The organism is Enterobacter sp. JJBC (genome assembly GCF_036936505.1).
Lineage (GTDB): Bacteria > Pseudomonadota > Gammaproteobacteria > Enterobacterales > Enterobacteriaceae > Enterobacter > Enterobacter hormaechei_C.
This window is the reverse complement of record NZ_CP136935.1, coordinates 1036623-1094293: the sequence shown is the minus strand read 5'-3', so window position 1 is coordinate 1094293 and position 57671 is coordinate 1036623. Positions and strand designations below refer to the sequence as shown.

58 protein-coding genes, 2 tRNA genes and 1 pseudogene (1 of these 61 only partly in view) are annotated in these 57671 nt (G+C 50.1%); 19 read left to right on the top strand and 42 right to left on the bottom strand.

Going from position 1 to position 57671, the window contains the following annotated elements:
- Window positions 1-101: 101 nt before the first annotated feature.
- The 3 genes from yaiA to RY075_RS05245 form a co-directional block, all read right to left on the bottom strand.
- On the bottom strand, window positions 102-293 hold the full coding sequence (yaiA, locus tag RY075_RS05255; RefSeq protein WP_003859135.1) for a protein YaiA: 192 nt from the start codon (window positions 291-293) through the stop codon (window positions 102-104).
- A gap of 44 nt (window positions 294-337) precedes the next feature.
- Window positions 338-862 carry a shikimate kinase AroL gene (aroL, locus tag RY075_RS05250; RefSeq protein ID WP_023315502.1) on the bottom strand — a complete coding sequence of 175 codons (525 nt, stop codon included), beginning with the start codon at window positions 860-862 and terminating at the stop codon, window positions 338-340.
- A 144-nt stretch (window positions 863-1006) separates the two neighbouring features.
- On the bottom strand, window positions 1007-1465 hold the full coding sequence (locus RY075_RS05245) for a YaiI/YqxD family protein (RefSeq protein WP_003859141.1): 459 nt from the start codon (window positions 1463-1465) through the stop codon (window positions 1007-1009).
- A gap of 97 nt (window positions 1466-1562) precedes the next feature.
- On the opposite strand from RY075_RS05245, the gene proC reads away from it, so the two are divergent.
- On the top strand, window positions 1563-2372 hold the full coding sequence (proC, locus tag RY075_RS05240; protein WP_022650449.1) for a pyrroline-5-carboxylate reductase: 810 nt from the start codon (window positions 1563-1565) through the stop codon (window positions 2370-2372).
- Window positions 2373-2388: 16 nt separating this feature from the next.
- Here proC and adrA read toward each other — a convergent pair whose 3' ends face one another.
- From adrA to RY075_RS05215, 5 genes are all read right to left on the bottom strand, one after another.
- Window positions 2389-3492 (bottom strand): diguanylate cyclase AdrA, encoded by a 1104-nt coding sequence (gene adrA / locus RY075_RS05235; RefSeq protein WP_023324219.1) that lies wholly within the window; start codon window positions 3490-3492, stop codon window positions 2389-2391.
- A 102-nt stretch (window positions 3493-3594) separates the two neighbouring features.
- Window positions 3595-3915, bottom strand: coding sequence for a phosphate starvation-inducible protein PsiF (gene psiF, locus RY075_RS05230; RefSeq protein ID WP_022650447.1), 321 nt, complete (start codon window positions 3913-3915; stop codon window positions 3595-3597).
- A gap of 293 nt (window positions 3916-4208) precedes the next feature.
- Window positions 4209-4469 (bottom strand): anti-adapter protein IraP, encoded by a 261-nt coding sequence (gene iraP / locus RY075_RS05225; RefSeq protein WP_003859148.1) that lies wholly within the window; start codon window positions 4467-4469, stop codon window positions 4209-4211.
- 208 nt (window positions 4470-4677) lie between these two features.
- Window positions 4678-5892 carry a multidrug efflux MFS transporter gene (locus RY075_RS05220; RefSeq protein WP_015571317.1) on the bottom strand — a complete coding sequence of 405 codons (1215 nt, stop codon included), beginning with the start codon at window positions 5890-5892 and terminating at the stop codon, window positions 4678-4680.
- A gap of 169 nt (window positions 5893-6061) precedes the next feature.
- Entirely contained in the window at window positions 6062-6745 is a 684-nt protein-coding gene (locus RY075_RS05215) for an extensin family protein (protein WP_003859154.1), read from the bottom strand.
- 104 nt (window positions 6746-6849) lie between these two features.
- Between RY075_RS05215 and ddlA the strand changes: the two genes are divergently transcribed.
- On the top strand, window positions 6850-7947 hold the full coding sequence (gene ddlA, locus RY075_RS05210) for a D-alanine--D-alanine ligase (RefSeq protein ID WP_003859156.1): 1098 nt from the start codon (window positions 6850-6852) through the stop codon (window positions 7945-7947).
- Window positions 7948-7950: 3 nt separating this feature from the next.
- Here ddlA and RY075_RS05205 read toward each other — a convergent pair whose 3' ends face one another.
- On the bottom strand, window positions 7951-8172 hold the full coding sequence (locus tag RY075_RS05205; RefSeq protein WP_045344168.1) for a DUF2754 domain-containing protein: 222 nt from the start codon (window positions 8170-8172) through the stop codon (window positions 7951-7953).
- Between the two features lie 248 nt (window positions 8173-8420).
- On the opposite strand from RY075_RS05205, the gene RY075_RS05200 reads away from it, so the two are divergent.
- Window positions 8421-8723 (top strand): DUF2755 family protein, encoded by a 303-nt coding sequence (locus RY075_RS05200; protein ID WP_003859159.1) that lies wholly within the window; start codon window positions 8421-8423, stop codon window positions 8721-8723.
- Here the strand turns inward: RY075_RS05200 and RY075_RS05195 are convergent, their stop codons facing one another.
- Complete coding sequence (locus RY075_RS05195) at window positions 8724-9821, bottom strand: DUF1615 domain-containing protein (protein WP_302378260.1); 1098 nt, start codon at window positions 9819-9821, stop codon at window positions 8724-8726. It abuts the gene before it with no gap.
- Between the two features lie 12 nt (window positions 9822-9833).
- Window positions 9834-11054, bottom strand: coding sequence for a peptide antibiotic transporter SbmA (gene sbmA / locus RY075_RS05190; protein ID WP_003859162.1), 1221 nt, complete (start codon window positions 11052-11054; stop codon window positions 9834-9836).
- 351 nt (window positions 11055-11405) lie between these two features.
- On the opposite strand from sbmA, the gene ampH reads away from it, so the two are divergent.
- Window positions 11406-12566, top strand: coding sequence for a D-alanyl-D-alanine-carboxypeptidase/endopeptidase AmpH (gene ampH, locus RY075_RS05185; RefSeq protein ID WP_003859164.1), 1161 nt, complete (start codon window positions 11406-11408; stop codon window positions 12564-12566).
- A gap of 2 nt (window positions 12567-12568) precedes the next feature.
- Here ampH and RY075_RS05180 read toward each other — a convergent pair.
- A pseudogene (locus RY075_RS05180) lies at window positions 12569-13194 on the bottom strand (helix-turn-helix domain-containing protein).
- An 88-nt stretch (window positions 13195-13282) separates the two neighbouring features.
- The gene (locus RY075_RS05175; RefSeq protein ID WP_338628248.1) at window positions 13283-16057 is read right to left on the bottom strand and encodes an autotransporter outer membrane beta-barrel domain-containing protein; all 2775 of its coding nucleotides are present in this window, start codon (window positions 16055-16057) and stop codon (window positions 13283-13285) included.
- 452 nt (window positions 16058-16509) lie between these two features.
- On the opposite strand from RY075_RS05175, the gene hemB reads away from it, so the two are divergent.
- Complete coding sequence (gene hemB, locus RY075_RS05170) at window positions 16510-17484, top strand: porphobilinogen synthase (RefSeq protein ID WP_003859169.1); 975 nt, start codon at window positions 16510-16512, stop codon at window positions 17482-17484.
- 128 nt (window positions 17485-17612) lie between these two features.
- The gene (locus RY075_RS05165) at window positions 17613-19337 is read left to right on the top strand and encodes a lysophospholipid acyltransferase family protein (RefSeq protein ID WP_338628247.1); all 1725 of its coding nucleotides are present in this window, start codon (window positions 17613-17615) and stop codon (window positions 19335-19337) included.
- Between the two features lie 69 nt (window positions 19338-19406).
- Here RY075_RS05165 and tauD read toward each other — a convergent pair whose 3' ends face one another.
- The 6 genes from tauD to mmuP form a co-directional block, all read right to left on the bottom strand.
- Window positions 19407-20258 carry a taurine dioxygenase gene (gene tauD / locus RY075_RS05160; RefSeq protein WP_003863169.1) on the bottom strand — a complete coding sequence of 284 codons (852 nt, stop codon included), beginning with the start codon at window positions 20256-20258 and terminating at the stop codon, window positions 19407-19409.
- Complete coding sequence (gene tauC / locus RY075_RS05155; protein WP_032608620.1) at window positions 20255-21082, bottom strand: taurine ABC transporter permease TauC; 828 nt, start codon at window positions 21080-21082, stop codon at window positions 20255-20257. Before tauC ends, tauD begins: the two co-directional genes overlap by 4 nt.
- A complete protein-coding gene (gene tauB / locus RY075_RS05150; protein WP_003863171.1) occupies window positions 21079-21846 on the bottom strand; it encodes a taurine ABC transporter ATP-binding subunit in 768 nt (255 codons plus the stop codon). The genes tauC and tauB overlap by 4 nt, the downstream gene beginning before the upstream one ends.
- 10 nt (window positions 21847-21856) lie before the next feature.
- Window positions 21857-22819, bottom strand: coding sequence for a taurine ABC transporter substrate-binding protein (gene tauA / locus RY075_RS05145; protein WP_003863172.1), 963 nt, complete (start codon window positions 22817-22819; stop codon window positions 21857-21859).
- Between the two features lie 173 nt (window positions 22820-22992).
- Window positions 22993-23925, bottom strand: a complete 933-nt coding sequence (mmuM, locus tag RY075_RS05140) for a homocysteine S-methyltransferase (protein WP_048241325.1) — start codon at window positions 23923-23925, stop codon at window positions 22993-22995.
- The gene (mmuP, locus tag RY075_RS05135) at window positions 23912-25312 is read right to left on the bottom strand and encodes an S-methylmethionine permease (RefSeq protein WP_302378262.1); all 1401 of its coding nucleotides are present in this window, start codon (window positions 25310-25312) and stop codon (window positions 23912-23914) included. The genes mmuM and mmuP overlap by 14 nt, the downstream gene beginning before the upstream one ends.
- 157 nt (window positions 25313-25469) lie before the next feature.
- On the opposite strand from mmuP, the gene RY075_RS05130 reads away from it, so the two are divergent.
- From RY075_RS05130 to RY075_RS05105, 6 genes are all read left to right on the top strand, one after another.
- A complete protein-coding gene (locus RY075_RS05130) occupies window positions 25470-26579 on the top strand; it encodes an AI-2E family transporter (protein ID WP_003863175.1) in 1110 nt (369 codons plus the stop codon).
- A gap of 114 nt (window positions 26580-26693) precedes the next feature.
- On the top strand, window positions 26694-28478 hold the full coding sequence (locus RY075_RS05125; RefSeq protein ID WP_022650441.1) for a diguanylate cyclase: 1785 nt from the start codon (window positions 26694-26696) through the stop codon (window positions 28476-28478).
- Between the two features lie 383 nt (window positions 28479-28861).
- Window positions 28862-29356 carry a molybdopterin-dependent oxidoreductase gene (locus RY075_RS05120; RefSeq protein ID WP_023324209.1) on the top strand — a complete coding sequence of 165 codons (495 nt, stop codon included), beginning with the start codon at window positions 28862-28864 and terminating at the stop codon, window positions 29354-29356.
- 17 nt (window positions 29357-29373) lie between these two features.
- Entirely contained in the window at window positions 29374-31311 is a 1938-nt protein-coding gene (locus RY075_RS05115) for a bifunctional diguanylate cyclase/phosphodiesterase (RefSeq protein WP_058659178.1), read from the top strand.
- A gap of 259 nt (window positions 31312-31570) precedes the next feature.
- A complete protein-coding gene (locus RY075_RS05110; protein ID WP_003863178.1) occupies window positions 31571-31828 on the top strand; it encodes a YjhX family toxin in 258 nt (85 codons plus the stop codon).
- A gap of 10 nt (window positions 31829-31838) precedes the next feature.
- Window positions 31839-32585: a class I SAM-dependent methyltransferase gene (locus RY075_RS05105; RefSeq protein WP_032608613.1), complete on the top strand. Its 747-nt coding sequence runs from the start codon at window positions 31839-31841 to the stop codon at window positions 32583-32585.
- 106 nt (window positions 32586-32691) lie between these two features.
- Here the strand turns inward: RY075_RS05105 and RY075_RS05100 are convergent.
- A protein-coding gene (locus tag RY075_RS05100) for an IS3 family transposase (protein WP_127353287.1) occupies window positions 32692-33890 on the bottom strand; the annotation gives its coding sequence in 2 pieces (ribosomal slippage) (window positions 32692-33611 and window positions 33611-33890; 1200 coding nt in all).
- Between RY075_RS05100 and yecR the strand changes: the two genes are divergently transcribed.
- The gene (yecR, locus tag RY075_RS05095; RefSeq protein ID WP_071785715.1) at window positions 33883-34074 is read left to right on the top strand and encodes a YecR family lipoprotein; all 192 of its coding nucleotides are present in this window, start codon (window positions 33883-33885) and stop codon (window positions 34072-34074) included. The two genes, RY075_RS05100 and yecR, sit on opposite strands and share 8 nt — an antisense overlap.
- A gap of 22 nt (window positions 34075-34096) precedes the next feature.
- On the opposite strand, the gene RY075_RS05090 is transcribed toward yecR, so the two are convergent.
- The 4 genes from RY075_RS05090 to RY075_RS05075 all read right to left on the bottom strand — a co-directional run bounded on the left by RY075_RS05090 (window position 34097) and on the right by RY075_RS05075 (window position 35942).
- Window positions 34097-34453 (bottom strand): putative T6SS immunity periplasmic lipoprotein, encoded by a 357-nt coding sequence (locus RY075_RS05090; protein WP_032608610.1) that lies wholly within the window; start codon window positions 34451-34453, stop codon window positions 34097-34099.
- A 2-nt stretch (window positions 34454-34455) separates the two neighbouring features.
- Window positions 34456-34998, bottom strand: coding sequence for a type IV secretion protein Rhs (locus tag RY075_RS05085; protein ID WP_032608608.1), 543 nt, complete (start codon window positions 34996-34998; stop codon window positions 34456-34458).
- 105 nt (window positions 34999-35103) lie between these two features.
- Window positions 35104-35262 carry a hypothetical protein gene (locus RY075_RS05080; RefSeq protein WP_023315491.1) on the bottom strand — a complete coding sequence of 53 codons (159 nt, stop codon included), beginning with the start codon at window positions 35260-35262 and terminating at the stop codon, window positions 35104-35106.
- A 568-nt stretch (window positions 35263-35830) separates the two neighbouring features.
- Window positions 35831-35942: transfer RNA gene (locus RY075_RS05075), tRNA-Ser, on the bottom strand.
- Window positions 35943-35967: 25 nt separating this feature from the next.
- Between RY075_RS05075 and RY075_RS05070 the strand changes: the two genes are divergently transcribed.
- The 3 genes from RY075_RS05070 to RY075_RS05060 are packed head-to-tail and all read left to right on the top strand — an operon-like array spanning window position 35968 to window position 38155.
- Window positions 35968-37041, top strand: a complete 1074-nt coding sequence (locus tag RY075_RS05070; RefSeq protein ID WP_001396517.1) for a site-specific integrase — start codon at window positions 35968-35970, stop codon at window positions 37039-37041.
- Window positions 37042-37050: 9 nt separating this feature from the next.
- Window positions 37051-37941, top strand: a complete 891-nt coding sequence (locus RY075_RS05065) for a hypothetical protein (protein WP_338628244.1) — start codon at window positions 37051-37053, stop codon at window positions 37939-37941.
- Entirely contained in the window at window positions 37928-38155 is a 228-nt protein-coding gene (locus RY075_RS05060) for an antitoxin VbhA family protein (protein WP_063809048.1), read from the top strand. Before RY075_RS05065 ends, RY075_RS05060 begins: the two co-directional genes overlap by 14 nt.
- Window positions 38156-38176: 21 nt before the next feature.
- Here RY075_RS05060 and RY075_RS05055 read toward each other — a convergent pair whose 3' ends face one another.
- From RY075_RS05055 to RY075_RS05030, 6 genes are all read right to left on the bottom strand, one after another.
- Complete coding sequence (locus RY075_RS05055) at window positions 38177-38389, bottom strand: hypothetical protein (RefSeq protein ID WP_001460380.1); 213 nt, start codon at window positions 38387-38389, stop codon at window positions 38177-38179.
- A gap of 69 nt (window positions 38390-38458) precedes the next feature.
- Window positions 38459-39853, bottom strand: a complete 1395-nt coding sequence (gene trbL / locus RY075_RS05050; RefSeq protein WP_338628243.1) for a P-type conjugative transfer protein TrbL — start codon at window positions 39851-39853, stop codon at window positions 38459-38461.
- Between the two features lie 2 nt (window positions 39854-39855).
- Window positions 39856-40029, bottom strand: a complete 174-nt coding sequence (locus tag RY075_RS05045; protein WP_164838718.1) for a hypothetical protein — start codon at window positions 40027-40029, stop codon at window positions 39856-39858.
- 11 nt (window positions 40030-40040) lie between these two features.
- The gene (gene trbJ / locus RY075_RS05040; protein WP_338628242.1) at window positions 40041-40835 is read right to left on the bottom strand and encodes a P-type conjugative transfer protein TrbJ; all 795 of its coding nucleotides are present in this window, start codon (window positions 40833-40835) and stop codon (window positions 40041-40043) included.
- A gap of 80 nt (window positions 40836-40915) precedes the next feature.
- On the bottom strand, window positions 40916-41269 hold the full coding sequence (gene traJ / locus RY075_RS05035; protein ID WP_338628240.1) for a conjugal transfer transcriptional regulator TraJ: 354 nt from the start codon (window positions 41267-41269) through the stop codon (window positions 40916-40918).
- A 281-nt stretch (window positions 41270-41550) separates the two neighbouring features.
- Window positions 41551-41832, bottom strand: a complete 282-nt coding sequence (locus tag RY075_RS05030) for a hypothetical protein (protein WP_077257455.1) — start codon at window positions 41830-41832, stop codon at window positions 41551-41553.
- 707 nt (window positions 41833-42539) lie between these two features.
- Between RY075_RS05030 and RY075_RS05025 the strand changes: the two genes are divergently transcribed.
- Window positions 42540-42833, top strand: coding sequence for a HigA family addiction module antitoxin (locus RY075_RS05025; protein ID WP_046654671.1), 294 nt, complete (start codon window positions 42540-42542; stop codon window positions 42831-42833).
- A 619-nt stretch (window positions 42834-43452) separates the two neighbouring features.
- Here the strand turns inward: RY075_RS05025 and RY075_RS05020 are convergent.
- The 8 genes from RY075_RS05020 to proB form a co-directional block, all read right to left on the bottom strand.
- A complete protein-coding gene (locus tag RY075_RS05020) occupies window positions 43453-44715 on the bottom strand; it encodes a hypothetical protein (RefSeq protein WP_052741624.1) in 1263 nt (420 codons plus the stop codon).
- Between the two features lie 246 nt (window positions 44716-44961).
- A complete protein-coding gene (locus RY075_RS05015) occupies window positions 44962-45489 on the bottom strand; it encodes an MltR family transcriptional regulator (protein WP_021570025.1) in 528 nt (175 codons plus the stop codon).
- Window positions 45490-46003: 514 nt separating this feature from the next.
- Window positions 46004-46681, bottom strand: coding sequence for a hypothetical protein (locus RY075_RS05010; RefSeq protein WP_001395317.1), 678 nt, complete (start codon window positions 46679-46681; stop codon window positions 46004-46006).
- Window positions 46668-47747 (bottom strand): hypothetical protein, encoded by a 1080-nt coding sequence (locus RY075_RS05005; protein ID WP_021570024.1) that lies wholly within the window; start codon window positions 47745-47747, stop codon window positions 46668-46670. The genes RY075_RS05010 and RY075_RS05005 overlap by 14 nt, the downstream gene beginning before the upstream one ends.
- Entirely contained in the window at window positions 47747-48748 is a 1002-nt protein-coding gene (locus RY075_RS05000) for a hypothetical protein (RefSeq protein WP_001393694.1), read from the bottom strand. The genes RY075_RS05005 and RY075_RS05000 overlap by 1 nt, the downstream gene beginning before the upstream one ends.
- 699 nt (window positions 48749-49447) lie before the next feature.
- A tRNA-Thr gene (locus tag RY075_RS04995) sits at window positions 49448-49523 on the bottom strand.
- Window positions 49524-49634: 111 nt separating this feature from the next.
- Window positions 49635-50888, bottom strand: coding sequence for a glutamate-5-semialdehyde dehydrogenase (proA, locus tag RY075_RS04990; protein ID WP_045347085.1), 1254 nt, complete (start codon window positions 50886-50888; stop codon window positions 49635-49637).
- A gap of 11 nt (window positions 50889-50899) precedes the next feature.
- Window positions 50900-52003 carry a glutamate 5-kinase gene (gene proB, locus RY075_RS04985; RefSeq protein ID WP_045347084.1) on the bottom strand — a complete coding sequence of 368 codons (1104 nt, stop codon included), beginning with the start codon at window positions 52001-52003 and terminating at the stop codon, window positions 50900-50902.
- A 305-nt stretch (window positions 52004-52308) separates the two neighbouring features.
- Between proB and phoE the strand changes: the two genes are divergently transcribed.
- Window positions 52309-53361 carry a phosphoporin PhoE gene (gene phoE, locus RY075_RS04980; protein WP_003863199.1) on the top strand — a complete coding sequence of 351 codons (1053 nt, stop codon included), beginning with the start codon at window positions 52309-52311 and terminating at the stop codon, window positions 53359-53361.
- Window positions 53362-53493: 132 nt separating this feature from the next.
- Here phoE and crl read toward each other — a convergent pair whose 3' ends face one another.
- From crl to gpt, 3 genes are all read right to left on the bottom strand, one after another.
- Window positions 53494-53895, bottom strand: a complete 402-nt coding sequence (gene crl, locus RY075_RS04975) for a sigma factor-binding protein Crl (protein ID WP_003863201.1) — start codon at window positions 53893-53895, stop codon at window positions 53494-53496.
- A 56-nt stretch (window positions 53896-53951) separates the two neighbouring features.
- Entirely contained in the window at window positions 53952-55196 is a 1245-nt protein-coding gene (gene frsA, locus RY075_RS04970; RefSeq protein WP_023295967.1) for an esterase FrsA, read from the bottom strand.
- A 104-nt stretch (window positions 55197-55300) separates the two neighbouring features.
- The gene (gpt, locus tag RY075_RS04965; RefSeq protein WP_003863205.1) at window positions 55301-55759 is read right to left on the bottom strand and encodes a xanthine phosphoribosyltransferase; all 459 of its coding nucleotides are present in this window, start codon (window positions 55757-55759) and stop codon (window positions 55301-55303) included.
- Window positions 55760-56018: 259 nt separating this feature from the next.
- Here gpt and pepD point away from each other — a divergent pair, with 259 nt between their 5' ends.
- Window positions 56019-57476, top strand: a complete 1458-nt coding sequence (pepD, locus tag RY075_RS04960; protein WP_003863206.1) for a cytosol nonspecific dipeptidase — start codon at window positions 56019-56021, stop codon at window positions 57474-57476.
- Between the two features lie 55 nt (window positions 57477-57531).
- On the opposite strand, the gene dinB is transcribed toward pepD, so the two are convergent.
- Window positions 57532-57671, bottom strand: partial view of a DNA polymerase IV gene (gene dinB, locus RY075_RS04955; RefSeq protein WP_302378267.1) — the end only. 919 nt of this gene lie beyond the right edge of the window; 140 of the gene's 1059 nt are visible here — the last part of the coding sequence; its start codon lies beyond the right edge, outside the window — the gene reads right to left on this strand; it ends in the stop codon at window positions 57532-57534.

Sequence of the window (57671 nt, the reverse complement as noted above, 5' to 3'; positions counted from 1 at the left end):
TTCCGAATCCACCTGTAATAACTAAATATTAACTGCTGCTTAACATCAGCGATAAGTTAAAAGTGTGATTCAGGCACGGTTGTAACGAATTCGGATTCCTGTCAGGACTTCTCAGGATCCTCATAGCGCCGTTTCGCATCCAGCGCTTCCTGTTCGGTTTCATGTTCGCTGATCAGCGAATCAGGTTTAGGGTGATCGGCACGCAGCTGGTACCAGGTTACGGTTTGATCGCCATTACCTTTTTCAACGGTAACGATGCGGGCTTCACGTGGATAGGGAGGTCTGGTTGGCATAGCTCATCCTTTTTTTATGTCTGAGCTATGAGTATAGACGGCTGTTAGCTGGCGCAAGCCAAACGCAGGGCGGTAATAATCTGAATCGCAACTTTTTCGGGTGACGCCGACGCATCCACAACGTGGTGTGCCGCCTCGCGGTACAGTGCATCGCGTTCGGCGAGGACCTCGCTGACCTCTTCACTCAGCGGTTTCGCGGTCAGCGCCGGGCGCTGCCCCTCTTCCGGAAACGCCTCCAGCCGCCCCACCAGCGTAGAGACCGGGGCACAGAGGTAGATCACGACACCCTTTTCGCGCATAAACTGGCGGTTATACGACGCCAGGATAATGCCCCCACCGGTCGCAATCACGGTTGACGGCGCGGTCACCGCTTCCAGCGTGGCCGTTTCACGCGCACGAAAGCTCTCCCAACCCTCATCTTCAACGATATCGGCGATAGTCTTACCCGCATTCTCCTGAAGCCAGTGGTCAGTATCGACAAACTGACTCTGGCACAAACGCGCCAGCTCCAGACCAACGGTGGTTTTCCCACAGCCGCGAGGGCCAACTAAAAAGATGGGTGGGTTCATAACCAGGTGTTCCCCTTGCTGCCGGATAACTGAAGGCTGTAAAGAAATGATTGCAGTAGATGTTGCGCTAACTTTACTGCAAAGCGGTACGGAATGACAAGCCTGTGGAAGCCACACTGTACCACAAAACCGCCCGGAGGTGGGCTACGCCGGGCGGCGCTTCACTTCCAGCAGCCATTTATCCAGCTCGGCGGCAAACTGCTGGCGATCGCGCTGCGACAGGCTGTCCGGCCCACCGGTTTGCACGCCGCTGGAACGCAGCGTATCCATAAAATCACGCATGGTGAGCTTCTCCCGGATCGTTGCCGGAGAGTAGCGCTCGCCGCGCGGGTTAAGCGCCGCGGCCCCCTTCGCCAGCACGTCGGCAGCCAGCGGGATATCCGCCGTGATCACCAGATCTCCTGCGTCACACAGGCGTACTATCTCGTTATCCGCCACGTCAAACCCGGCCGGAACGCGCAGAGATCGGATGTATCTGGAGGGCGGCACGCGGATATTCTGGTTCGCGACCAGCGTTAGCGGCATCTGCACGCGCTCGGCAGCACGAAATAAAATCTCTTTAATCACATTCGGACACGCATCCGCATCAACCCAAATCGCCATCGTCTCTCCCCATTATGATTCTGGCGACTATTGTCGCCTGCATTTCGTTGTTAAGCTATCAATGAGAGATAACAACGCATAATAACGGAGAGACGTGATGGATAAGAAAATCGGGTTTATCGGCTGCGGAAACATGGGCAAAGCTATCCTCGGCGGACTGATTGCCAGCGGGCAGGTGCTGCCGGGGCAGATTTGGGTCTATACCCCATCCCCGGATAAAGTCGCGGCGCTGCGTGATGAGTATGGTGTCAACGCTGCCGAAAGCGCGCAGGAAGTGGCTCAGGTGGCGGATATTGTCTTTGGCGCCGTTAAGCCGAATATCATGATTAAAGTCCTGAGCGAGATCACCTCCAGCCTTAACAAAGAGACCCTGGTGGTGTCGATTGCCGCAGGCGTGACCCTCGATCAGCTCGCCCGCGCGCTGGGTCACGACCGTAAGATTGTTCGCGCCATGCCAAACACCCCGTCGCTGGTGAATGCCGGTATGACCTCCGTTACCCCGAACGCGCTGGTCACATCTGAAGACGTGGCAGATGTACTGAATATCTTCCGCTGCTTCGGCGAAGCGGAAGTGATTGCCGAACCGATGATCCACCCGGTGGTCGGCGTGAGCGGCTCTGCCCCGGCGTATGTATTTATGTTTATCGAAGCCATGGCCGATGCCGCCGTATTGGGCGGAATGCCGCGCGCGCAGGCCTACAAATTTGCAGCGCAGGCGGTGATGGGCTCGGCCAAAATGGTGCTGGAAACGGGTAAGCATCCGGGCGAATTGAAAGATATGGTGTGCTCGCCGGGGGGCACAACCATTGAAGCCGTGCGCGTGCTGGAAGATCGCGGATTCCGCTCCGCCGTGATCGAGGCGATGGAAAAATGCATGGAAAAATCAGAGAAGCTCAGTAAGTCCTGATGCGCTACGCCGGGCGTCAGGCGGCCACTTCGGTGCGGCCCCGTCCGGCATTTTTGGCTTTATAGAGGGCCACGTCCGCCGCCTTTAGCCATTCACGATAGTGGGTGAACTGCGCCCCCCAGGGGGCAACCCCAACGCTGATACACAACCTCGCCGTTGGTGCTCCGTGCAGCGGCATGTTGACCAGCCGTTCATGGACGCGCGACATCGCTGCAATCGCGCTGTCGGCAGGCGTGCCGGACATGATCACCGCGAACTCATCCCCACCAAAGCGGCCAATATAATCGCCTGAGCGCAGAGTCAGCTGAAGCTGGCGCGTAATGGCAACAATCGCTTCATCTCCCACGTCATGCCCCCAGGTGTCGTTGATCGTCTTGAAGTGATCGATATCAATGAGCAGTATCGTCGCCTGTCGATGGCTGCGACGGCAGGCCTCAAATTCGTAACGCAGCAGCGTTTCCCAGTGACGGCGATTGAACACGCCGGTCATTCCGTCGCGGGTACTCATCAGCTCAAGCCGACGCTTATGCTCTGCCAGCCGGATCGCCGTGCGGTGGCTGAGCCATGCAAACAGCATGGGGTAGACCACCAGCACGGGGAGCGTCAGCCACAACGCCAGCGGTTCAGAGGTCAATAGCACAGGAGTACCCGTGGATTGCACGGTGAGCAGAGCAGACAGGGCAAGCAGCGCCAGTCCTGTCAGAAATAAGCGACATCCCCCCGATCCCATCATATTCATGCCGATCATCATGATCAGCGCCGCCGTTGGTAGTGCATTGAACCCTGTTAGCCCCATCCAGACACCGGCAAGAATGGCATCGATTTTCAGATTAACAATTTCACTTCTGTGGGGTTCAGCCGAACGAAAAGCCAGCTGCCAGGCCAGATGGGGCCAGACAAAGACCCAGCCCACCAGCAATAACCACCAGACGCCGGAAAGAAACTGGCTCACCAGAACGCTGGCAAGCGGAACAAATAGCGCCGCCAGACCAACGATGCGTGCCAGCCGTATTCGCCGGGCAAATCGCAGACCGGAACGGTATGAATCATCCTGAGAAAGCTGCTGGTGCCACGCTTCCCGAATGTTCTCGTGACTGTCATAAAACTCATCATTCATCATCTTTGGGAATATTCTGAAACATTTTCCCAAATTATAGAGAGGGGGATAGCGGGGAAAGTATGAAATTTTGGGTGAGCCACAGCCGTGACTCACCCGTTAGCACTACGCCTGTTTTTTCAGGCACGCGCTCATGAACTTGCTGCGATCGTCGCCTTTCAGCATCTGCTGTGTCGCCTGGGCATTGCACTCGCGCATTTTTTGCTGCTGCGGGGTCAGGCTTTTTTCACCGGGTTTTGTCGCACCATTTTTTAGGCAGTCGCTCATGTACGTTTTACGGGCATCCCCTTTCAGGCTTTGCGATGTCGCCTGTTGGTTACAGGTCGTCATGCGTTGCTGCTGGGGCGTCAACGTTTTCTCTTCCGCATGTGCTGATGCCATCAGACACAGGCCAGAGAGCAGGGTAATCAGTATTGTTGTTTTCATTGCACCATCCTTTATGTGAAGTTCCACGTTAAGTCTGGTTCGTTACGAAAAAAAAACCACCCTGCGCACCTGATTTTCGCCGGGCTTCGCGGTTATTTCAGCCCTGTAGCGGCACAATGATCATTATCCGGTTTCGCCGGCAGGGAGGCGGTAATTAATAGCAGAAATTATGCGGTGAAAACTGTGCTCTGTCTCAATTTAATTTACCCTGAAAAATGTGTAAAAATAAAAACAGAGCGACGCCAGGCATCCTGCATGACAATTCTGTGGCATGTCATTTCACCTCTGGCCGGTTAACTGCGAGGATGCCTCAAAAGCTTTTTTACGTATTGCTGAAGCAGCTCCGCATCCTCTGCGGGAACCTGTGAATCAGGGCGAGCTTTTTCCAGCGCGCCTTCAACGTTGTCGATCAACGCCTCCTGCTCTGGTTTTGCCATCTGTCGCAGCAGCGCCGTCACAACGATTTCCAGCGCCTCGACCTGGGCAACCAGCTCTTTCGACTCTTCTTCCTTTTGGGCAAGCTTAACCAACAACTCAGCAATGAGATTTTTCATGGTGCTATTTCCTTATGTGATTTCCCCTGAAATTAACACCCTCACTGAATAATGAAAAGCATGGATTGGCTTTATCTTATGCAAAAGTGACATCGCTGCCAAAAAAGATATTTCGGGGAGAAAGCGAAACGTTTTTCTAAAAGAAAGACGCCGCATTTCGTTATATAAAAATGCGGCGTTCATAAGAATAAATAATATATTATCGTGTTTACCGGGCCGACTTTGCCTCAGCGATTCGCCTGCGACGGCGTAAGGCAAAGGCCAGTTGAATAATATTCAGCAGTACCACCACCGCCGTCGCGGCAAATACCCAGCGGAAACCCGCCATCGCCGAGACCGAGGCGCCAATAAGCGGGCCCGCTACGTTGCCTAAATACATGAACGACTGGTTGTAGCCAAAAATGCGGCCGGTTACCTGGTCACTGGAATATTTCACCAGCAGCGTCTGAACAGCGGGCAGCATGGCGCCATCCGCGAAGCCAAGCAGGAAGCGCAGGATGCCCAACTGAAGAGGTGTGGTGACGAATGACATGGCAAAGAAAAGGATCACCGCAATGATGAGCGTTGCCATCAGAATACGTGCCGTACCGATCCTGTCGCCCAGTTTCCCCAGGCGCGGAGCAGACATCAGCGCCGACACGCCCGGCACGGCGGCAATCATCCCGCTCAGAAACGCAATGTTGCTGCTGTCCGGCGCCATCGACTTGATAAACAGCGCCAGAATCGGCCCCACCGAGCCGTTACAGAGCTGGATCACCATTGTCGTCACAAAGAGGCTAATCATCAGGCCAGGATAAGGCAGCGAGGCGAAAACCGCTTTTCCGCTCAGGCGTTCGGATTTGCTGACAACAGGCCGCCCGCCCTCTTTAATCAGAAAAAGGGTGACCAGAAAGCTAATCGTCAGCAGGATCGCAGTAATGATAAAGACCGCACGCAGCCCGACATGGTCCGCCAGGAAGCCGCCGAGCAGCGGGCCGCCAATGACCCCGCTGATCTGGGCGGTGGAAAGCGTGCTGAGCGCCCAGCCGCTTCGCTCACGCGGTACCTGTGAGGCCACCAGCGCCATGGCATTCGGAATGTACCCGGAGGTCAGCCCCATTATCGCCCGCAGAATAAACAGCTGCCAGACGTTGGTGGCGAAGGCCTGGAGCAAAATGGCTATCGCCATCCCCAGCGAGGCGCGGAGCAGCATCAACTTGCGCCCCTTGCGATCTGCCAGGCTACCCCACATCGGCGACACAATGGCGGAGACCAGAAACGTCACGCTGAACGTCAGGCCGGACCACATGGAGAGCGCTTCATGGGAAGTGACCCCCAGCTGCGACACATACAGCGGCAGGAAGGGCAATATCTGGCTGATAGCCAGTCCGGTGAAGAAGCAGCCGAACCAGACTGAAATGAGGTTAACTTTCCAGGATTCCATAACAGAAATAGTCTTCATTTTTAGGCGAATTCGCCGACAGATTAGCAAGTTACGCGCAATGACATAGCGCCAGAGATGCGGCCTTGCAGACTTTGGTGTTTTATCTTCCCAGTCATCATATTTGTGAAATAAGTCACAATTTATCCAAATTTCGGCGGAAGATTATGCTTCATCGACATAATCCATATCCGCGCATTCCCAGATGGAAATGGTTGGCATGGGCGGCATTATAGTCCGGTCCCAGACCGTTACCGTAATAACCACAGCTTGCCGAGAGCAGCGCCTGTAGCCAGGGCTGCGTCTTTTCCGCTTTCCAGCCGTTTAGAACGGTAACACGCTGTCCGTTTGCCAGCCTGAAAGCGCTGATATCCAGCGCATCCGCCGTGGCATGTTCGCTGCGCCGCGCATCCGGGCGGCTGTAGATATTGCGGCAGGCAAAGCTGCCCAGATGTTCAATACGCGCAAGCTCGCTTCCCGTCCAGGTTTTGGTGAGCGGCCGGGCCTGCTGGCTGACAAACAGCGCCGAACTTAACGCCAGCGGGCAACTGGCAAGAAAGCTGCTGTTCAGACTGACCGGGCCAAAATCACGTACGCGCACCACGTTACTCAGTGGACACTCCCCGGCGCTGTCAGCGACCGCCTGGGTACGGATAAGCCGACGTTGGTTCGCCTGCGTTAACAGGCTTTCGCACGCCTGGGGGGTTAAACGCCGAAGTTTAAACTGGGTTATTTTTCCGGGCGGATCGTCAAGCGTAAGCGGCACGAAAGGGTTGTACTGCGACGGCAACCAGCGGTAGCCCACCGTGACGATCCCGGCAATAACAATAAGAATAAACAGACCTTTTCCTTTCACGCGCCCCCCTTCAGCATCCCTCAAAACATTATGGCAGAAGGCCGCGAAACCCGCCGGGCATCGTGGTATGTTATTGGCTTTTCGTCAGACTGGAAGAGAGTGAGATGGCAAAGCAGCGCGTAGGTATTGTCTTTGGGGGAAAATCGGCAGAGCACGAGGTGTCATTGCAATCGGCTAAAAATATCGTTGATGCGATTGATAAAAGCCGTTTTGACGTGGTGCTGCTGGGCATAGATAAACAGGGCCAGTGGCATGTTAACGATGCCAGCCAGTATCTGTTACACGCTGACGATCCGGCGCACATCGCCCTTAATCCTTCTGATATCAGCGTCGCAACGGTTCCAGGCGTGGTACAGGGACAGCTTATCGATGCCGGGAACGCGCAGGCGCTGGCACAGATTGACGTGGTGTTTCCTATCGTTCACGGCACGCTGGGCGAAGATGGCTCCCTGCAAGGCATGCTGCGGATGGCGAACCTGCCGTTTGTCGGTTCCGATGTGCTGGGCTCTGCCGCCTGCATGGATAAAGACGTCACAAAACGTCTCCTGCGCGACGCCGGTCTGAATATTGCGCCGTTCGTGACGCTTACTCGTGCCAACCGCGATAAACATAGCTTCGCGCAGATCCAGGCGCAACTCGGCCTGCCGCTATTTGTGAAACCAGCAAATCAGGGCTCGTCCGTTGGCGTCAGCAAAGTCACCAGCGAAGCGCAGTTTAACGAAGCCGTTCGTCTGGCCTTTGAGTTTGACCATAAGGTGGTGGTTGAGCAGGGAATTAACGGACGCGAAATTGAGTGCGCCGTACTGGGCAACGACTTCCCGCAGGCGAGTACCTGCGGTGAAGTAGTGCTGAACAGCGACTTCTATTCCTACGACACCAAATATATTGACGACAAAGGTGCCCAGGTTGTGGTCCCCGCCGCGCTCGATCCTGACGTTAACGACAAGATCCGCGCGATCGCCGTTGAAGCCTATCAGGCGCTGGGATGCTGTGGGATGGCGCGCGTCGACGTGTTTCTGACGCCGGATAACGAGGTGGTGATTAACGAAATCAACACCCTGCCGGGCTTTACCAATATCAGCATGTACCCGAAACTGTGGCAGGCCAGCGGGATAAGCTATCCGGAACTGATCACCCGCCTGATTGAACTGGCGCTGGAGCGTCACGCCGCTGACAGCGCCCTGAAAAGCTCTGTTAACTAACGGTTAGTCGGTTTTCTCTGCCGTCGTCGTCTCATCGGGGCGACGGCGGATAATGAATCCCGCCAGCCAGAAACTGATTATCCAGGTCACCAGCCCAACCGCATAGGTTTGCCAGCCTTTCGCTTCAAATCCCAGCAGCCCGACAACACCGTTGAGAATAAAGATCAGCCCGATCGCAAAGGCGTAGTAATGCCAGTCACGGCGTAGTTTGGAAGTGAGCTTCATGACAACTCCGGCAGAAAAAAAACTATCCTCTCACAGTTTGATAAAGGCGTCTGTGGCGGATACGTAAATTCTGAAAAGCAGCGCAGTTTCACTTATGTTATCAATTTGTGACGTGATGCAGAATTCGACAATCCAGGAGAAATCCTGAACCGAATTTCCCACGATTCTGATATTGACAAATGCTATGACCTGTCACACTCACCCTGTACGACGCGTATTAAAACAGAGTGATATTTTCGGGAGGTCTTATGGCAGACTTTACATTGTCGAAACCGATTTTTGGCGGAAAACAACCAAAAACCTCCACGGCGGGGAATATTGCCTATGCCCTGTTTGTTCTGTTTTGTTTCTGGGCAGGAACCCAACTGCTGAATATGCTGGTGCATGCTCCTGGCGTGTATGAGCATCTGATGCAGGTGCAGGATACAGGCCGCCCACGCGTTGAAATCGGTTTAGGCGTGAGCACCGTATTTGGACTCATTCCCTTCCTCGCGGGCAGCATGGTTCTGGGCGTGATTGCCCTCGTCCTGCGCTGGCGCAATCGCCACTGATTACAGTCTCATACAGCGTGCCCGACGATCGTCCACGCGTTTCGCGAACCAGGCGGTCGTCAGGTTACGCGTGATCTTCGGGCTTTCCAGTTGAATCCCTGGCAGAATGGCTCTGGGTAATGCCTTTCCACTTTTCTTCTCGGCCAGCGCAAAGACCTGCTTATAGAGATCCGTTTTCTCAAACGCCAGGCTGTCGCCCTTCTCCAGCTGTCGGCGAATGTCGCTGTTGCTCATTTCCAGCTTCGTCGAGAGTTTTTGCACCGCACGTTCGGTGGTCCCAGCCTCACTGCTGCCGTATGCAATGAGATCGCCATCCAAAGCGAGCTTCACACCGCTGGCGCGGCTTACCGCATTCTGGAAGGCTGCATTTCGGCTGGCATACCAGCCCGCATTAAAGTCGGCAAAGCGATACAGCGGTTTATCGTAGTTGGCCGGATAATTCAGCAGGTGATACGTCCCAAACCACAGCCCACCGCGCAGGGAGAAGACCTCCTGACGCACCGTACCATCGATATCCCACGGATAGCCGTCGGTATGCTTTTCCGCAAATGCGATACTCACCTGCATCGGACCGCCGGTATGCACCGGATTCAGCGATCCAAACAGCTTCTGCCCCATCGGCACCATATTGATGAAATCATCGAAAATGGCGCTAAGCTGCTTCTCGGTTTTCACCGTATCCAGCCGTTCGCTATAGCTTTTACCGTTTGGCGAGGTGATTTTAAGGGCGGTATGCACCAGGAAAACCGGGATATGCATCGATTCGGCCCGGCGGTCGATCTCTTTCCAGGCGATTTTGTTCAGGCCAGGCACAACAGGATCTGACTGATACATCGATTCCTGCTGCGCCACCGCGAGCACCGAGCAGATATTCTCTTCGGTAGGCGCGATCTTCTGGCTTTTGAAGGTCGTTGCCAGCGCATCAGCCCACTCACTGCGATCCTTCACGCTGGCGGGCATCTTCTGCCGCACCACGCTCGCCACATCCACAGGCTTCTCCCCTTCTTTGAGCGGGGCAGCCCCTTTTTCGGCACAGCCCGCCAGCACGAAAGCGGCGAGTAACGTCAGAGGTAATGCACGTGGTACGGCAAATGGCATAGCAATTCCTTTTTAACCTAATGTATGGGTGACTTCCTGCACGTCCTTATCGTCCAGCTCACGCTCGAAACTGCGTAAACGTTTGTAGATGGACATCAGCTCCACAAGCGTAGTCCAGGAGCTAATCAGATACTGGAACGAACCGCGAACCTGACCAAAGACGTTGGTGATTTGGGTCATCAGACCGAGCGTAATCGTACCCGCAACGATGGACGGGAACAGCAGGAACAACCCGAAAACGTTATCAACCTGAAGATAAAGAATGCGCGCGATATTGAAATACATGTAATGGAAATAGAGGCGGAAGTAGTTACGACGTACGGCGCCAAACAGCTCACGCACGGTAGGCGGTGACGCACGGTTGGCATCGTCTTCACCATACACCAGCTCTTTACGGTAGGCCGCTTCCACGCGCTGGTTTTTAAACTCCAGCCCCGGCAACTTGATCCCTACCACCGCCAGCAGCCCCGTTCCCATCAGCGACCAGACAATCGCGGCAATCACCAGGCCGTAGGGCAGATGGCCGACAATCGGCAGCTCCGGAACGTGCGACGAGAGCGTCACCAGCACCGGCAGGAAGGCGATCAGCGTCATGATGGCGTTGATAAAGCTCACGCCCATATCTTCCAGAGTAGAGGCAAAACGCATGGTGTCTTCCTGCACACGCTGTGCGGCACCTTCGATATGTCGCAGGTGCTGCCAGTGCGCCATATAGTGTTCGTTCATCGCGGTACGCCAGCGGAACACATAGTGGCTGACGAAAAAGTTATTCATCACGCCGATCACCACGGCGATGAGGGCGATGCCGAGGAAGATCCCCACCTCATGGTAGAACTGGTTAATGGTCACTTTATGCGGCGAACTCAGCGCCGTCTGGATCAGATCGTAAAACGGCGCATACCAGGCGTTGACCGCTACGCCCACCTCAACCAGGAACCAGGTGACAAAGATGATTAACGACGTGCCGAGAATCGACCAGTATTGCCAGCGGTGAGGAGAATAGACAAACCAGAACATGGCAAAAAGCCCTACGCAGAGCACGTAATAAGCGTAGAAAAGCAGATAGCTCATGGACCAGAAGCGCGCTGCGCTAATGGGAATATCGCCCGTTGCCCCCGTAAGACGGGTCAGCCACGCGCCGCCACCGGCCTGCCAGAAAATGACAGCCAGCAGTGCCCAAATAAATGCCGACAGGAAAAAGGGCCCCGGCTTTGGGAAAAAAGACTTAAACATTGTGCTTCCTTCTTGTTGTTATGGCTGTTGCTGTGTTCAACATATCGCCACACGAAACCTTGCCTGTACCAGCCTCCCGGCTCAGGCAAAAAAGTGAGACCTGCGGGTGAATTATTAGTTCGCTTCCCAGTTTTCAAGAATTGTTTCGGTGCGTTTCATTCGCAACAGCGATCGTAGCGTCTATCATACGGTCGATGTCACAAAATGGGAGCCACGCTGCAAGTAAATTGTTCAAATTTACCCACGGTTACGTTTTTCTCGCTATCGTTATGCAAATCGGGCCATTGCCCGACGCCGATTAGTAGTATAACTACCCGTAACTTTCCTTATTCACTTGATGGATGCTTTTCGTTGAAACGTTGTCTGCTCTCTATCGCCGCGCTGTGTGCGGTGAGCCTGTCCACCGCCCAGGCAGCCCAGCCTCTGACGGCCCCGGTTCTGGCCTCTGACATTGCCGATCGCTACGCGAACCTTATTTATTACGGCAGCGGTGCGACGGGAATGGCGCTGGTCGTGATCGACGGTAACCAGCGGGTGTTTCGCAGCTTCGGTGAAACACGACCGGGAAATAACGTTCGTCCGCAGCTGGATTCCGTTATCCGTGTCGCGTCGATAACCAAGCTGATGACCAGCGAAATGCTGGTGAAACTGCTCGATCAGGGCGTGGTGAAACTCGACGATCCGCTCAGCAAATATGCGCCGCCCGGCGCTCGCGTTCCGACATATCAGGGAACGCCGATCAGACTGGTGAATCTGGCGACCCATACCAGCGCCCTGCCGCGAGAACAGCCCGGTGGCGCTGCGCATCGCCCTGTCTTTGTCTGGCCAACCCGTGAGCAACGCTGGAACTACCTGAGCACAGCAACCCTGAAATCGGCCCCGGGCTCGCAGGCTGGCTATTCTAACCTGGCGTTTGATCTGCTGGCCGACGCTTTAGCGACGGCCTCGGGTAAGCCCTACCCTCAACTGTTTGAAGAGCAGATCACGCGTCCGCTCGGGATGAAAGATACCACTTACACCCCCTCCCCGGACCAGTGCAAGCGTCTGATGGTGGCGGAAAAAGGGGCCAGCCCGTGCAATAACACGCTGGCCGCCATTGGCAGCGGTGGAGTTTACTCTACGCCTGGCGACATGATGCGCTGGATGCAACAGTTCCTCTCATCGGATTTTTACGCGCGCAGCAATCAGGCCGACCGCATGCAGACGCTCATCTACCAGCGTGCTCAGTTACGTCGCGTCATTGGCATGGATGTACCCGGTAAAGCCGATGCCCTCGGCATGGGCTGGGTGTATATGGCGCCAAAAGATGGCCGACCGGGGATTATTCAAAAAACCGGTGGAGGTGGCGGATTCATCACCTATATGGCGATGATTCCGCAATCAAACGTAGGTGCTTTTGTGGTGGTCACCCGGTCGCCAAATACACGCTTCGTGAATATGAGTGATGGCGTAAATAATCTGGTGGCCGAGCTGAGCGCCAATAAAGCGCAGGTGCTTACGGCCTCTAACTGATCTCAATAGTCCGTGGGCAAACGGTTGATACTGACCAGTTTGCCCCGGCTCATATTGATGTAGTTCCCCTGACGCAGCGCCGCCAGAACCTCCGCAACGACCGAACGAGAAATACGCGTGCTACGCTGAATATGATTCATAACACCAATTTTTGAACGTAGCGCGTCATCCCACTCGCCATATTCAACAGCATCGCCCGAATTTGGCTATAGGAATTATTTCCAATCAGCTGTATATCACGTTTTCCCAGTAAATGGTTTAGCCATGACAGCCAGCAGAAAGCTTCTTGCCAAACATGCGCTTCTTGAATAAGTTCGCATGCAGTAGAGGCAGGCAAATAAAATCCGGTACAAGGTGTTTGTGCAATCAGAGAATATTCAAGATAGTTGTCATTTATCCATGCGCTTAAACCGTGGATATACGGTGCCCGAGCAATACCCATAAGTAATTCGTCTGATTTACGGTGGACGGCAGTCAGACCGGATTGTATGACAACGGTCAATGGTTCATCATCATTATTGCCGGTAGTTATTAATTGTTGTGGTTCGGTCTTAAATGGGGTACCGGCGATTTCCAGACACTTAATGAGCCGGCTTAATTCAGAAAGTGGTTTCGCATTAACGTTCATGCATACCTCAAGTCATCTGTATCTGTCGGTTCTTTATTATTTTGAAAGCACATAAAAAAGCGGGGGCAAAATCCCCCGCGTTTTTTTCTTACCAGGTATATTTCACACCCAGGTTTGCTCCCCAGTTCTGGTCAACGTCGCCGCCGCCCAGATAAGTCGCATCAGTGTAAGCACTGAAGTTTTTCGTGAAGCTGAACTGAGTACCCAGTCCCACGCGAACCGCAGAGCCTTCTACGCCGTTATCAATGCTGTCGTTGTTGATATCAGCATTGTTGTCAGCATCGTCATACACGTAAGCCAGTTTGAAGTAAGGCGTTAATGCCTGCTCGCCACCGTAGTTGAAGGTATAACCTGCATCCACGCCGAGTTCATAACGCATACTGTCGTAAGACTGACCATCGATACGCATGTCGTTGCTTAACTGGTAGTCATCACCGGACTGGAACAGGCCAGAAATCGCCGCGTAAGGCGTGACGTAGCCAGACAGGTTTGGTTTCCAGTCATAGCCCAGTTTCATTCCGAAACCAACGGCGTCAGTCGTGGTATTACCGTCAACATACTGACCATTGCTCATGGTGGCAGAGAGGTCGTTGTTGAAGCGGGTGTAACTCAGTGAGCTGTCGAGGAAGATATCGTTCATGAACTTCGCCGACGCGTAGATCATCGCAGTCTGGCTGTCCTGATCGACCTGACCCGTACGATCGCTGATATCACCCTTCGCGAAACCAGCCGCACCACCGACAATCCACTTCGCGTTATTACCGTCGATCTGAGTATCCAGACCTACCATAATGCCGCTTACGTCCTGATCGTAGCTAACGGTGCCATTATCCGCGTCAAAGTTGCCGCCGAAATAGCTCACCCATGCGCCGCCGTTATCTGCCAGGCCATGACGGCTGTTGGTCAGACGGGTACCCACGGTATCCTGTTGCAGATTCCAGATGTTGGTATTGGCAGAAGGAATGCTCAGCGCCATGTTGGCGTAGTCAGTCAGCTCTTCCTGCTGGAGAACAACGGTGTCGCCCTTCTGCTGCGCCTGATAGGTGTATGCACCTAAATCAGCTTTGTTTGCCGCAGTAAAGCTGGCAGCGGTATCCGCGTTATTGTCATAGACGCGAATGATCTCTTTGTTTTTGTAGTCAGCTACGGAGCCTGCGCCGGTCGCATCGTCGATGCGCACTTTATAGTTACCGGCAACTTCACCGTTCACCGCCAGATGACCGTCAGAGTTCAGCGCGACAACACCATAGTCGTAGTCCGCTTTATTGCGATCGTTGGTGATATACCGTGCGTTGTTCAGGTCGCTGTTCAGCACATAATCGCGGCTGGCAACGTTGAGTACACCGCCATCGGTCAGCACCATATTGTGCGTATCAACCTGACCCAGACCCAGCGCCAGCTCTGCACCGTTGTCCACGGTAATGGTGTTGGCATACAGCTCAGCTGTCTCTTCAGTCAGTGCCGCACGGCTGTAGCTATCCAGATACAGGCTATCGGTTGCTACCGCGCCGTTGTCGCCGATGTTCAGGCTAGACGCATTGGTCAGGGTGATGGAATCCGCCAGCAGGCCGGAGTTTTCAACATTGACCTGAGACTGGTTGTTCACCGTCAGCGCGTCGATGTTGGAGATCTTACGGGTATCCCACTCGGAACCGTTATCCAGCGCCACGTTGAACAGGCCGCTCTGATAAACCTCTTCACCTGCAACGTGACCGTTGCTATCAAAGGTAGAATCAGGCCAGATGCTGTTTGGAGAAAGTGCATGCCAGTCTACATTGCTGTAGCCTTCACCATACATCTGCGCCGTGCCGATGGCCTCAACGCTGGACTGCGCGGCACCCACCCATTTACTGCCGTTGGTCAGCGTGACATCCAGCTTGTCGGTATCATCCCAGCCGTTGGTAGTTGGGTTATAGATGCCGTCATCGGTGGTATCCGTTGCCGGATCGCCATTCTCGTAGAAGTTGTTATCAAAGGTGCTGGAGAAAAGGATGTCGCCGGTAATGGTAGAGTGATCGAAGGTAGCGGTGGTCTGCATAGCGTTATCAGACGCGCCAGCCACAACGATCAGCGCCGCATCATCCGCAGCCGTGGCGTTGGTTTCACCGTAGTCGCTCGGCTTCGCCGTTTGACCGTAGAAGCCGCTGGTACCCAGATCGCTGTACGCACCGGAGGTCAGCACAGAGTCTTTCACCACCAGCGTATCGGTAAAGACATTGCTGCTGTTAGCAACGCCTTCAACACCGTCGTATGGCGTGTTATCCAGATCCTGGTAACCCTGCGTCAGCGTGATACCCGCAACGTGGGAATTGTTCTGAATAACGATATCAGATTCAACGTCCAGCGTGATGGCGTTACCCAGATCATAGGTGTCCAGATAATGCGTTTCAGTGGTTTCGCCATTGACGACATCATACGCGTAATGCTCGTAGGTATCGTTGATGGTGGAGTTATCAACGGTCAGGCTAAAACGATCATACTGGGTATGAGCGGTGCCGTCAGTATCTACGCCATCTGCACACGTCGTGGTCATACACTCTGAGGTGATCATGCCATTAATTGTGCTGTTAGAAATACTCAACGCGTTCGCACGGCCATTGACACCATCATCCAGATAGTATGTCGAAATAACTCCGTTTACGGTTGATTTATTGACGACCGGATAAATGTCACCATCATGTGTGGCATCTGAATAATTCCAGTCAGCATAACCATAATACCAGGGCGTGGACGCAGTATTGTCATATCCAAAAGTATTATATGTCGTGCCGGATATATCTTTCGCATTGGCCTGAGAAGCGATAGTCAGTGTGCAGGCTAATGCAAGTTGTGATACAACCAGTTTCTTTTTCCATGTTTGCATTGGGTCATCCCTCCTCAGGGACGTAAGCAAGTTTGTCCATCAAATCATTTAGCAACATTAAATTGCGGAAGGAATTATGCAGTTTCACTTCGAAAAGGTTCAATGAATGATTCCATTAAGTCCGTATTCAGACAAATAAGCTTATAAACCCACGGCAATATCAATCATTATGAATAAATATTATAAATTCAACTGATTGCAAACTACTTTAGTTGCTTCGACACATATAATAAAAAGCAATTAATCATTTATATTTATAATCCCAAACCAATATAGAAGCCTCACCAATATTACACGCCACGCTGAACATCAGAATAAGATTTTTAATATAGACTAAATACATGCAGCGTATATTAGTCGATTTCGAAAATCTAAAAGACAACTTTAGTAAAACACCGCTCCCTGCTTTCAGGTACACTATACCTCTTTGTTCCACAAACATCAGGCATACCATGACCGATTTAATTGCACGTCCCCGTCGCCTGCGCAAGTCACCCGCACTGCGCGCCATGTTTGAAGAGACAACACTGACCTTAAACGATCTGGTGTTGCCGATTTTTGTTGAAGAAGAGATCGATGACTACAAAGCCATCGACGCGATGCCGGGCGTGATGCGCATTCCTGAAAAGCATCTGGCCCGCGAGATCGAACGCATTGCGAATGCGGGCATCCGCTCGGTGATGACGTTCGGTATCTCCCACCACACTGACGCGACCGGCAGCGATGCCTGGAAAGAAGACGGCCTCGTGGCACGCATGTCGCGCATCTGCAAAGAGAGTGTGCCGGAGATGATCGTCATGTCCGATACCTGCTTCTGCGAATACACCTCTCATGGCCACTGTGGTGTGCTGTGCGATCACGGCGTGGACAACGATGCGACCCTGCTGAATCTGGGCAAGCAGGCGGTGGTTGCCGCCGCCGCGGGTGCGGATTTCATTGCGCCTTCTGCGGCAATGGATGGGCAGGTACAGGCGATTCGCCATGCGCTGGATGCCGCGGGCTTCACCGACACCGCCATCATGTCCTACTCCACCAAATTCGCCTCCTCTTTCTACGGTCCGTTCCGTGAAGCAGCGGGCACGGCGCTGAAAGGCGATCGTAAAACCTATCAGATGAACCCGCTGAACCGCCGCGAAGCGATTCGTGAATCTCTGCTTGATGAAGCCCAGGGCGCTGACTGCCTGATGGTGAAACCGGCTGGCGCGTACCTGGATATCCTGCGCGACATTCGCGAACGCACCGAACTGCCGCTGGGCGCATACCAGGTAAGCGGTGAGTACGCGATGATCAAATTCGCCGCGCAGGCGGGTGCCATCGACGAAGAGAAAGTGATCCTCGAAAGCCTGGGGGCGATCAAACGTGCGGGCGCGGATCTGATCTTCAGCTATTTCGCGCTGGATCTGGCCGAGAAGAAAATTCTGCGTTAATCCGCTTTAGCGCCGGGTGGCGACTTCGCCTTACCCGGCCTGCTCTCTGCGCTAATCTTCACCAAACTGCAATACAAACGACATCTCCTCCTTCTACTGTCTGGGCAAGACGGCAGGAGGAGTGATCAATGTTTAGTCTCGACAGCGTTCTTGATGACCTTTGGCCTCAGGCGAGGCCCGCACCCTGGCAAAAAAGTCTGTTAAAAAGACTGCTTCACGAAGACGAATTTCAGCAGTTTGCTGCCAGCCACCGTCACCTGAAAGGGCTGGATATGGTGGATCAGGTTCTGGAACACCTTGATATTCACTGCTCCGTTTCCGCCCGCGATCTCGAACAAATCCCCGAACACGGCCCACTCATTGTGATAGCGAACCACCCCACTGGCACGCTGGATGGGCTGGCGTTGCTGTACGCCGTTTCCCGCGTGCGCCGCGACGTCAGGGTTGTTACCAACAGGATGCTGTCCCACCTTGAGCCCCTCAGTTCATTGTTTATTCCCGTGGATAATATGGGCGGCAGAACCGCAAAAGCTTCGCTGATACAGATGGAGCAGCACCTGCAAAACGCCGGTGTGCTGATCTTCTTTCCGGCGGGCGAAGTTTCCCGCCCAACGCGCAAAGGCATACGCGATAAAAAATGGCATCCGGGCTTTATCAAGCTGGCTGGCAAATTACGGGTGCCGCTACTTCAGGTACATATCCAGGCGCACAACAGCCTGCTGTTTTATGCCAGTACCCTGGTCTCGCCAACGGTATCCATGCTGCTGTTGATGCAACAGATGTTTCGCCGCCGTCACAGTCAGTTGCCGATCAAAATCGGCCAGCAGATTGCCTGGAATGACCGGTTTAGTTCTACCCTTTCATCGCGTGAGATGGCCGAGCAGTGTCGTCAGCACGTGATACGTCTTGGCAAGGGATTGCCTGGCGTCTTTAAAACCCAGTGCGCCATTGCCCGCCCGGAAGACAGGGCCACGCTGAAGCGCGAACTGGCGCAGGCCGAGTGTCTGGGAAAAACGAGCGATGGTAAGGCCATCTATCTTTGGCAGCGCAACGGGCAGGAAGAGGCGCCTCTGCTGCGCGAGCTGGGGCGGCTGCGCGAGATTGCCTTTCGTGCCGTGGAGGAAGGCAGCGGGAAGCGGCGGGATACGGACAGCTACGATGATGACTATCTGCACCTCATTTTGTGGGATGACGATGACCTGGAGATTGTCGGCGCGTACCGCTTTATGCCAACGGCCATGCAGGTGGAAAAGCGCGGCGTCGAGGGGTTGTACAGCTACAGCCTGTTCCACTACGACGAAAAAATGCAGGACATACTGGAGCACGGCATTGAGCTGGGGCGTAGCTTTATACAGCCGCGCTACTGGGGGCGTCGCGGTCTGGACTATCTGTGGTCAGGTATTGGCGCCTATCTGGCACGCTATCCTCATTACCGTTACCTGTTTGGCCCGGTCTCCATCTCCGGGGGGTTACCGCCTGCCGCGCGGGATCTGCTGGTCGCCTTTTACCGCTTGTGGTTCCCGGCGACGCATCCTCTAGCCGCCTCGCGCCAGCCCTATCCCGCATCCCTGCCAGACGTGCTGGCGCAATTTGGCGGGGTGGATTACGTGGATGACCTGACAAAGCTCAAATCCCTGCTCGGCAACCTGGGCTGCGGCATCCCGCCGCTCTACAAACAGTATTCCGAGCTATGCGAACCCGGCGGCGTGCAGTTTGTCGATTTCGGCAGCGATCCGGCGTTCAATAACTGTATCGACGGGCTGGTGCTGGTGGATTTGTGTTATCTGAAGGCGAACCGCTATCAGCGGTATATAGAGGCGCACTTAATACCCTCCCCCCTGCCCTCTCCCTAAAAGGGAGAGGGTGAAAACCGCACCGGTCAGTCCCCTCGCCCCTTTGGGGAGAGGGTTAGGGTGAGGGGCTCAAACCGCACGGTAGAACGGCTTATCCCCCAAAATCGTCGCCCGCTGCATAATCCTTCGCTGCGGCAGATAATCCGCATTGGCGTAATGCTGCGTGACGCGGTTATCCCAGATCGCCAGATCGTTCTCCTGCCAGCGCCAGCGCACCTGAAACTCCGGTTTGGTGATATGCGCGAACAAGAAGCCGAGCAGCGCCTCACTCTCTTTCTCCGCTACGTCCACGATACGCGTGGTAAACCCTTCATTCACAAACAGCGCCTGCTTTCCGGTCACCGGATGCGTACGCACCACCGGGTGCAGCAGCGGGGGATGTTTTTCGACCGCATCCAGCCAGCGCTGGTGCTCCTCTTCCGTTTTACGGTACTTATATTCCTGGAATGATTTTTTGAAGTCATGCTCCGCCCGCAGGCCGCTCAGTAGGGTCTGGAGCGGCGCGGAGAGCGCCTCAAACGCTGCGATCCCGCTGGCCCACAGCGTATCGCCCCCCGTCTCAGGCAACAGCTTCGCCGCAAGAATCGCCCCGGCTGGCGGTGTGTCGATAAAGGTCACATCGGTATGCCAGTTATCGTTATCCGGCGGGTTATCGTTGTGGGTGTCGAGGACGATAATCTCCTCCACCCCTTCCGCATGCGGATAGACGGGGTGGATATGCAGGTCGCCAAAACGCAGGGCCAGCGCGCGCTGCTGATGCGGGGTAATGGCCTGTTCACGCAGGAACACCACCTGATGACGCAGCACCGCGTGGTACAGCTGCTCAAACTGGTTATCGCTCAGCGGACGGGTTACGTCCAGGCCCGACACTTGCGCGCCAATGTACGGCCCCAACGGGATAATCGTCAGACGTTCACTCATTGTATTTCTCCATGCCAGGGCGTCAGGCGACGCTGTAGCGCGCGCAGTCCCAGTTCTAATCCAAAGGCGATCGCGGCGATCACTGCGATCCCTGCCAGTACCACATCAGTCGCCAGGAACTCTCCCGCCGACTGCACCATAAACCCAAGGCCGCGTGTGGCGGCTATCAGCTCTGCCGCCACCAGCGTAGACCAGCCCACCCCAAGGCCGATGCGCAGCCCGGTCAATATCTCCGGCAGCGCGCCCGGTAAAATGACGAACAGCAGGACCTGCGCGCGGCTGGCGCCGAGCGACTGCGCCGCACGTATGCGTACCTGCTGCGCACTCTTTACGCCAGCCAGAGCCGACATCGCGACCGGCGCAAAAATCGCCAGGTATATCAGTAAGATCTTTGACGTCTCCCCGATACCAAACCAGATCACCATCAGGGGCAAGTAAGCCAGCGGCGGGACGGGACGGTAAAGCTCTATCAGCGGGTCGAGAATGCCGCGTACCGTCGGGCTCAGTCCCATCGCGATCCCCACCGGAACGCCAATAATGACCGCCGCCAGCAGCGCCACCAGAATACGCGTCAGACTGGCACCTAAATGCTGCCAGAGCGTGGCATCCATAAAGCCCTCCGGCCCGGCGATAGTAATCAGTTTTTCCAGAACCTGGCCTGGCGGGGGCAGAAACAGCGGGCTGACCCACTGCTGCGCGGCAACCGCCCACCATACCGCCAGCAACACCACCAGCGTGCTGACGCTTAAAGTGAGCTGGCGAGAGAACGGCCAGCGTAAGGCAAGGCGCGTCCGCCGCGTTTTTTCACTGAAAACAATGCTCATGAGAACGCCTCCCGTTGCTCAAACACGCGGCTTAAGACGTATTCACGCTGTTCAATAAACAGCGGATCGGATTTGATGCTGCGTACTGGCTCTCCCGCCACATAGCGCCGGGCAAACTCAAGCGGCAGGCGCTCCAGCACGCGTCCCGGCCCCGGTGAGAGCAGCACCAGCTCCGTCGCCATAAACACGGCCTCTTCGATATCGTGGGTGATTAACAGCACCTGCTTGCCGGTTTCGTGCCACAGGCGCAGCAGCAGGGTTTGCATCTGCTCGCGGGTGAAGGCATCCAGCGCCCCGAAAGGTTCGTCCAGCAACAGCAGCTGTGGGTTAGCCGCCAGCGCACGGGCGATCCCGACGCGCTGACGCTGCCCGCCTGAAAGCTGCCAGATAAAGCGTTTTTCAGCCCCCTCCAGCCCGACCTTTTTCAGCATATCGCGCGCCGTATTCAGGCGCTGTTCACGTGCTACACCGGCCAGTTGCAGACCAAACGCAACGTTTTCCTGAACGTTTCGCCACGGGAGTAACCCTTCGTTCTGGAAAACCACGCCGCGCTCTGCGCCCGGCCCCGTGACCCGTTTCCCTTCCAGTTGGATCGAGCCGTGCTGATACGGTACAAACCCGGCGATCAGGTTCAGCAGCGTCGTTTTCCCGCAGCCGGACGGTCCCAGCACCACCAGCAGTTCACCGCTGTCCAGCGTCAGGTTGATCGCTTCCAGGGCGGGTTTGCCGCCGTAATCGGCAGACAGGTTTGTAATGTTCAGCATTGCAGCCCCCTTATTTCACAAAGCGATCGGTCACGAACTGGCTGTAATCCGCCGCCACCGCAGGCACTTTGCCCTGCTCTTTCAGGAACGTCGCAGTGTCAACAATCGCTTTGCTTACCGGCCCGTTCAGCTGCTGGACCTGCTGAGCAGGCGTCAGATAGGTGTTGCCTTTTACCAGCCCCGGCACGTCAGCTTCCGGCACGCCGCTCAGACGTGAGAGTTTCTCCAGGTTGGTGGGCTGTTTCAGCCATTCATCCGGGTTGCTGATGTATGGCTGCTGTGCGTCGATGGCGCTTTTGGCGAAGGCTTTCACCACTTCAGGGTGTTTCTCGGCAAAGTCCTTACGTACCACCCAGACATCAAGGGTTGGCGCGCCCCACTGCCCCACTTTTTCGGAGTCGGTCAGCACGGTGCCCTCTTTTTCCAGTTCGTTGACGGCGGGCGCCCAGACGTATGCTCCGTCGATGTCGCCACGCTGCCAGGCGGCAATAATGGCCGGAGGTTGCAGGTTGATGATCTGCACCTGGCCGGGCTTAATGCCCCAGTGTTTCAGCGCTGCCAGCAGGCTGTAATGCGTGGTGGAGATAAACGGCACCGCGATGCGTTTGCCGATCAAATCTTCGGGTTTCGTGATGCTTTTCTTCACCACCAGCGCTTCGGAATTTCCGAGCTGCGACGCCAGCAGGAAAACTTCAATCGGCACCTGCTGGCTGGCGGCCACCGCCAGCGGGCTGGAGCCCAGGTTGCCAATCTGCACGTCGCCCGAGGCTAACGCCCGCACAATCGCCGCGCCGCTGTCGAACTTGCGCCAGTCGACGTTCGCCCCGCTCGCTTTGGCGAAGGTGTTATCCGCCTGCGCGACTTTCGCCGGCTCAGCGGAAGTCTGATACGCGACGGTGACGTCCACCGCCTGCGCCTGAAATGCCCACAGCGCCAGTGCGCCGAGAAGTGTGATCCGCGATGAAATTGCCATAATGTCTGCTCCCTTGTTGTTATGAGAGCAGTATTTCCGGCGCGAGAATTTTGATAAAGGAATAAAAAAGAATCGCTAATGACGATTCGTTTTTAGAAAAAAAGCGGGAAAGGATAGTGAATTTTGTGCGGTTGTTTCGCCGGGTAAGGCGCAGCCGCCACCCGGCAAAGACCTCAGCGCTGAACCGTCAGCGCAGCAATATCTTTCGGCGTGGTCCGGCAACATCCCCCGATTAATTTAGCGCCAGCCGCCAGCCACTGCGGTAAATACCCCGCCAGCGTCTCGCACGCTTCACCGTGGTGATGCCAGGTTTTGCTCACCGCATCATAATGCTCGCCGGAGTTCGGATAGACCACCAGCGGCAGCGATGTCAGGCTGTGCAGATGCGTCAGCGCCGAGGTGGTGTTTTCCAGCGCGATACAGTTGATCCCCAGCGCGACAACCTGCGGGTAGTTTTCCAGCGCAGAAACGACATCCCGCAGCGGCGTTCCGTCACTCAGGTGCTCGCTGTCACGCAGGGTAAATGAGAACCATGCCCGGGCGCGGGGATACGCCGTCAGCAACGCCGCCAGCGCCTTAATCTCAGTGAACGAAGGCAGCGTTTCACAGGCCAGCAAATCCGCGCCCGCATCCAATAGCGCCTCTACACGCGGGCGGTGGAAGGCGGTGAATTCTTCAGCGCTACGCACGTAATCGCCGCGATACTCGGAACCATCGGCCAGATACGCGCCGTAAGGGCCCACAGATCCCGCCACCAGCAGCGTGCCTGCATTTGCGTTCTCAGCCAGGTACACTTCCCGCGCTTTGCGTGCCAGCTCTACGCTTTTGCCAATCAACGCCCGGGATTGCGACTCGTCCAGCCCGCGAGCGGCAAAGCCCGCGGGTGTCGCCTGATAGCTGGCGGTGATCGCCACCTGTGCCCCCGCGCGGTAGTAGTCGAGGTGTACGTCACGGATCAGCTCCGGGTTTTCCATCAGCACTTTAGCCGACCAGAGGCTGTCGGCAAGGTTACAACCGCGCGCTTCCAGCTCCGTTGCCATTGCCCCATCCAGCACGACAAACGGCTGGTTTTCAAGGAGGGCGGTAAGCGGATTATTCTGCGACATGTTCAGGCTCCTGCGTGGTCAGGTTTCGGGTCAGATAGTACGCACCATAACACAGGGCGACAAACGGAAGCCCGCAATAAAGGGCAATACGCTGGCTGGGGTCAAACCACAGGCCGACGCAGGCCACCAGGCAGAGGATAAAGCCAAGCACGGGCACCAGCGGATACCATGGCGCGCGATACTGCAACGCCGAAAGCGGTTGCCCGGACTGCACGTGACGGCGACGAAACACAAAGTGCGACGCGCAGATGCTGAACCACACTGCCACCACCGCAAAACCGGAAATGGCTGACAGCGCCACAAACACCGTATCCGGCGCGACCACGCTGGAGAACAGCGCCAGCACGCCGCCCAGCATGGAAACGGAGAGCGCCGTCAGCGGCACGCCGTTTTTGTTGACGCGGGCAAAGCAGCGCGGCAGCGTTTTCTCGTTAGACAGAGACCACAGCATACGGCCAGAGGCGTACAGGCCCGAGTTCGCCGCCGAGAGGATCGCCGTCAGGATCACGAAGTTAAAGATATCCGCCGCATACGGAATGCCGACCTTTTCAAACACCAGCACAAACGGACTTTTCTCCACGCCAGCCTGCTGCATAGGGATCAGCGCCGCCAGCACAAACACGGTGCCAATAAAGAAGATGATGAGCCGGGCGATGGTGGTGCGAATAGCAACCGGAATAACCTTGTGTGGGTTTTCCGTTTCCCCTGCCGCGATGCCGATAAGCTCTGTACCTGAGAAGGCAAAGTTGACCGCCACCATGGTCATCAGGATCGGCAGACCGCCGTGCGGGAACCAGCCTTCGGCAGTAATGTTGCTCAAGCCCGGCGCCGGTGAACCATCCTGCATCGGGATAAAACCGAAGATCGCCGCTCCGCCGAGAATAATGAAGGCGATGATGGTGATGACTTTCACCAGCGAGAACCAGAATTCCCCTTCGGCGAAGAAACGCGTGGAAATCACGTTAAGAGCAAAAATCACCACGCAAAAGACGACGCACCACGTCCAGACGGGAACCTGCGGGAACCAGTACTGCATACAGAACCCGGCTGCGGTAAAGCTCGATCCGAGCGCCACCGTCCAGGTCAACCAGTACAGCCACGCCACGGTATACCCTGTCGCCGGGCCGAGATAACGAGCGGCGTAGACGTGGAACGCCCCGGTTTCCGGCATCGCCACGGAAAGTTCCCCCAGGCATTGCATAACCAGCCAGACCACCAGCGCACCGATAAGATACGCCAGCAGCGTGCCCGCCGCGCCAGTTGTCGAAATGATGTATCCGGTATTGAAGAATAACCCTGTGCCGATAACGCCACCCAGCGAGAGCATAATCAGGTGGCGGGTTTTCATGGTGCGCTTAAGCTGCCCGTTTTGTTGTTCTGTATGCATATTACCTTCTAAACGTATGGACATCTAAACATCCAAAGAAGGGTGTTATACCGCGATTGTTAACAAAAAGCCACCCGGCACGACTTCGGCGCAATTATTGGTAAATCCTTAAATCAGTTCTATAGTCGACACAGTTTCTTCTTCACCAGGACTCACTATGCGATTTAACGGACTGACCAAAGGTTTCTTTATTCTCATCCTGGCCCTTGTAACCTGGGCTTTCTTTGACGTGCTGTCACCCTATTTCTCGGCGATTCTGTGGGCCGCGATCCTGACCATCATTTTCAACCCGGTGAAAAACAAGCTGCGTACCGCGCTGGGCGATCGCAACGGGCTGGCTTCCCTCCTCACACTCGGCATTATCTGCCTGATCGTGTTTATTCCGTTGATGGTGATCCTTTCCTCGCTCGCGGTGGAACTGAACATGGTTTACACCAAGCTGCAACAGAACAACACGCAGTTCCCGGAAGTCATCGCCGGTATCTTCAACCGCCTGCCGGACTGGGCCAGCGGCTTCCTGGCGGATCACAACCTGACCAACGCCGCGCAGATCCAGAAAAAGCTTTCCGATGTCGCGTTACAGGGCGGACAGTATCTGGCGGGTAGCGCGTTCCTGATTGGTAAAGGGACGTTCGGCTTTGCTATTAGCTTCGGCATTATGCTGTACCTGCTGTTTTTCCTGCTCAAAGACGGGCCCTATCTGGTGCGCCAGATCCTCGACTCGCTGCCGCTGTCTGACTTCGTCAAACAGCACCTGTTCGCGAAGTTTGTCGGCGTCTCGCGAGCCACGGTAAAAGGTACGGCGGTCGTGGCGGTGGTTCAAGGTACGCTTGGCGGTATCGCCTTTGCCATCGTCGGTATTGACGGTAGCGTACTGTGGGGAGCGCTGATGGCGTTCCTCTCCCTGGTGCCCGCCGTCGGCTCGGCTATCGTCTGGGTTCCCGCCGCCATCTTCCTGTTTGCCACTCACCAGCTGTGGCAGGGTCTGTTCATTGTGGGCTTCTTTGTCATTATCGTCGGGCTGGTGGACAACCTTTTACGTCCGCTGCTGGTGGGCAAAGACACCAAAATGCCGGACTACCTGATACTGATCACCACGCTCGGCGGTATGGAGCTGTACGGCATTAACGGCTTTGTGATTGGGCCGCTGATTGCCGCCCTGTTTATCGCCTGCTGGAACCTCTTCTCCGGCCGCGACCACGCAGGCAACGCCGAGGAGCTGGACGCAGATTTTATCGAAGAAGGAAAAAATCCTCCGGATCTCTAACTAAACGCGTTTTGACAGGCGGCCCGGTGCCGCCTTTTTTTTCGCGATAAATCAGGGGTTTTCTATAATCTTTAATGAACGCTCTTCCACATTTGTCGTAGAAGGATCCAACAGGTGCGAATCGCCACGATCACAAACTGGGCCTATGGTGTCACGGTGTGCCTGACCATTGCTTCCGGTATCGTCATGCTGATGGCTTCCCATGCCGACAATGTAGAACGTCAGGCTGTTAAGCAACGACAAATTTTTGACCAGCTTACGGAAGAGATTGAAGCAGAAACCTGGATGCTCTCCGACTTAGCGCGCCTTTACGCCATCAAAAAAGAGCCCGATGTGCTGAAAACGTACCAGGCGAAAGAAGGCGAACTGAAGAATATCGAGCGCAAGCTGGGCCAGTTAAAAGATACGGGCGCAACGGGCGAAGAGCTGGCGCTGCTGTACGAAGGGCTGAAGATTGTCGATGACCTACAGGATGAACAGCAGGCAGCAATTGCCAGCGTCGCCAGGGGTGAGGAACAACAGGCCATTGCGTTACTCTTCGGCAAAATCTACGAACTTGAAATGGAACGCGCCCAAAGCAAGATTGACCATTTTCGTGTGCTTCTGGATAAGCGCATTATCGCCGATGTCCAGGCAGCGACCAACACGTCAAAAACCCTGCGTACCGCCTCTGAAATGATGGTCGGCCTGACCGCCCTGCTCTTCTTATTCGTGATGGGTTTTATTCTCAAGCACCGCGTGCTGCGCCCTGTGGTGCGCCTCAGTGATGTGGTTCACCGGCTGGCCTCACAGGATTACGCCGTCGAAACGCCAAATTTCAACCAGGTCGATGAGATAGGCGATATGGCGCAGGCTATTCGCATTTTCCGCGAGAACGGGCTGGCAAGGCAGCGGCTTGAAAAAGAACGCGACGCAGACTGGGCCATCCGCGAGCTGCTCGCGCGAATGACCCAGCGCTTGCAGGGCTGCGAGAACGTTAGCGACGTGATTGAGGTGGCAGAGCTGTTTGCTCCCAACATTGCGCCGGGTGTCGCCGGGCGTCTGTATATTCTGGATCGAAACCCGTGGGAGATGCGCTGTGCGGCGGAATGGTTATCTCCCCAGGGAGAAAAAAATGCTTTCCACCCCGATCAATGCTGGGCCATACGCCGTGGTCAGAGCCACCCACCGGTCAATGGCGAGCCGGATATCGGTTGCCAGCATCTGCCTGAATCACAAAAAGACAGTTCACTCTGCGTGCCGCTCATTGCGCAGGGGGAAGCCATTGGTTTGCTGTCGTTTCAGAACATCACGCCTGAAACGGCACCGTCCCGCGCCTATCTCGAATTAATGGCGGAAGCCCTGGGTCTGGCGCTGGCCAACCAGCGTCTGCGCGATGCCCTGCTGGAAAAAGCGCTATTCGACCCGCTCACCGGCTTGCGTAACCGCCACCACCTTGAAGATACCCTGCGCACTCAGATAGCTCAGGCGATGCGCAATGATGAACCGGTGAGCTGCATGATGATCGACATCGATCACTTTAAAAGCATTAACGATCGCTTCGGCCATGAGGCTGGCGATCATGTGATTAAGAGCGTGGCGACAATTGTTCAGCGTGCCATGCACGATGCCGGCCTGGCCTTCCGCTTTGGTGGCGAAGAGTTTCTGGTGCTACTTACGGGTGCGGATGAGGAAGCGGCTCACGCCTGCGCAACGGAGATTTATAACGGCGTCCATACGCTGTCGCTACGTTATGGGCTTGCTGAGATTGGCCCGGTAGATGTGTCGATCGGGATCGCCAGTTACCCGCAGCACGCCCAAAGCGACGACCTGCTGCGCGCGGCAGACGTGGCGCTCTACCGGGCGAAAGAGCTGGGGCGCTCGCGGATCGTCAGTTTCAGTATGCTGGAGGCGGGTTAAGCGAAACTCAGTGCCAACGACGTCAGAGGTACGCGCACTCTCTTATTCCCTCACATTGAGGGTGCGTTATCATTCTTTGTACAAATAAATTCATCTTAACGATGCCACCATTGATAAAAAATGGGGGTGCGTAAATATATCAATAAATCAAAGCGATCATTTTTTAAACTCGGGTGGTTTATTACACTAAGTTTTTATGTTTTAAAAAACGTAAGCTTCAGCCAGCGGTCTGCAATCATGGGGCAAAATACAGCTATCATTTTGATTTTTATGATTTTAATCAAGTAGCGTTTGCAAAAAGGCGTGGCGTTCAACAAAATAGACAAACTTATAGGATAAATAACTTATAATTCTTATACTTCTGTTAAAAAGAGGAGGCCAATATGCGAATAATCCTAATGCTGTGCTGCTTTTTGGTACAAAGTTTAAGCTGGGCTGGCGAACTGCCAAAGCCTGTGGGCAAACCCATCTTAACCATTAGCGGTAATATAGAAAATACGAACGAAAATGGAAATGCCGTTTTTGATATTGCCAGCCTTGAAAAACTGGGCATGGTGAGTTTCCAGACGACCTCTCCCTGGTATAATGGCCGCACGAAGTTTGAGGGTATCCCGATGCGCAAACTCATGGAGTATGTGGGTGCAAAGGGTTCTGTCCTGAATGTGATTGCACTCAATGATTACACTACCGTCATCCCTCTCAGCGACTTCCAGAAATACAACGCCATCCTGGCTTTAAAGGTCAATGGCGAATATATGCGCATCCGCGATAAAGGTCCGTCATTCATCGTCTACCCTTATGACAGTCTTCCTGAACTCAATAATCAGATTTATTACTCGCGATCGGCATGGCAGGTCAGCAAAATGAAGATTGAATAGTAGTTCAGGAGAACATAATGAACAGGATCCTGGTTGGTATCATTTTTTCTCTTTTTATCACTACGGGATATATAGCATTTCTTGTTTACGATCGTCAGCAAGAGTTGCAAAAATTGACTCACTACACTGAGTCCTGGTCTGTAGCCCAACTGGTATCTGAATATTACCGATTTGAATCATGGATTGGACTGTACGCAACCGAGACTGATGACGTTACGGTAGACCAGGTTCGCATGCGCCTGGAAATCATGCTGAGCCAGAATGATTTATTGAAAGAGGGCGGCCTGGGTCGTTATATAAACAGCGAAAAAGCGCATCAGGCGCTCGCCTTACGCCTGGAAAATATACTGAACTATCTGGATGGTCATCTTGAGAAAATGAGCCGTTCAGAGTTAAAGCTCTATCTGAAAAATATGCATTCACTGGATGCCCCGCTAAGCCAGCTTTCATCCACGGCTTTAACAAAAGATGTTAATACAATCAATGAAACCAACCTTAAAATACAGGTTCTGTATTATATTTACTCGGCACTTTCTCTGTTGCTGGTTATTTTAAGCTTCATACTGGGCTTTTTGATTATCTATCAAAATAAAAATATCCTGAAAGCCCATATGCAGGTGAAAACGCTGGCTGAAGAACTTCAGCTATCCAAAGAAACCCTGCAAATCCAGAATACAAAACTGGAATACGATGTTTATCATGACTCCCTTACCGGCATGAAAAACCGTCTTTTCTTTTGGGATGATCTCAATAAACTTAATCTACAGGCTGAGAAAAAACATATTTCGGTCACGGTGATGTTATTCGATTTAGACCGGTTCAAAGAGGTGAATGATACCTACGGTCATGATACCGGGGATTTACTGTTACGTGAGGTATCCACGCGCCTTAATGCTTTGGGCCGCTTTTCAGAGACATTTTATCGTTTGGGCGGCGACGAATTTGCGTTTCTCTCCAGTGGCTTAACCGAAACCGCAGCCGTCTCACGCGCGCGAGAAATCAGTGATAGCATCAGCAAGCCCTATACAATCAATAATCAACTCATAAAAATAGCCACCTGTGTAGGTATTGTTTTATCGGATAACGAACGACGTTCAGATTACCTTTATAAATTTGCCGATCTGGCGCTCTATGAAGCCAAGAAAGAAGGTTCTCAGCAAATCAAAGTATTCCGCCAGCGAATGCTACAGAAGTTGCAGGAAAGCAGAACCCTTGAAAATGATATGGCAAGAGCAATAGAGAATGATGAATTTGTTGTTTATTACCAGCCTATTGTGAATTCCGTCAGCAAGGAAATTTACGGCTATGAAGCGCTGATTCGCTGGATGCATCCTGTAAAGGGAGTGCTCTCCCCAGATAGCTTTATTTTCGCCGCTGAAAAAACAGGCATGATCAACGAGATAGGTAAAACCGTACTTAAACTGGCCTGTAGGGAAGCGGTCTCCTGGACTGTTCCGGCCAGGATCTCCGTCAACGTCTCGCCTGTTCAATTGGGCAGCAAATCATTTATTAATACGGTGCAGTCCGTTCTGGCTGAAACCGGGCTCCCGGCTAACCGTCTTGAGTTAGAGGTCACGGAGTCCTCCCTCTTCAGTGACAGAAATAACCCCATTGCGATTCTGAAAAAACTCCGCGCACTGGGCGTAAGAATCTCCATTGATGATTTTGGCACGGGCTATTCGTCGCTCTCCAGACTCAGCGAACTGAATTTTGATAAAATCAAGATCGATAAATCTTTTGTCAATCCGATATCTACGCAGGAAGATGCGCTTAATATTGTGAAGCTGATTACCGGTATGGCTAAAAGCCTTAATATGGGCGTCATAGCTGAGGGCGTTGAGACCGAAGAGCAGCTTGAGCGGCTTCAGGCTCTGGGTTGCGAGCTTGTGCAGGGATATCTTTTCAGCAAACCACAGCCTCAGGTCGACAGCAAAATTAAGAGCGGCCAGGAATGATCCCCTCTCCTCAGCCCGATACCAACCGGGATCACATTTTTCACCCCTGGGTATTCACTGACAATAACCAGGTGTTATCATTCACCCCGTAAATACCTATCAACTCAAACCGAGGCTTTGATGCTGGAGAATGTAATCATCCGATAATCAGCTTCCCGACCTTTCCAGGCCGGACTGATTATCAATGCGCCGAAATCGTATGCGGACACCGCTGTGTGTTTGCACGTTTTGCACATGATGATTAAACAGGTTTTCCAGTATGAATTTATCCCGTCAGGAACAACGTACCTTACACGTTCTCGCCAAAGGTGGCCGTATTGTGCACGTCCGCGATACCTCCGGCCGCGTCACCGCCGTTGAATGCTATAGCCGCGAAGGGCTACTGCTGGCTGACTGCACGCTCGCCGTTTTCAAAAAGCTCAAAACCAAAAAGCTGATCAAATCCGTTAACGGTCAGCCCTACCGCATTAACACCACCGGGCTGAACAACGTTCGCGCTCAGCCTGATAATCGTTAAGGAGAGGATGATGGATATCCCACGTATTTTTACTGTTAGCGAAAGCGAACACCGCATTCATAACCCCTTTACGCCAGAGAAGTACGCGACGCTGGGCCGCGTGTTACGCATGAAGCCAGGCACTCGCATTCTCGATCTCGGCAGCGGCTCGGGAGAGATGCTTTGTACCTGGGCTAGGGATCACGCCATTACCGGTATCGGTATCGATATGAGCCCGCTCTTCACCGCGCAGGCCACGCGGCGCGCAGAGGAACTCGGCGTCAGCGAACGCGTCCATTTCATTCATAACGACGCGGCCGGCTACGTCGCGAATGAAAAATGTGACGTGGCGGCCTGCGTTGGCGCAACCTGGATTGCGGGGGGCGTAGCCGGGACGATGGATCTGCTGGCAAAAAGCCTCAAGCCTGGGAGAATAATGCTCATCGGCGAACCGTACTGGCGTCAGGTACCCGCGACGGCAGAGATAGCTCAGGCCTGCGGCATCTCGTCGATTGCAGACTTTCTCACTCTGCCCGGTCTGGTTGCGTCTTTCGATCAACAGGGCTATGACCTGGTTGAAATGGTGCTGGCTGACCAGGAAGGCTGGGACAGGTACGAAGCCGCAAAATGGATGACCATGCGGCGCTGGCTGGAGGAAAACCCAGACGATGACTTCGCGCAGGAAGTTCGGGCGGAGCTGACGATAGCGCCTGAACGTCATGTGACGTACACGCGGGAGTACTTTGGCTGGGGAGTGTTTGCGTTAATGGCGCGATAACATAACGCTGGCGGTATAGCCTTTAGGGTTATGCCGCAGTTCAACAGACAGGGTTAAGCATTCAGCCAGAAAGTGCAGCATAGATGGGTTGAGTTGTTTGAAGTGGTCAACCAAAACTGGCCACGGCTTTAGAGTTTTTCCAGTATCGGTTTTCCGATTCGTTTGGGGGTAACCCACCGTTATAGTCATGCGGCCTTACCGACCTGTAATACCCGACGATATAGTCTGTGATCGCATGAGCTGCTTCGCTAAAGTTTATATAGCCTGTCACTGGCACCCACTCGTTTTTCAGACTTCTGAAGAAGCGTTCCATCGGGCTGTTATCCCAGCAGTTTCCGCGTCGGCTCATACTTTGCCTGATCCGGTAACGCCACAATAACTGCCGGATCTGCCTGCTTGTGTAGTGGCTACCCTGGTCACTGGGGAACATCACTCCCTCTGGTTTACCTCGGGTTTCCCACGCCATTTCCAGCGCTTTGATGGTTAGCTTGCTGTCCGGTGAGAATGACATTGCCCAGCCTACCGGTTTCCTGGCGAACAAATCGAGAACAATGGCGAGGTAAGCCCAGCGCCTGCCTGTCCAGATATACGTCACATCGCCGCACCACACCTGATTAGGCTCTGTCACTGCGAACTGTCGCTCAAGGTGGTTTGGGATAGCAATGTGTTCATGGCCACCACGTTTATACCGGTGGGTGGGTTGCTGACAACTAACCAGTCCCAGTTCTTTCATGAGTCTGCCGGCAAGCCAGCGTCCCATTCTGAAACCTCTCAGGGTTGCCATAATGGCGATACTCCTCGCGCCAGCAGAGCCATGGCTAATGTTATGCAGCTCCAGAACCTGGCTACGTAATATAGCCCGCTTGCCGTCTGGCTTTTCGGGGCTTTTCACCCAGTATTTGTAGCTGCTGCGATGAACCCCGAACACCTGGCAGAGTGTGACCACAGGATACTGCGCTCTGAGTTTTTCGATTAACGAGAACTGTTCAGGGAGTCTGACATCAAAAGCGCGGTAGCCTTTTTTAATATGTCGTTTTCCATTTCAATGCGTTGTAGCTTTTTCTTTAGCTCACGTATTTCAATCTGTTCCGGGGTTATAGGGGAGGCTTTAGGTATTTTACCCTGTCGTTCATCCCGTAACTGCTTTACCCATCGCGTCATGGTAGAAAGCCCCACGTCCATAGCACTGGCCGCAGCTGCAACGGTGTAGTTCTGATCAAGGACCAGTTGAGCGGATTCGCGTTTAAACTCTGCGCTGAAATTTCTTTTTTCATTGGGACACCTGTATTGTTCTGAGATGAGCATATCACCTCTGTTCAGGTGGCCAAATTCAGTAAACCACTTCACACAGCGTTGCGCTGCATGGGGCTATTCTGGTGCTGAGCCTTTCGGTGGTTCAACTTCTGTTTGTTCTCAACCATCCTCAAGCGGATGTATGGAAACAATGGTCACAATGGAATATCAATGTACTGGTGACTTGAAGAAATAAGATTTGGGGGCAGAATGCCCCCTTATTCTTTGGGATAAGAAAATTCAGCAGTGACTAAATACGCCCCTGATTTAGCAGATTGGACGTCATACGCGAAGTTATACCGCTCTCCAGGTGTAAACTTAAATCCGAATACAGGAAGACACTCACCCTTCGGTACATAAACAGGCTTGTCATCAAAAATATTGTGAAGAGAGTCGCTATTATCACTGTTGATTTGGATAGCAGTGATCCGTTCCTGTGGCTCCAGTGGTGACACCACACAAACTTGATTATCTTTGATAAATGCCGTTGTAGATTCACGATCTACCATTCGATCACCAGGCCCAGGGCATCCCGTTAAGAGGAATACAACACCCAGCAACATTTTGTTTTTCATGTTTAACGCCCCTTCCCTGTTACGATTTTCTGGTAAAGCGAAGGGACATCCTGCAATTTGTCTACGCCCCTGTACATCCCCATGCGCCCTGGTCTCTGATAGTAAGACCACTTACTGATCCCATAAACCAGCAGTAACCAGTAATCAGCTAAAATAGAGGCTTGCTGCTCAAGAGAGTAATCAGTGAGCTTTTCTTTATCCAGCCTGTAGGTATATTCAGCAGCCCAGCTAAACGCACCCCGCATTCTCACCCATTGCCCGTGCTGGTGTTGCCACACATGCCCCAATTCATGGATGAAAACATATTTATCTTCAACGAAAACTGAGTTTGCGGAAAAGTCTTCCCTGTACATCTGTTTTCTGTACCACAACTCCCCGTTGGGAGTCATCGCGTAGTTCTGTTTCTGGAGGCCGAACGGTAAATAGCTGTCGCAATGAATCCAGACACGGCTATACACTATCGAATCACCGAACACTCTGCGAGCCATTGCAATCTCGCCTAAGGTCATCCGGCGTAATGTTCCTTCCTCTGCCTGTGCGCTCATAAACTGTCCTCCTTGTATGATTTATATCAGGGTATCCAGAGAGCAGGAAATGCGCAACTAACAGATTTTGGACAATAGAAGCCAATTAGCGGCGTGTTCGGTAGTTTAAAACATGTTGTTAGCCGCTCGCGCCAACTTGATTTCCTCTCGCTCTTCCTGCTTCTTAGCAAGCCAGGCTTTCCCCTCTGGTGTTGCCAGGAATTTACGGGCGTGAATCTTACGGTTGTTGCGCTTAGTGGCTGCTGTATTCGTGGCTTTTGACATGGTATCCCCTCCGCTGAATCTGCCAGCGTTCAACGTACAGCAGAGAGACAGTACAACGAAAGTTACAATGGTGCAGATAATAGATGATCATTACGTGCCGTGTTGGGCACATAAGAAAAGGCGGCGCATAGCGCTACCGCAGGGTGTAATCCCTTCGCAGGGAGGATAAAGCCTTAGCACGTTCTCTTATCAGGTAATCGTTATACTCCGGTGATCGAAACCGTGGCAGAGCCGGATTCTTTCCCGATCCGGTTAGTCTTCCCAACATTACGCCTGTTTATTCTCTGTGACCTTTCACAAGGTGTAGCATCATTGAGCGCCGCACGAAGCGCGGAACGTATCGCTAATGGTTCAAGTGATGTGTTTAGAGAGTCCGGCAACTCTTTCAGCTTCAAGGGATGGCAAAATTTCTAATGCTGTTCGGGCTTGAGCCTGGTAACTACCCGCCAGTACGTTGTACAATCCTTGAGCCGATACAACGCAAAGGCGTTTACCAAGTGTTATCAAGGATGATAATGAAAGATACAATCCTTTAGGTTTTTGACGATAAGTGATTGATTTTCTTAGATGGTGCCGATAATAGGAGTCGAACCTACGACCTTCGCATTACGAATGCGTAAATTGATCTTGTAAAATCAATACCTATCGAATTTAAATGGATTTTTTGCCACAATATTGCCACAGTTCGTTAGGAATCAGACAGAAATGGCGACTATACGCAAACGTGGTAACTACCAATGGGAAGCTCAAATCCGTAAACGTGGTTTTCCCTCTCAAACCAAAACCTTTAACACCAAAGTAGAAGCAGAAGCTTGGGCCAAAATGATCGAGTCAGAAATGGCGAGAGGAGTTTGGCTTAGCCGCAGCGAAGCGGAATCTACGACATTGTATGAAGCCCTAACGCGATATGAAAAAGAGATTGTTCCCGACAAAAAAGGGGCAGTGCAAGACCGATCATTGGTGCGGATACTAAAAGGCACTCAGCTGGCGAAAAACTATATGGCTAGCATCAGGAGTGCCGATGTCGCCAAGCTGAGAGATGAATGGTTGAAAATCTATGCTCCTGCAACCGTTTTAAGGCGTTTGGCCTTACTTTCTCATGTATTCAATGTTTCGCGGAAAGAATGGGGCATGGAGAGCCTGCTGAACCCCGTAGAGGCCATTCGCAAACCCCAACCCAAGAACTCCAGGACCAGGCGCCTGGAAGCGCTGCCTGTAGTTTCTGAGAAAACCGGTGTTACGTCAGGAAAGCAAATAGCCAACGAGATCGAACATATCATCGCCGCAACACATTCATTAGTATTGCCAGCAATCATTCTTCTGGCGTTAGAGACAGCCATGCGCCGTAGCGAAATCGCAGAGCTTCGATGGCGCTTTATCGATCTTGATCGGCGAGTTGCACATCTGCCGGATACTAAGAATGGTAATGCCCGCGATGTCCCTTTATCAACGAAAGCCATTACGATACTGTCCAGTCTCAAGGAACATTCTAAGCCAGCTGCTGATAAGGTTTTTGATATGCGTGCAGACGCGATTACCCGAGCTTTTGACCGAGCTGTAAAACGAGCCAGAGAACGATACGAGAAAACAAACTCATTATGTGATGAATCTTTCCTTAAAGATTTAAGATTTCATGACCTTCGACATGAAGCAACTTCTCGACTTGCAGAAATTTTCCCTATGCATGAACTAACCAAAATTACAGGACATAAAGATCCAAGAATGCTAATGCGGTATTATCATCCAAAAGCTGAAGATTTGGCGTTAAAGTTGAAATAAGGACGTTGTATGGATTATAAAAATAAGTTAGTTGATGCATCACCAAAATTAAACAACCCTCAACTATTGGCTATAATATACTTAATACCTTTTGGATACTTGATTGTAGAAAACCCATTATGGCTAGAAAATATATACATTGCCGCTCCAATTTTCCTATCATCTATAGCTTTATTAACCAGTGTATACATAGGATATCGTGATTTATTAAATAAAGTATTTAATAATGCAGTAGTTAAATGGGGCGTAACTGGCTTTACATATTCCGTATGCTTATGGATCGCAAAGTTTAAGCTTGACATAGCTTATGGTATAGTCCCAGAAAACCTTAATTACTCGACATTAGCTTATGCTTTCATGCTCTCATTTCCAATAGGGGCAATGATTTGTGCAATTACAGTCTATATATACATATTTTTGCGAGATGTATCCCCAGCAAAAATAGTAATATCCTCTATGATTTCAGTATATATTGGAAGCTTGGCTCAACATCATATACAGGTGAACAATCTTCCTGAAAAAATAATATTAATAGGACTTATAATTATGGTCCCCTATAACATGGTCAATTTAGCTAGTTCATTAGTTATTAAAAGGAAATTTAATTTTAATCGTTTAGTATCAGGCTTATCCCTTTGTGCTGTGTCAGTTGCTCTTTTTATTATTAGCATGACAGCAATGAAATACATTGAAAGATTTCAAGAAAAGTTTATTTTTCTCGATGCAAGAACATCTACGACATGTGGTAGCTCAGAAAGCAAATCTCTTTATATTGAAAAAAATGAAAATCAGTGTTATAAAATATCAGGAAATAAATTCTCGGAGTTAAGACTAACTCTTGTAGATAAAAACATCTCGAATATAAATAATAAAGGCACTTCAACTTATGAACAAAAATAACCCTGCTAATTCATTTTCTATAGAAGCAAGGAAAGAAGCTTTTCGGAGAGCTGAAGCCAGTCTTTTTTTATCAAGTAAAGATCCCAAAGGCTCCTCATTTTTTAATGAAATAAAAAGTAAGGTAATCAATGGAGAGCTAACCTATGAAGAGGCAAAGAGAGAAGTATTAAATTATCACATTGAACAATCTAAAAATCAAAATAAAAAAGGCTAACATTTAGTTAGCCTCTTCTCACTAGTGAGCTATTTTATAGTCCCTTAATGCATTTTTAAGTAACTCAGTTTGCACATCAGCATCATCATAATTATAAATTCCGGTAGCAGAATAATACTCTTCGATACATAGAATATTTATCAATGGTTCACAAATCTCTTTAATAAACTCCTTGTTGTTATCGGCAAAAATAATTTTTATTCCTTCCAAAACAAAGCTATTATAATCAGCCATTATCCACCTCCTTACAGGTGTTTAGTGGAAGCGTCAGTTAACGTTACCGCGCTAACTGACGCGCCTAAATCAAGATTTTTTACTGCCAGTTAAACTATCACCCTCAAACTCATCCTGTTCGTGGTTACTCTGACGATCGGCTGTGTGTTTACGTATTTGATTCGCTATTTCCCCACCAACGGTCTGTTGTGTTCGGATAGAATTAGTACTTCCCTTCATCATCTGATACTCCGCAGCTCCATTAGACAGTCCGCTCGCCATGTGAGAAGCCATGCGGCCAGCTCGTGAGAATGATGAAGCAAACCCTTGGCTTCCTCCGCTGAAGCTACCTGCATTGCTCCCTGCAGAAGAACCACCGGAACCGCCTGATGGTTGTCCTCCAGAAGTATCTACGGAACCGGTATCTTCCCCGCTGCCAAATCCTCCACCTGAACCACCTCTATCACCAGAACCAGATTCTTCGGCCATCGCCGCTTGTGCAGATTCAAATGCTGCTTTTAGAGCGGAAGCACCACCACTGACTTGAGCTGTAGCGCTCATTGCCATTGCCCCAGCGCCACTGATTGCAGTAGTAGCAGCGCCAGTAATCATACCTGCTCCAAAACCACCGATCCCTTGTAAGGACGCTCCTCCTACAACTCCTGATAACAACAACGGTAATTTATTCGTCAATACTAAAAGAATAATTGACGCCAGAAGTAAAACAATAAGACTATTAAGATCAGGAATATCATTTTTAATAATAGAAAAATACTGATCTATAAATGATTGCCCAATCCCAATAATTAATGTCATCGTAAATAACTGAACACCAATCGATAATACTGTGCGTAAGTAATTTATTGCTATATCAGAAGTCCATTTTGAGCCACCAAACCCAAGCAAAATAACTCCTGCATAACACAACACCCATGCAGAAACTAACATTATTAGCATATTTATCGCGATAAGTGCCATTACTACTAATACTATTATCGCGACGGTTATCATAATGGTCGAAATCATTGGAGACCAAATTGATGCTGCTGAACTGACCTTTGTTAATATCACAAAAGCCATATCAACTATGCTGGAGGGTGAAATACCAGTACTTGTTCCTAAAGCATTTGCTGCAAGTTGTCTCATTGAGTTAATTATAGATTGTGATATGGCTGGGCCGTTGATTAAAAGATAATAAAAAAAACCAATCACGGCAAAAAAACGAACTATCTCTGCAAGTGCACTGGTTAAACCTTCCCCTTGCATCGCCAACGTACCAAATGTCCAAACCATACTTATTAATACCAGCCCCCAGAAGAGCCAATTTGCATAATCACCAATTACTAATGACCATGTGCTGGCTACTTGCTGAAACTTATCTAATAACGTATCAAGTAATCCGCTACTATCTAATTGACCAGCATAAGCATTTACAGAAAACAAAAAAATTATGCCGAAAAAAGTGAGTTTGCTTACTATTCTCATAATTACCATTCTCGCTTAGGGCTAGGATTGTTATTACTGCGCAGGGCACATTTATCGTATTTATGTTCGTTCAATTTATTCTCTGGCGTCGATAAACAATCTTCATCTTTTTTATCGCAAGAGCATAGAATCAATGGAATGATTAGAATAAAAATAACCAAAATTTTATCTTTCATTCAGCTATCCCTCACCAAATTCGCTTCGGGCTTGGTGTGTTCTCGCCAGCTAACGCTTTTTCATCAGCGACTATTTGTTGAGCCTCTTTATCGGCCTGAGCCTGTGCCAGTGTTGCTGCAGCGTTTTGTTGGGATACCAGAAGCGAGCGGATTTGCAGCAACTGGTTCGTTTGAGCACTGGCAAGCTGGTTAGCGGCCTGAATAGCTTCCATTTGCCCTTGTGCGCTGGTTGCCTGAGTTTGCAAATCTGCAAGGTTATCAGCATCGCTTTGCAGTGTTTCCTGCTGTTCGTCGAGAGCCTTAGACACGGCGTCATTGGCCTTTTTACGTGCCTCAGAACTGTTCTGTTCAGCTTTACGCAGTGCGCTAATTTCATCCTCAGTACATTCAACATTACTGTTAAAACACGGTGATGAGCGGTAGTAATTCACGTCCTGATAGCGTTTCAGATATGAATCAAGACTCCCGGCCTGATTTTTGTAGTAATTAAGGGTGTCCTGCGCCTGCAACAATTTGTTGATGGTCGAATTGGCCTGATCCCAGATATAGGCTGCAGGTGCGACTGTATTTTTGAGCATGTTTTCATACTGCTGCAGCTGCGTCTGGTACTGCTGGATCTGTTTTGCCACAGACTGAACGTTGTTGACTGCGCTGATTGTGGTCTGCACCACATTAGTACCATCTATGACAGGGATACCGGCTGTCGCCGGTAATGCCATGATTGACACCACGAAAGAAACTACTAAGGCCTTTTTAGCGGCTAAAATTCCTCCCTGTGATGAAAATACTCGGAGTAATAACTTCATTTGCTTACCTCAATTTAAAAGATTATTGATAGTGAACATTTAGACTGTTAACAGATGAAGATAGATAGAAAACCATACATTTATTTATCCAATATTCTATCCATAATAATTCTTAGCTCATATCTAGTTAATTCTATTTTCTCAAGCAACGTTTTTATCAGTGTGGGTGAAAAATTAACCGTGCGAGGGTCATTAGCGAGCCACAATTTGAGTAACCCACCAAGTCGACCAAGATCAGCATTTACCCGGCTGAGTTCTATAACCTGTTTAATATCTACAATAGACTCAACCTGATAACCCATTGCTACTTTACGAATGAAACTCGCTACACTTAAGCCAGATGCTTCTGCATTTTCCTGGATTTGCGCTTTTTCATCTGGCAAACAATAAACTTTAATTGGTGTACTATTTTTTCTAGTCTGAGAAACGGTCATATCATTCTCCATACAGGCGGTAGCCGATCAGCCTCGCAGAGCAGGACTCCGTTGAGCAGCTCAGCTGCGAATAAGGGAAGGTAAAGTAGAAGCACCGTTTACGGTGGGCCTACTTTACATGTCCTGCCCTACATTTGCCGTTGTGAATCTGTGTACGTATTGTGTATTCCTGTGTACTCAGTGTGTTTTCCTAAAGCATTTGTGCAGGATTAGTCGTGTAAAAGTGTGCAGCATATGTGTTTATTGGAAGGAAAATTATTTGAATACCCAAAGGAATATTTTTATTCTTGCGGCTTGAGCTTTGGTGGTCTGCCACGCTTCCTTTGAGACTTATGTATCTCTTTCGATATATCATCATTCTCTTTCTTTGACTCAACGGATTTATCTATCCAGTCCTTGACATCTTCTCTACGCCAGAGAAGGCGTTTATTACCTGGAAGACGGCACCTTGGTGGCAGACATTTTGGATTTCGCGTTGCATCACTGCGTATACTTTTTACGGTTTTCTTTAATGCAAAAGCCAACTCTTCAACGGTTATAAGTTCTGGCATAACTGATTTCATCGAAGAACCTATCTCTCAGTAAAAATTAGAGGATTTTAGCGGCTAAAATTTTAGCTGCTAAAATTTGCAAACCAACGTTATGAATTGAGAATAATTAAAACTTACTGGCAAAATTAGTTATGTCAACAGAGTTTTTTATTCAGTGGGTTTTTATTCTGTAGGAAATTTGTTTTTATTGCGTTTTTTGAACGACGCTAAGGTTTTAATAATTCTTTTAATCTTTTTGGTTATATATAGGGTTAAAGATCTGGTTAGAAGGCTGTGGAAAAGAGATACATTTAATTGTTTATTATGATAATTTTTGATTAGTACCGTACCTCTTATGTCATGAAACTCTACCTCAAATGTCAATAAACCCTACTTCATATGTCAATAATATAGAAAGTAAAGAAACAGGTTATGCACAATGTTATTAACAGAATCTGTGGATAAACACACAGCTTATACATGGCAAATATAAATTGTTTAGCTAAACTAAATAGCTACAAATAAAATGAAACAAAATGTAAATAGCAAGGGGTTGTACATGATTTAGAAATTTGGTTAGCTAACCTTTATAGCAAACACTGTTGGTAAATGTTTCATTTCTGACAACGGATATATCGAATTTTAGTAAGAACAATACTTCAACAAATCTTACTCTCTGATTTGTTTAGCTAAACAAAGTACCACAAGGAATTCTATGACGTTTGAAAAAAGGGGGAGATATGAGGACGATAAATGCTGCACCTTCAACTGTCGGAGAGATTTTATACGAAGAATTCTTGAAACCGTTGGATATGCCTCCCGCAAGACTTGCTGAACTGATGGATACAACATATGAAAAAATTTGGGAAATAATTAAAAACGAGCGAGATATAACTCTTGAAGAAGCTACTCAACTCTCGATAATTTTCAACACAGATGCATCTTTTTGGATGAAACTGCAAGAGCTATATAAGACATGGTTTAATAAACAAAAGAAAGGGTATTCAATTAGATTACTTAATCGTAATACATAATTTGCTTTTAAAAATATTCATGTATTACTAGTGACTTATCAAAACAAGATAACACTAGGAGGACTGAGGGTTAAAAAATCGAATCCTGGATGATGGGACACAGGCCTGACCGGACAAATCATTTTAGCAGTGGTACAGGCGACACTGAAAGCCGACATAAAGAAGCCCGACTGGTAAGATCGGGCCTTTTTATTTTGGCACTCTGGCTTGAATAGAACATCCTACATTAGACGTTAAGATCTTACATCTAATTATCCGAAAATACTAATGGATGCGTAGTTGCATTTGACCTGACCGCCCATTTGCGGGTTACTCTACCATCGCCAATAAAATCCGGCTACTCGAATTCGGAAGTATTAGGCTATAGGTCATAAACCTGAATAACTGCTATGTGCTGAAGCGGATAAAGCTGACATCATTATGCACCAATCAACTCGGTGTAAGTCAGCTAGTTGGTGATGGAGTGACTTGTCAATAGTTGTAGCCCCTACCAGTGCATCGGAGATTCTTGAGTGTAACCTTAGTTGCTTTAATCAGAAGTAAAGGAAACGTACTATGAAAATCAGTACTCTTAATCAAGAGATCCCCCGTTCTCTCACGGAAAAGGGGGATTGAATTTTCAAATTTTCTTTTTAGCGATAAAAATACAGTAAAAATATAAGGTTTTGATAATGTGATTAATGCTGTGCACCTCGCGAAATAATAGTAATAGCTTCCTCATAAAAGACATGAAACTAAGTTCGTTGTATTTAGTGCGTTCCATTCCTTCCTTAGCGAAATAGTAGGTTATCATCTGAATTGACTCTTTATATTCATATTTATAATGTGCAATGCCATTTCGCAGCTTGTTGTCTAAAGCATTGAGATCAACTATATAAAAGCTATCATCCAATCCGCTTATTTTCGTGCCTAAATCAACGTTTGCATATTCGTTGAGACTAGAAAAACCTTTAATTAAATCGCCTTTTTTATTTAGTCTTACTGAATCGTCAAAAATATTATGATCTCCGCGTTTTAATAAGTTATTCAATCCGGCCACAATTATTAATTGCCGAGAGAATACTTCAGATAAGTCTTTGTAAAAATTGTTACAGTCATCAAATTCGGCAGTTGAAACTCGAGCAGGAATCATTGATAAATCTACGTTTTTATCATAATCATAGTAAAGCGCTGGGCGTGAAGGGAGTTCAAAGTCAAGCATTTTGGGATATAGGCTTAAACAATCGAAATGCAAACTTTTCAGAAACCCACTTCCAATAATATCATCTAAAAATTTATTTAGCTGTTTTGGATGGTTTTTCTGAATATAATGAAGAAATTGTGGCATTTTTTCACTAATTTCAGCATTATGTGCATGTATTGTAAAGGGAAATGACATTGCAGAGGTTGCTGTATAAAGTGCGGAAAGGATATCTTGTATTTTTAGCGAACGAGGTTTTTTCAGAGTAGGTAATTCTTTCATTAGGTTACTGAAAGTATTGTAATTTCCTTGTTTGTATTGAGTAATGAGTCGCTGGAGCTTATCGCGATGTTTATAAATATAATTCATTCCATTTAGATGTGCGTTCAGCATTAAGTATTTTTCATGACCTATTGCACTTGTTATTTTTAAGAATGCTGTTTTTCCTATTTCGTATTTTCCAAAGCCTACGGGAAAATCTAAATGCAAATCGATGAATGGATTTGTTGTGCCAAAGTCATTGCTTTCTACAGTTTCCGCACCGTTAAATACAGGCTCTCCCTCCCCAAGAGTAAACGATATATTATTCTCACAATTTGGACATGCAAATTGGAACGGTTGTATGTCTCGATTAGACATACCTATTCTTGTATCAATGACCGTGTCACATACAAGGCATTTAAATTGCTGTAAAAAATTCATAAATATTTTATTAATCCTATAAATTATAAGTTAAGTATTAGTCTTTTATCTACAAACCAAAGCCACTTTACTACTTTACCTAACTGCACTTTAAACAATCATAAGTTCTTTTTTTTAAAAAGGTAGTCCAAAGATACCAATTTATTCAATATCAACGAGAATTCGAGACTCCTATGTGAGTAAAAAACTATGAGCTTCATACCATGCTTTCAATAAATGTCTTCAGTTACCCATAAATTTACTGGATTAACAATTTGTAGTCTTTCCGACCAAATTACCGCGCGCAGTGTGACCCCATACTTTAGAGGTCACCTTATCTCTTTCCACTAGTTGTTTACGGTGCATCAAATCGGCAAGCAGTATTGAAACAAAGAACATGAATTTTGTTTTGGGAGTATTAGGAACATCTTTGGGTCCAAGCCAAGGTAGCTGCTCCAGTTGATTTTGTATTTTGGGTGTTGCGAAGCTAACACCATTCCAACTATGCCCAAAAGCATTTCTAATGCTACGCAGTGTGTTTAGTTCTTTGTATTCGTGTTCCATTATCAGTCCTAACGCATATGCTAAGCCTGTTCTAGCAGCAAAAGATGATAAAGGCGCTGTTGCACCATTCAGTAGACCTTTAGCTACTTTGTCATTTAACAGGTGAGCCTGGATGATCTCGGATAACCACTCATCGAAAATGGATGCTGCTATTAGAACAGAGCCACGATCTGATTCTTTATTTAGTTCGGACAAAAATTGACCGAGTTCAATTTGGGTTTTATCACTCACAGACTCTGGAACTCCTTTCTCAAAAATTCAACATGAGGACGCTTCGGTCGCACATCAATCTTAACCATTAGATTATGAAATTGTGTTAGGTCTGGGTCAAACTATGAACAAAAACAGAAAAAATTATTGTGACGTTATTTAGGGGGATCTACAATGACACATTTTAAACAATTACTTTAATATCAATAAATTGGATCGTATTACTGTGTTCCTATTATTGGTTTAGCTCAGCTTGTCGCTCACAGCGGACCTTCAGCTCGATAGCAAGTCCGCTCCGTTGGAGTGCCAGATGCGCTCTAAATTTGATGGCTAGTATTGAAGAGATACTTGGGCATCATGGTTATGGTGTAAATACCGTCTGTGATACCCGCAGAGGTGCTAGGTTTAGGCACTGAGAAGGATACATTGAACATGAATTCAGAGTGATGTAACACAAGTCATAGAAAATTAGTGATTTATATTGAAAAGGGGGCTATTTTATTAAAGCAAGGCCGCCTTTAGGCAGCCTCTTATTTTACATGTAGATATTCATTAAACTGTCAAATAGTCTTTTGGTTAACTCTTTTTCCGCTCGTGCTTCGATTTGAGCCATACCATTTCGGAAGAGTTTTAATTTACCGCTAAATTCTTGGTCATGAATAGTACATGTCAATCGATCAAGTCTCATTTTTTTGTGAATAAGCTCATCTTTGAAATATTTTTTAAGATCGCTGGTACTATTAATTTGCATCTTGGCAAGAGCAAATTCAGCAACTTGAATTTGAGATACATCTAGTTGCACTATATTAAGTGTCAACTCTGTGTTTAAAGAACTGAACCATATGAACGGGTCAATCTCAATCTCTTCTAAGCTGGTACCAAGACCAAGGTTTTTTACCAGTGCCTGAGCAAATGGTTTAAGTGTTCTCGGTGGATTATCAATAAGTAAAACTGGGGTGTATTGTTCGTCAAAACTGAAAGATGTTACTCTATATTCAATGCGTTCAACAGCGGTACTGTTGCCGTATAGATTACTTATTCTATCTTCGCTAATTATCTTTTCGATGAAGCGAGCGTGAAAATGAGATGTTCGTGATTTATCAAATATAAACCCTTTCCCTTTCTCTTCAGTAAAAGGATCACGCATGAGTTTTTCAACTGTTTCACTAGTAGTGAAACGATTGTTGAGTTTAATCCATTTAAATTTTTTCATGCTCTTCCACCTTTTTACCCGTCACGATATTATAGGCGTCTGCTGCTGACTGTTCAATTAGTAGGCTGATTTTCTTCTTTTCAACTTCATTTGCTGCACGAATAGTAACATTGTATCCACTACCTTTTTGGTTATTGATTCCTTTAATTTGATAGGAAAAATCAGAGCAATTTTCTGAATCCTTAAAGAAAGCTTCAACCAAAATTCTGTCTCCTATTCCGTTTTTAGGTTTAGCAGACCAAGCAATTCTTCCAATATAGTATCCTTTGTTGTGTAGTTGGGTGAAAATAGCAGAACTATTAACAGAATCACCTTTTAGAACCGCTTTTTTTACGAATCCTGTCTCGATTTCTTCTTCTTCCTCGTCATCACCTTTGCTTGTTGAACGGTTAAGCTCTACATTAGTAACGTCGTCAATTTCATATCCACTCAAGCCGCCCATAACCTCTTGAAAAAACTGACTTCTTAGCGCTGGTGTGGGAATCGCTTCTAAAGAAATTTCAAACTTTTCAACATCAACGGATTTAATCTTTGACAACTCTTTTTGTAATAGTGTTATTACATCTTTAGCCTTTTGGTTCTGAGGCATACGAATATCAACATTATCGTTATTTACAGTAAGATCAATCTTGATGTTTCGGTTGTCTATCTGACGCAATGCTGTTCTGGACAAGTCTACTTCTTGGTAGTTTACCTCGATTGCTAAAGACCCATCTTTTTTCGCAGTGATTTTTACTGTTTCACCAGAGCCAGTGGCTAATTTTCTTTTAACTAACTCTGCTGCTGTTTTTAATTCCGTCTGAGAGGATGATGCTTGAAGCTTGACGCTAGTTATACTCTCTCTTTTATCATAAGTTTGTACAAGTTCCTTAATAGAATCTAGATCACTATATCCCTGAGGTAGTTTGCAAACCTCTTCAATTAATTCCTCCTTTGTTAAGTCTTGAGCAACAATAATACCTTTCCGTAATAATATCTCGCGTAATCTTGCGATGGTAATTCGTTTATGATGAAGTGCATCATATATATTTTTGTCAGTTGCGAAATAAATATTCATGTTATTCATTAACGTTGCTCCATGCCTATAGCTTCAAGACTATATTGAATTACCATTGCAGCTGTTTTTTCGAATGCAACTTTTGAAAACAAACGTTCACTTTCGCCTGATAGCCAATGGGCACTATATTTTTGCTTTGCTCTTTCAAAGTGATGAATGGAGTCTTCATGCGGATTTATATGACAATGTCTAATTTTTATTCTTTTTGCATCAGTCAGTATTTGATAATTAGAAAGCATGTCAAGGAAATAGATGAACTCATCTTCACTATTCCCTGGTTGATTATAATAAATTACGTAACCACTATCTTCTTTTTCACCCATCCAATCGAATTCTTCATGCTTTATTATTATGAATGGTGATGTTAAGACCTCAACAGTAGCTGCAGTCTTATTGTTGATAGGATGTTTTATCCTAGTTAGTGCTAAGTCTGGGTAATAGAAATAGTACAAATCTGGTTGAGGTAAAGCCCCGGTACCAATAAGCATTTTAATATCTGATGCTATATTTATCATATCGGATATTTTGAATGGATCTAAAAGGTGTAATTTTATGTTTGGGGGGCATTTTATTATTTCAGGATCGACTTTCTTCATCACGGATGAGTAAAAATCCTTGTCATAAAGGTTGTCATGATTATAGAGAAATAATAAACCTCGAACTTTGTAACCTAATGACTCATCCCGCACATATCGTTTACACCACTGTTGGCTAATGTTGGCGCATTCTGTAGCGAGAGCTAAAGAAGAAAGTGCACCTTCTACCATCCCTTTGCCGATACTACTTTGAGCATAGCTTTTGAGGTCTGTGTTCAAGTACACAATCTCTTCTTCATAAGGATCGGTATAGTAAAACACCACATCGCTAGGATGTGTTTTTTTGTCATGAGCCTCTAGGTCGCAATCCCAGTTCATATCTTGACTAGTAGCTCGTTGCCATTTGAAAATTTTAAAAATATCTTGGGTTATCTTATTTGCAACATGCTGTATTGAAGAGGTCTCTCCGCCCATTTTCAACATTCCTGTTTAGTGTGTGTAGGTAAAACTCTGAATCAAAAATCATTCAACAATATGAATTACATCATATTTTGTAAGTATGTCTAGTGTGAATGAATTTGCATGTAGGTTATTGTGATTAAAGTTGTATTAAAACGAACGCAGGGCATGGTGTTGTAAGTAACCCTGAAATCCGCGCCATTCTCTTTTAGAGAGTGGTTACGCTACCTTGGAAGCGAGCATAGAGATCTATGGGCCTGCGCCCATTCCTGATGATTCAGGATTTAGTGAACTTCCGCTTCTCGCTCAAAGACGCCTGTCAATTTAGCAGGATATTGGATGCATTATTTTGTCAGAGATGACACAAGTAAAATGTAAGTGGGTAGTCAAGTGAATGCAAATACCCAAATGGTCTACTAAACGTGTTTGAATGTATGTTTTTGTAGTAACATCCTTTCGACCCATCCGTGCAATCAGTGAACTGAACTGAAAATATCTGTAACCAGAAGCCATCAAAGTAGCAATACTGCCCAAAAGACAAGACAGGCGGGGCTACAAGGTAACACATGCTATTAGCATACCCTTGCATTGCGCCACACACAATCTCACTGTACCTGCCACAATTTTGCCACACGCACAACGCGCAAAAATGCACATTCGTGTTAAAAAAAGCAAAACAATGCAACGGTAACCAGATGATTTTATTAGAAAAGATGGTGCCGATAATAGGAGTCGAACCTACGACCTTCGCATTACGAATGCGCTGCTCTACCAACTGAGCTATATCGGCCCTGAAAGGCCGGTTACGAGCGTAACCACGGGGCAAAAGAGTAGATCTAACCGGGTGATGCGTCAATGCCCTTTTGAATCAAACGGCTATTTTTGCATCACCCGCGATTATTTACGCACGAATGGTATCATCACCAAAGCCGATCCACTTGTAGGTGGTCAGCGCTTCCAGCCCCATCGGACCGCGGGCGTGCAGCTTCTGTGTGCTCACCGCCACCTCCGCGCCCAGACCAAACTGGCCGCCATCGGTAAAGCGCGTCGAGGCATTGACGTAAACTGCAGACGAATCCACTTCATTCACAAACCGATCGGCATTGCGCAGGGTGCGCGTCAGGATCGCGTCAGAATGCTGGGTTCCGTGTTCACGAATGTGCGCAATAGCGTCATCGAGATCCGCAACTACCTTCACGTTCAGATCCAGCGACAAATACTCATCGTCGTACTGCTCCGCGTTAACCGGAACGACCTTCGCCGGACCGTCTTTCAGCAGGGCGAGAGACTTCTCGTCCGCATGCAGCGTGACGCCACTTTCCGCCATCTGCTTGCTCAGCGCTGGCAGGAAGGTACTGGCGATGCCCTGATGCACCAGCAGCGTTTCCACCGTATTACAGGTGCTTGGACGCTGTGTTTTAGCGTTGACGATAATCTTCAGCGCAGGTTCTACCTCCGCGGTGTCATCCACCACGATATGGCATACGCCAATACCACCGGTGATCACCGGAATGGTAGATTGCTCGCGGCACAGCTTGTGCAGGCCCGCACCGCCGCGTGGGATGAGCATGTCGATGTATTTGTCCATGCGCAGCATATCGTTAACCAGAGCACGGTCGGGGCTTTCAATCGCCTGCACGGCACCCGCCGGTAAACCACACTCCTCCAGCGCCTGCTGGATGACGTTTACCGTCGCGGCGTTGGTGCGCCAGGTCTCTTTCCCGCCACGCAGGATCGCGGCGTTACCGGTCTTCAGGCACAGGGAGGCGACATCCACCGTCACGTTTGGACGCGCTTCGTAAATCACCCCAATGACGCCAAGCGGCACGCGACGACGTTCAAGGCGTAACCCGCTGTCGAGCACCCCACCGTCAATCACCTGCCCTACCGGGTCGGCGAGGTTGCACACCTGACGGACGTCGTCGGCAATACCTTTCAAACGCGCCGGGGTCAGCGCCAGACGGTCGAGCATCGCTTCGCTCAAGCCGTTGCGACGCGCTTCCAGCAGATCCTGCTCGTTGGCGAGCAAAATTTCCTGCGACTGAGATTCCAGATAATCAGCGATTTTTTCCAGCACGCGGTTTTTCTCGCGGCTGGAAAGGAGCGCCAGTTTATACGAGGCGGCTTTCGCGGCTGCGCCCATTTGTTCCAGCATGTTCTTGCTCCTTAACGAATAATCATGTCGTCGCGATGCACGGCAACCGGGCCATATTCATAGCCCAGGATAGCGTCGATCTGCTGGGAATGGTGGCCAGCAATCCGACGCAGCGCGTCGCTGTTATAACGGCTTACGCCATGAGCGATGTCGCGACCTTCAAGGTTACGGATTCGGATCACTTCACCACGCGAGAAGTTGCCTGTCACGCTTTTAATTCCTTTTGGAAGTAACGAGCTTCCTCTTTCCAGAATAGCGGCGGTCGCGCCTTCATCCACGATCAATTCGCCAGCCGGGGGCGCACCAAAGATCCAGCGTTTTCGGTTTTCCAGCGGGGACGCCTGGGCGTGGAAGCGAGTGCCCACAGAGATGCCTTCCATCACATCACCGATTACGCCCGGACGGCTGCCTGCGGCGATGATGGTGTCGATACCGGCCCGGCACGCCACGTCCGCGGCCTGTAGCTTGGTGCCCATGCCGCCTGTTCCCAGACCAGAAACGCTGTCACCCGCGATGGCGCGCAGCGCATCGTCAATGCCGTGAACGTCTTTGATCAGTTCAGCCTGTGGATTAGAGCGCGGATCAGCGGTAAACAGCCCCTGCTGATCGGTCAGAAGCAGCAGCTTATCGGCCCCTGCCAGGATCGCCGCCAGCGCAGAGAGGTTATCGTTGTCGCCCACTTTGATTTCAGCGGTGGCAACAGCGTCGTTTTCGTTAATGACCGGAACGATATGGTTATCCAGCAGCGCGCGCAGCGTATCGCGGGCATTCAGGAAACGTTCTCTGTCTTCCATATCCGCACGCGTCAGCAGCATCTGCCCGACGTGAATGCCGTAGATGGAGAACAGTTGTTCCCAGAGCTGTATGAGTCGGCTTTGTCCCACGGCGGCCAGCAGCTGTTTGGAAGCGATCGTCGCGGGGAGTTCGGGGTAGCCCAGGTGTTCACGCCCGGCGGCAATCGCCCCGGATGTCACAATTACAATACGATGCCCTGCGGCATGCAACTGAGCGCACTGACGTACAAGCTCAACGATATGGGCACGATTCAGGCGGCGCGATCCGCCTGTTAACACACTGGTACCGAGTTTTACCACCAGCGTCTGGCTGTCACTCATGATTCTCTGCCGTTCAACAATAAGGGAAAATGATGTCAGTCAGACGTTTTAACAGGTGTCAGCCCCGTTGCCAACTGCCTTAGCGCATGACCCGTCACTTTGTTGCGCGGGATCAGGAAGCGTAGCGGCAGATTTTGACAATTTTATTACCGAAAAATTAAAACATACTTTTTTAGACATATTCTTACTTTGTCATAAAACTTTCACCCACGAACGATAAAACCCTTCCTGTTTTTCACGGGGTAATAAGCCGAATCTTATTACTCAGCGAATATTAGCGCGTTTTTATAAAATCAGGATTGAAAATGAAAAAGAGCACTCTGGCATTAGTGGTAATGGGCGTAGTTGCTTCCGCATCTGTTCAGGCAGCAGAAGTTTATAATAAAAACGGGAATAAACTGGACGTGTACGGCAAAGTAAAAGCAATGCACTACATCAGTGATGATGACGCTAAGGATGGTGACCAGACTTATGTTCGTTTCGGCTTTAAGGGTGAAACGCAGATTAACGATCAGCTGACGGGCTACGGACGTTGGGAAGCTGAGTTCGCGGGTAACAAAGCTGAAAGCGACTCTTCTCAAAAAACACGTCTGGCATTTGCCGGGCTGAAACTGAAAGACTTCGGCTCACTGGATTATGGCCGTAACCTGGGCGCGCTGTATGACGTCGCCGCATACACCGATATGTTCCCGGAGTTCGGCGGTGACGGCCTGGCACAGACCGATAACTTCATGACGAAACGCGCCTCCGGTCTGGCCACATACCGTAATACCGATTTCTTTGGCCTGGTTGACGGCCTGAATATGACCCTGCAATACCAGGGCAAAAATGAAAACCGCGACGTGAAGAAGCAAAACGGTGACGGCTTCGGTACCTCCCTGAGCTATGACTTCGGCGGCAGCGATTTTTCTGTGATTGGTGCGTATGCCAGCTCCGACCGCACCAACGAGCAAAACCTTCAGGCACGCGGCGAAGGTAAAAAAGCAGAAGGCTGGGCAACCGGTTTGAAATATGATGCCAATGATATTTATCTGGCCACTATCTATTCCGAAACCCGCAATATGGCCCCTATTTCCGGTGGTTTTGCAAATAAAGCGCAAAACTTCGAAGTGGTCGCGCAATATCAGTTTGATTTTGGTCTGCGTCCATCTCTGGGTTACGTGCAGTCTAAAGGCAAAGATATCGAAGGTATCGGCGATGAAGATATCGTGAAATACATCGACGTAGGTGCGACATATTATTTCAACAAAAATATGTCTGCGTTTGTTGATTATAAGATCAACCAGATTGATGACGATAATAAACTGGGCGTAAGCAGCGATGATATCGTTGCGCTGGGCATGACCTACCAGTTCTGATGTTGTGGTAATAAAAAAACCGGCGCTGAGCCGGTTTTTTTGTGCCCGGTGACGCTGTGCTTACCGGGCGTACGGGATAGTACATTTTTCAGACCGGGTAAGGCGTAGCCGCCACCCGGGGCTGGGACATCATCAGGCTCTCAGTTTCACCGCTTCGCTGGAAAAATCGTCCGCAGGCTCCAGCTTCAGATCCAATGTTGCCAGCAGGTCGCGAGCTCTGCCGTGAAATTCTTTTAGCGTATGCTCCAGGCGATCGATCACTTCCTGATCTTTGATGCTCGTCGCCTGCCAGTGCCCGTCTTTATTAAACAGGCCAAACTGATAGGTATAGGTAAAACGGTTTTCCTGTGCTTCCATTTCCATCCACCAGCCCCAGAACTCACGTTTTTCGGGTGCAGGCTTCACGTTGACGCAAACAGCCAGGCAGTCGAAAAAAAAGCGATTCTCTTCACACTGCTCTTCTCGAATATACGGGCCAAGAGCCATGAACTTCTTAATCAGTCTACTTTTCGGGTGTCCACTCGGTAACGTCATTGCGATCTCCTTTTGTGAAGCACTGTTTTACCAAACCAACGAAATTTAGCAAACTATTAACACAATCTCTGCGTGATCCAGCGTGTGATCTCTTTCAGCGCTTTGTCAAAATTCTGGTACACCGGGCTGAAGGGCACCTCCAGCAATTTACCATCAGAAGATGACGACGTGATTAAGCGTGACTCCTCTTCCGGGCTAAACGGATCGTTCTTCCAGAAACCGGACATCATCGGGGTTGGGCAGCGGCGGCCGAGTAAGCCCTGCGTTTTTAATGAATAACGATTAAGTTCAATGCGCAACGCTTCGTCTGAAGCATCATGCATGCCAAGTCGGCTCGCCAGTACGTCCAGATACATCTCAGGAACGCTACCCTGACGCGCAGGATCGCTTAACAGAGCATGCACCACCGGACCAAGACAGGCGACGGCCTTCAGGCGTGAAGATTCAAGGTAGGCAAGCCGTACCGCGACGTTAGCGCCAAAGCGGAAGCCAAACGCGCCAACCCGGGTGTGATCAACCCAGGGGATATTCTCCAGCGCTTTTAAAGCATGCTGATGCAGCAGGCTGGAGTCTTGCGTAAGTTTCCATTTGGATGAAAAACCAATGGAAGGCATATCAAGCGTGAGCATGGCGATTCCGTTTGGGGCAAAGTAGCGCTCATACAGGCTGTAATAGTCAATTTGTAACGAGTCCAGTCCACCGCACATCAGAACCGTCGGGAACGGCCCTTCCCCCTCCGGCATATGCAGGAATCCGGTCACCGGGCTGCCGCCGGGAATGGCGAACTCAATTTCACGCATCCGGCCAGGCAACCGCTGCGCAGCCTCTTCATAAGCCCGGTTTGCCAGCGCCTGCGCCTGCTCTGCCAGTTCGTCGCCTTTAAGATGCGGATATGCAGCGATGCTGTAAAGGTTTGCCGCATGCAGCCAGTGCTTGCCGCTGAGAGTGGCATCTTCTTCCTGGCTCGCTTTTTGCTGCCAGAGCATGGCCTGCTTTGACCATTCGTAGATCCAGTTTCCACCACGGTAGCCCACCACCGTATCGTAGAGATCGCTGTCGGTACGCTCGGACTCGCTCATCACGATACGCGCCTGCACGTCGAGGATTTCACGCGGATCGATGCCGCGCCAGATCCACATCAGGCGGTTAATCATTCGATACCAGTGGGGCACGTTTTTACCGTCTAACGCTGACTGAACGGCAGGCATTGTCCCCGGATTAAACCGACGCACCAGCGTCGACGTTTCAGGGTGCTTGAAACGGGGTTTGAAGAGAGTTTCGGTGAGATTCGCCTGCGTCATTGCGTTGCCTCCATGGATACGTCATATGAAGACCATTGTAACGCGTGGCAGGGTAAAAAGAACAACGCCCGGCATAACCGGGCGTGTAAAGTTACGTACTGAAATTAACGGCCAGAGATAGGCGGTACGAAGACCACGCCCATATCCCATGGCTGTTCAATCCAGGTATCCTGCGGGATATCAATGACGTAATCATCAACCAGTGGGCGACCCGCTGGTTTCGCGAAGATAGTGACGAAGTGCGCTTTTGGATACATTTCGCGGATAGCCACCGCAGTACCGCCGGTATCCACCAGATCGTCGATAACGATAAAGCCTTCACCGTCGCCTTCCGCGCGTTTTAGCACTTTCAGTTCGCGCTGGTTGTCGTGATCGTAGCTGGAGATACATACGGTATCGACATGACGAATACCCAGCTCACGTGCCAGCAGCGCCCCCGGTACCAGACCGCCACGGCTGACGGCAATAATGCCTTTCCACTGTTCGGAAGGCATCAGACGCGCAGCCAGTTTGCGTGCGTGAATCTGCAACATGTCCCAGGTGACGACGTATTTTTCGCTCATGTGAAGTGTCCCAGCCTGTTTATATACGGCTTAAAAAAAATGAGGGTGAACCAGGTTGCGCGAGATTATAGAGATCTGACGCACTAAAAACCAGTGTTACGCGCCATGAGCCTGAGTTTTTACATGCTTAATGCTACCAGCCACGGGAGAAAGTGGTATTCTCAGTTGCATCTCGCAAGCCTGACTTGTGGTAACGATTAACCTGCTAACCCTGTGACCTGCAACATTGTTTTGCAGCGCAACGACAAGGAGACCTATCGTGTCTGAACTGTCTCAATTATCTCCACAGCCGCTGTGGGATATTTTTGCCAAAATCTGCTCCATTCCGCACCCTTCCTATCACGAAGAACAGCTTGCCGAACATATTATGGGCTGGGCAAAGGAAAAAGGTCTGCACGCTGAACGCGACCAGGTTGGCAATATTCTTATCCGCAAACCTGCCACCGCAGGTATGGAAAACCGTAAGCCAGTGGTATTGCAGGCGCACCTGGACATGGTTCCGCAGAAAAACAACGACACCGTTCACGACTTCACGAAAGACCCGATTCAGCCGTACATCGACGGCGAGTGGGTGAAGGCGCGGGGCACGACCCTGGGCGCAGATAACGGCATTGGTATGGCTTCCGCGCTGGCCGTGCTGGCTGACGACAGCGTTGAACACGGTCCGCTGGAAGTGCTGCTGACCATGACTGAAGAAGCGGGCATGGATGGCGCGTTCGGTCTCCAGGCAAACTGGCTGCAAGCGGACATTCTGATCAACACCGACTCCGAAGAAGAAGGTGAGATCTACATGGGCTGCGCGGGCGGGATCGATTTTATCTCTACCCTGCCGCTGTCCCGCGAAGCAATCCCTGCTGGATTCGAGACCTTTAAGCTGACGCTGAAAGGGCTGAAAGGCGGTCACTCCGGCGGTGATATTCACCTGGGCCTGGGCAACGCCAACAAACTGCTGGCGCGTTTCCTGGCGGGCCATGCCGCTGAACTGGATCTGCGTCTGGTGGACTTCAACGGCGGTACTCTGCGTAACGCGATCCCTCGCGAAGCCTTCGCTACCTTGGCAGTGCCTGCGTCGAAAGCGGACGAGCTGAAAAAACTCTCCAGCGTGTATCTGGAGATCCTGAAAAACGAACTGTCTGCAAAAGAGAAAAACCTGACGGTGGTGCTGGAGTCCGTTACGACGGATAAAGCCGCGCTGACCGCACAGTCTCGTGACACGTTCGTCCAGCTGCTGAACGCAACGCCAAACGGCGTTATTCGCAACTCTGACGTGGCGAAAGGCGTGGTGGAAACCTCCCTGAACGTGGGCGTGGTGACCATGGGTGACGACAGCGCAGAGATCATCTGCCTGATCCGTTCCCTGATCGACAGCGGTAAAGAGTACGTTGTGAGCATGCTGGAATCTCTGGGTACCCTGGCGGGCGCGAAAACGTCGGCAAAAGGCAGCTACCCGGGCTGGCAGCCGGATGCAAGTTCTCCGGTCATGGCACTGGTGCGTGAAACTTATCAGCGACTGTTCAACAGCACCCCGAACATTCAGGTTATTCACGCGGGTCTGGAGTGTGGTCTGTTCAAGAAACCGTATCCGGATATGGACATGGTCTCCATTGGGCCGACCATCACGGGTCCACACTCCCCGGATGAACAGGTTCATATTGAAAGCGTCGGTCACTACTGGACGCTGCTGACTGAGCTGCTGAAAGCAATCCCTGCGAAGTAATTCGTCGTCTGTTGCCCGGTGGCGCTACGCTTACCGGGCCTATAATTAGCGTAATCTACAGCCCCAACACCAGCTGACGCTCCAGCTGCGGATCCAGCAAGGTGACGTGCAGCCCCACCAGCCTCACCCCTCGCCCGCCCCGCCGTTCTTCCCATGCCTTTTTTGCCGTCGCGATAAGATCCTCTTTGTTGAGGC

Bases quoted from the DNA above. Each gene is read 5' to 3' on its own strand.
- RY075_RS05205 (WP_045344168.1), bottom strand. From the start codon at position 8,172: ATGAAGCTCACTTCCAAACTACGCCGTGACTGGCATTACTACGCCTTT.
- RY075_RS05070 (WP_001396517.1), top strand. From the start codon at position 35,968: ATGGCGACTATACGCAAACGTGGTAACTACCAATGGGAAGCTCAAATC.
- RY075_RS05060 (WP_063809048.1), top strand. From the start codon at position 37,928: ATGAACAAAAATAACCCTGCTAATTCATTTTCTATAGAAGCAAGGAAA.
- psiF (WP_022650447.1), bottom strand. From the start codon at position 3,915: ATGAAAACAACAATACTGATTACCCTGCTCTCTGGCCTGTGTCTGATG.
- RY075_RS05195 (WP_302378260.1), bottom strand. From the start codon at position 9,821: ATGCCATTTGCCGTACCACGTGCATTACCTCTGACGTTACTCGCCGCT.
- hemB (WP_003859169.1), top strand. From the start codon at position 16,510: ATGACCGATTTAATTGCACGTCCCCGTCGCCTGCGCAAGTCACCCGCA.
- RY075_RS05110 (WP_003863178.1), top strand. From the start codon at position 31,571: ATGAATTTATCCCGTCAGGAACAACGTACCTTACACGTTCTCGCCAAA.
- RY075_RS05245 (WP_003859141.1), bottom strand. From the start codon at position 1,465: ATGGCGATTTGGGTTGATGCGGATGCGTGTCCGAATGTGATTAAAGAG.
- RY075_RS05120 (WP_023324209.1), top strand. From the start codon at position 28,862: ATGCGAATAATCCTAATGCTGTGCTGCTTTTTGGTACAAAGTTTAAGC.
- RY075_RS05010 (WP_001395317.1), bottom strand. From the start codon at position 46,681: ATGAAAAAATTTAAATGGATTAAACTCAACAATCGTTTCACTACTAGT.
- ddlA (WP_003859156.1), top strand. From the start codon at position 6,850: ATGGCAAAGCAGCGCGTAGGTATTGTCTTTGGGGGAAAATCGGCAGAG.
- yaiA (WP_003859135.1), bottom strand. From the start codon at position 293: ATGCCAACCAGACCTCCCTATCCACGTGAAGCCCGCATCGTTACCGTT.
- RY075_RS05105 (WP_032608613.1), top strand. From the start codon at position 31,839: ATGGATATCCCACGTATTTTTACTGTTAGCGAAAGCGAACACCGCATT.
- RY075_RS05200 (WP_003859159.1), top strand. From the start codon at position 8,421: ATGGCAGACTTTACATTGTCGAAACCGATTTTTGGCGGAAAACAACCA.
- trbL (WP_338628243.1), bottom strand. From the start codon at position 39,853: ATGAGAATAGTAAGCAAACTCACTTTTTTCGGCATAATTTTTTTGTTT.
- RY075_RS05090 (WP_032608610.1), bottom strand. From the start codon at position 34,453: ATGAAAAACAAAATGTTGCTGGGTGTTGTATTCCTCTTAACGGGATGC.
- proC (WP_022650449.1), top strand. From the start codon at position 1,563: ATGGATAAGAAAATCGGGTTTATCGGCTGCGGAAACATGGGCAAAGCT.
- RY075_RS05115 (WP_058659178.1), top strand. From the start codon at position 29,374: ATGAACAGGATCCTGGTTGGTATCATTTTTTCTCTTTTTATCACTACG.
- trbJ (WP_338628242.1), bottom strand. From the start codon at position 40,835: ATGAAGTTATTACTCCGAGTATTTTCATCACAGGGAGGAATTTTAGCC.
- gpt (WP_003863205.1), bottom strand. From the start codon at position 55,759: ATGAGCGAAAAATACGTCGTCACCTGGGACATGTTGCAGATTCACGCA.
- proA (WP_045347085.1), bottom strand. From the start codon at position 50,888: ATGCTGGAACAAATGGGCGCAGCCGCGAAAGCCGCCTCGTATAAACTG.
- traJ (WP_338628240.1), bottom strand. From the start codon at position 41,269: ATGACCGTTTCTCAGACTAGAAAAAATAGTACACCAATTAAAGTTTAT.
- mmuM (WP_048241325.1), bottom strand. From the start codon at position 23,925: ATGTCGCAGAATAATCCGCTTACCGCCCTCCTTGAAAACCAGCCGTTT.
- RY075_RS05030 (WP_077257455.1), bottom strand. From the start codon at position 41,832: ATGAAATCAGTTATGCCAGAACTTATAACCGTTGAAGAGTTGGCTTTT.
- RY075_RS05025 (WP_046654671.1), top strand. From the start codon at position 42,540: ATGAGGACGATAAATGCTGCACCTTCAACTGTCGGAGAGATTTTATAC.
- RY075_RS05085 (WP_032608608.1), bottom strand. From the start codon at position 34,998: ATGAGCGCACAGGCAGAGGAAGGAACATTACGCCGGATGACCTTAGGC.
- RY075_RS05175 (WP_338628248.1), bottom strand. From the start codon at position 16,057: ATGCAAACATGGAAAAAGAAACTGGTTGTATCACAACTTGCATTAGCC.
- frsA (WP_023295967.1), bottom strand. From the start codon at position 55,196: ATGACGCAGGCGAATCTCACCGAAACTCTCTTCAAACCCCGTTTCAAG.
- RY075_RS05045 (WP_164838718.1), bottom strand. From the start codon at position 40,029: ATGAAAGATAAAATTTTGGTTATTTTTATTCTAATCATTCCATTGATT.
- tauC (WP_032608620.1), bottom strand. From the start codon at position 21,082: ATGAGCATTGTTTTCAGTGAAAAAACGCGGCGGACGCGCCTTGCCTTA.
- RY075_RS05000 (WP_001393694.1), bottom strand. From the start codon at position 48,748: ATGGGCGGAGAGACCTCTTCAATACAGCATGTTGCAAATAAGATAACC.
- proB (WP_045347084.1), bottom strand. From the start codon at position 52,003: ATGAGTGACAGCCAGACGCTGGTGGTAAAACTCGGTACCAGTGTGTTA.
- iraP (WP_003859148.1), bottom strand. From the start codon at position 4,469: ATGAAAAATCTCATTGCTGAGTTGTTGGTTAAGCTTGCCCAAAAGGAA.
- RY075_RS05165 (WP_338628247.1), top strand. From the start codon at position 17,613: ATGTTTAGTCTCGACAGCGTTCTTGATGACCTTTGGCCTCAGGCGAGG.
- RY075_RS05020 (WP_052741624.1), bottom strand. From the start codon at position 44,715: ATGAATTTTTTACAGCAATTTAAATGCCTTGTATGTGACACGGTCATT.
- aroL (WP_023315502.1), bottom strand. From the start codon at position 862: ATGAACCCACCCATCTTTTTAGTTGGCCCTCGCGGCTGTGGGAAAACC.
- RY075_RS05080 (WP_023315491.1), bottom strand. From the start codon at position 35,262: ATGTCAAAAGCCACGAATACAGCAGCCACTAAGCGCAACAACCGTAAG.
- RY075_RS05130 (WP_003863175.1), top strand. From the start codon at position 25,470: ATGCGATTTAACGGACTGACCAAAGGTTTCTTTATTCTCATCCTGGCC.
- tauD (WP_003863169.1), bottom strand. From the start codon at position 20,258: ATGAGTGAACGTCTGACGATTATCCCGTTGGGGCCGTACATTGGCGCG.
- phoE (WP_003863199.1), top strand. From the start codon at position 52,309: ATGAAAAAGAGCACTCTGGCATTAGTGGTAATGGGCGTAGTTGCTTCC.
- mmuP (WP_302378262.1), bottom strand. From the start codon at position 25,312: ATGCATACAGAACAACAAAACGGGCAGCTTAAGCGCACCATGAAAACC.
- tauA (WP_003863172.1), bottom strand. From the start codon at position 22,819: ATGGCAATTTCATCGCGGATCACACTTCTCGGCGCACTGGCGCTGTGG.
- RY075_RS05220 (WP_015571317.1), bottom strand. From the start codon at position 5,892: ATGGAATCCTGGAAAGTTAACCTCATTTCAGTCTGGTTCGGCTGCTTC.
- yecR (WP_071785715.1), top strand. From the start codon at position 33,883: ATGAGCATATCACCTCTGTTCAGGTGGCCAAATTCAGTAAACCACTTC.
- RY075_RS05005 (WP_021570024.1), bottom strand. From the start codon at position 47,747: ATGAATAACATGAATATTTATTTCGCAACTGACAAAAATATATATGAT.
- sbmA (WP_003859162.1), bottom strand. From the start codon at position 11,054: ATGTTTAAGTCTTTTTTCCCAAAGCCGGGGCCCTTTTTCCTGTCGGCA.
- tauB (WP_003863171.1), bottom strand. From the start codon at position 21,846: ATGCTGAACATTACAAACCTGTCTGCCGATTACGGCGGCAAACCCGCC.
- crl (WP_003863201.1), bottom strand. From the start codon at position 53,895: ATGACGTTACCGAGTGGACACCCGAAAAGTAGACTGATTAAGAAGTTC.
- RY075_RS05065 (WP_338628244.1), top strand. From the start codon at position 37,051: ATGGATTATAAAAATAAGTTAGTTGATGCATCACCAAAATTAAACAAC.
- adrA (WP_023324219.1), bottom strand. From the start codon at position 3,492: ATGATGAATGATGAGTTTTATGACAGTCACGAGAACATTCGGGAAGCG.
- RY075_RS05055 (WP_001460380.1), bottom strand. From the start codon at position 38,389: ATGGCTGATTATAATAGCTTTGTTTTGGAAGGAATAAAAATTATTTTT.